40 protein-coding genes and 2 pseudogenes (1 of these 42 running past the window's edge) are annotated in these 41244 nt (G+C 74.8%); 18 read left to right on the top strand and 24 right to left on the bottom strand.

Going from position 1 to position 41244, the window contains the following annotated elements:
- Nucleotides 1–137: 137 nt before the first annotated feature.
- From ABT026_RS24855 to ABT026_RS24835, 5 genes are all read right to left on the bottom strand, one after another.
- Nucleotides 138–962 carry a SigB/SigF/SigG family RNA polymerase sigma factor gene (locus tag ABT026_RS24855; protein ID WP_351117362.1) on the bottom strand — a complete coding sequence of 275 codons (825 nt, stop codon included), beginning with the start codon at nucleotides 960–962 and terminating at the stop codon, nucleotides 138–140.
- A 276-nt stretch (nucleotides 963–1238) separates the two neighbouring features.
- Entirely contained in the window at nucleotides 1239–2174 is a 936-nt protein-coding gene (gene hemC, locus ABT026_RS24850) for a hydroxymethylbilane synthase (protein WP_351117360.1), read from the bottom strand.
- Between the two features lie 74 nt (nucleotides 2175–2248).
- Nucleotides 2249–3277 (bottom strand): ATP-dependent DNA ligase, encoded by a 1029-nt coding sequence (locus tag ABT026_RS24845; RefSeq protein ID WP_351117359.1) that lies wholly within the window; start codon nucleotides 3275–3277, stop codon nucleotides 2249–2251.
- Between the two features lie 75 nt (nucleotides 3278–3352).
- Nucleotides 3353–4120: a MerR family transcriptional regulator gene (locus ABT026_RS24840; RefSeq protein WP_351117358.1), complete on the bottom strand. Its 768-nt coding sequence runs from the start codon at nucleotides 4118–4120 to the stop codon at nucleotides 3353–3355.
- A gap of 230 nt (nucleotides 4121–4350) precedes the next feature.
- Nucleotides 4351–5808: an MFS transporter gene (locus ABT026_RS24835; RefSeq protein WP_502968051.1), complete on the bottom strand. Its 1458-nt coding sequence runs from the start codon at nucleotides 5806–5808 to the stop codon at nucleotides 4351–4353.
- Nucleotides 5809–6207: 399 nt separating this feature from the next.
- Here ABT026_RS24835 and ABT026_RS24830 point away from each other — a divergent pair, with 399 nt between their 5' ends.
- Nucleotides 6208–7599: a hypothetical protein gene (locus tag ABT026_RS24830; RefSeq protein ID WP_351117357.1), complete on the top strand. Its 1392-nt coding sequence runs from the start codon at nucleotides 6208–6210 to the stop codon at nucleotides 7597–7599.
- Between the two features lie 49 nt (nucleotides 7600–7648).
- Entirely contained in the window at nucleotides 7649–8269 is a 621-nt protein-coding gene (locus tag ABT026_RS24825; RefSeq protein WP_351117356.1) for an L-threonylcarbamoyladenylate synthase, read from the top strand.
- A gap of 94 nt (nucleotides 8270–8363) precedes the next feature.
- On the opposite strand, the gene ABT026_RS24820 is transcribed toward ABT026_RS24825, so the two are convergent.
- Together ABT026_RS24820 and ABT026_RS24815 are read right to left on the bottom strand one after the other, a co-directional pair.
- A complete protein-coding gene (locus ABT026_RS24820; protein ID WP_351117355.1) occupies nucleotides 8364–9323 on the bottom strand; it encodes a TauD/TfdA dioxygenase family protein in 960 nt (319 codons plus the stop codon).
- Nucleotides 9324–9381: 58 nt separating this feature from the next.
- On the bottom strand, nucleotides 9382–9900 hold the full coding sequence (locus ABT026_RS24815; RefSeq protein ID WP_351117354.1) for a GNAT family N-acetyltransferase: 519 nt from the start codon (nucleotides 9898–9900) through the stop codon (nucleotides 9382–9384).
- A gap of 94 nt (nucleotides 9901–9994) precedes the next feature.
- Here ABT026_RS24815 and ABT026_RS24810 point away from each other — a divergent pair, with 94 nt between their 5' ends.
- The 3 genes from ABT026_RS24810 to ABT026_RS24800 are packed head-to-tail and all read left to right on the top strand — an operon-like array spanning nucleotide 9995 to nucleotide 12695.
- Complete coding sequence (locus tag ABT026_RS24810) at nucleotides 9995–11152, top strand: M20 family metallopeptidase (RefSeq protein ID WP_351117353.1); 1158 nt, start codon at nucleotides 9995–9997, stop codon at nucleotides 11150–11152.
- A complete protein-coding gene (locus ABT026_RS24805; RefSeq protein WP_351117352.1) occupies nucleotides 11149–12312 on the top strand; it encodes an amidase in 1164 nt (387 codons plus the stop codon). The genes ABT026_RS24810 and ABT026_RS24805 overlap by 4 nt, the downstream gene beginning before the upstream one ends.
- An 8-nt stretch (nucleotides 12313–12320) precedes the next feature.
- The gene (locus tag ABT026_RS24800) at nucleotides 12321–12695 is read left to right on the top strand and encodes a VOC family protein (RefSeq protein WP_351117351.1); all 375 of its coding nucleotides are present in this window, start codon (nucleotides 12321–12323) and stop codon (nucleotides 12693–12695) included.
- Here ABT026_RS24800 and ABT026_RS24795 read toward each other — a convergent pair.
- Nucleotides 12681–13304, bottom strand: a complete 624-nt coding sequence (locus tag ABT026_RS24795) for a TetR/AcrR family transcriptional regulator (protein ID WP_351117350.1) — start codon at nucleotides 13302–13304, stop codon at nucleotides 12681–12683. The two genes, ABT026_RS24800 and ABT026_RS24795, sit on opposite strands and share 15 nt — an antisense overlap.
- Nucleotides 13305–13573: 269 nt before the next feature.
- Here ABT026_RS24795 and ABT026_RS24790 point away from each other — a divergent pair, with 269 nt between their 5' ends.
- On the top strand, nucleotides 13574–13795 hold the full coding sequence (locus tag ABT026_RS24790; RefSeq protein ID WP_351117349.1) for a hypothetical protein: 222 nt from the start codon (nucleotides 13574–13576) through the stop codon (nucleotides 13793–13795).
- Nucleotides 13796–13845: 50 nt separating this feature from the next.
- Here the strand turns inward: ABT026_RS24790 and ABT026_RS24785 are convergent, their stop codons facing one another.
- The 3 genes and pseudogenes from ABT026_RS24785 to ABT026_RS24775 form a co-directional block, all read right to left on the bottom strand.
- Nucleotides 13846–14220 carry a VOC family protein gene (locus ABT026_RS24785; RefSeq protein ID WP_351117348.1) on the bottom strand — a complete coding sequence of 125 codons (375 nt, stop codon included), beginning with the start codon at nucleotides 14218–14220 and terminating at the stop codon, nucleotides 13846–13848.
- A 36-nt stretch (nucleotides 14221–14256) separates the two neighbouring features.
- Entirely contained in the window at nucleotides 14257–14781 is a 525-nt protein-coding gene (locus tag ABT026_RS24780) for a tetratricopeptide repeat protein (RefSeq protein ID WP_351117367.1), read from the bottom strand.
- A 90-nt stretch (nucleotides 14782–14871) separates the two neighbouring features.
- A pseudogene (locus ABT026_RS24775) lies at nucleotides 14872–15183 on the bottom strand (GNAT family N-acetyltransferase); the annotation flags it as partial.
- A gap of 234 nt (nucleotides 15184–15417) precedes the next feature.
- On the opposite strand from ABT026_RS24775, the gene ABT026_RS24770 reads away from it, so the two are divergent.
- Nucleotides 15418–16878: an alpha/beta hydrolase domain-containing protein gene (locus ABT026_RS24770; RefSeq protein ID WP_351117347.1), complete on the top strand. Its 1461-nt coding sequence runs from the start codon at nucleotides 15418–15420 to the stop codon at nucleotides 16876–16878.
- Nucleotides 16879–16939: 61 nt separating this feature from the next.
- Here the strand turns inward: ABT026_RS24770 and ABT026_RS24765 are convergent, their stop codons facing one another.
- The 3 genes from ABT026_RS24765 to ABT026_RS24755 form a co-directional block, all read right to left on the bottom strand.
- Complete coding sequence (locus ABT026_RS24765) at nucleotides 16940–18388, bottom strand: acyltransferase family protein (RefSeq protein ID WP_351117346.1); 1449 nt, start codon at nucleotides 18386–18388, stop codon at nucleotides 16940–16942.
- A complete protein-coding gene (locus ABT026_RS24760) occupies nucleotides 18385–19527 on the bottom strand; it encodes an alpha/beta hydrolase (RefSeq protein ID WP_351117345.1) in 1143 nt (380 codons plus the stop codon). The genes ABT026_RS24765 and ABT026_RS24760 overlap by 4 nt, the downstream gene beginning before the upstream one ends.
- Before the next feature lie 371 nt (nucleotides 19528–19898).
- Nucleotides 19899–22373, bottom strand: coding sequence for a tetratricopeptide repeat protein (locus ABT026_RS24755; RefSeq protein ID WP_351117344.1), 2475 nt, complete (start codon nucleotides 22371–22373; stop codon nucleotides 19899–19901).
- Between the two features lie 395 nt (nucleotides 22374–22768).
- Here ABT026_RS24755 and ABT026_RS24750 point away from each other — a divergent pair, with 395 nt between their 5' ends.
- On the top strand, nucleotides 22769–23062 hold the full coding sequence (locus ABT026_RS24750; RefSeq protein WP_351117343.1) for a hypothetical protein: 294 nt from the start codon (nucleotides 22769–22771) through the stop codon (nucleotides 23060–23062).
- Between the two features lie 31 nt (nucleotides 23063–23093).
- Here the strand turns inward: ABT026_RS24750 and ABT026_RS24745 are convergent.
- Nucleotides 23094–23692, bottom strand: a pseudogene (locus ABT026_RS24745) (hypothetical protein); the annotation flags it as partial.
- Nucleotides 23693–23762: 70 nt separating this feature from the next.
- Nucleotides 23763–24275, bottom strand: a complete 513-nt coding sequence (locus ABT026_RS24740; RefSeq protein WP_351117342.1) for a PadR family transcriptional regulator — start codon at nucleotides 24273–24275, stop codon at nucleotides 23763–23765.
- 55 nt (nucleotides 24276–24330) lie between these two features.
- Between ABT026_RS24740 and ABT026_RS24735 the strand changes: the two genes are divergently transcribed.
- The gene (locus ABT026_RS24735; protein ID WP_351117341.1) at nucleotides 24331–25020 is read left to right on the top strand and encodes a cysteine hydrolase family protein; all 690 of its coding nucleotides are present in this window, start codon (nucleotides 24331–24333) and stop codon (nucleotides 25018–25020) included.
- A gap of 120 nt (nucleotides 25021–25140) precedes the next feature.
- On the opposite strand, the gene ABT026_RS24730 is transcribed toward ABT026_RS24735, so the two are convergent.
- Together ABT026_RS24730 and ABT026_RS24725 are read right to left on the bottom strand one after the other, a co-directional pair.
- Entirely contained in the window at nucleotides 25141–25821 is a 681-nt protein-coding gene (locus tag ABT026_RS24730) for a response regulator (protein ID WP_351117340.1), read from the bottom strand.
- Nucleotides 25818–27239 carry a sensor histidine kinase gene (locus tag ABT026_RS24725; RefSeq protein WP_351117339.1) on the bottom strand — a complete coding sequence of 474 codons (1422 nt, stop codon included), beginning with the start codon at nucleotides 27237–27239 and terminating at the stop codon, nucleotides 25818–25820. The genes ABT026_RS24730 and ABT026_RS24725 overlap by 4 nt, the downstream gene beginning before the upstream one ends.
- Before the next feature lie 81 nt (nucleotides 27240–27320).
- Here ABT026_RS24725 and ABT026_RS24720 point away from each other — a divergent pair, with 81 nt between their 5' ends.
- Nucleotides 27321–28253, top strand: a complete 933-nt coding sequence (locus tag ABT026_RS24720) for an ADP-ribosylglycohydrolase family protein (RefSeq protein WP_351117338.1) — start codon at nucleotides 27321–27323, stop codon at nucleotides 28251–28253.
- Nucleotides 28254–28284: 31 nt separating this feature from the next.
- Here ABT026_RS24720 and ABT026_RS24715 read toward each other — a convergent pair whose 3' ends face one another.
- Entirely contained in the window at nucleotides 28285–28797 is a 513-nt protein-coding gene (locus tag ABT026_RS24715; RefSeq protein WP_351117337.1) for a DinB family protein, read from the bottom strand.
- A gap of 72 nt (nucleotides 28798–28869) precedes the next feature.
- Between ABT026_RS24715 and ABT026_RS24710 the strand changes: the two genes are divergently transcribed.
- The 3 genes from ABT026_RS24710 to ABT026_RS24700 are packed head-to-tail and all read left to right on the top strand — an operon-like array spanning nucleotide 28870 to nucleotide 31675.
- Nucleotides 28870–29577: a thiamine pyrophosphate-binding protein gene (locus ABT026_RS24710; RefSeq protein WP_351117336.1), complete on the top strand. Its 708-nt coding sequence runs from the start codon at nucleotides 28870–28872 to the stop codon at nucleotides 29575–29577.
- Nucleotides 29578–29635: 58 nt separating this feature from the next.
- Nucleotides 29636–30553 carry a transketolase family protein gene (locus tag ABT026_RS24705; protein ID WP_351117335.1) on the top strand — a complete coding sequence of 306 codons (918 nt, stop codon included), beginning with the start codon at nucleotides 29636–29638 and terminating at the stop codon, nucleotides 30551–30553.
- A 12-nt stretch (nucleotides 30554–30565) separates the two neighbouring features.
- Complete coding sequence (locus tag ABT026_RS24700; RefSeq protein WP_351117334.1) at nucleotides 30566–31675, top strand: serine hydrolase domain-containing protein; 1110 nt, start codon at nucleotides 30566–30568, stop codon at nucleotides 31673–31675.
- Nucleotides 31676–31679: 4 nt separating this feature from the next.
- Here ABT026_RS24700 and ABT026_RS24695 read toward each other — a convergent pair whose 3' ends face one another.
- Together ABT026_RS24695 and ABT026_RS24690 are read right to left on the bottom strand one after the other, a co-directional pair.
- On the bottom strand, nucleotides 31680–32675 hold the full coding sequence (locus ABT026_RS24695; RefSeq protein ID WP_351117333.1) for an NAD-dependent epimerase/dehydratase family protein: 996 nt from the start codon (nucleotides 32673–32675) through the stop codon (nucleotides 31680–31682).
- Between the two features lie 66 nt (nucleotides 32676–32741).
- A complete protein-coding gene (locus ABT026_RS24690; RefSeq protein WP_351117332.1) occupies nucleotides 32742–33422 on the bottom strand; it encodes a class I SAM-dependent methyltransferase in 681 nt (226 codons plus the stop codon).
- A gap of 85 nt (nucleotides 33423–33507) precedes the next feature.
- Between ABT026_RS24690 and ABT026_RS24685 the strand changes: the two genes are divergently transcribed.
- Complete coding sequence (locus tag ABT026_RS24685) at nucleotides 33508–34413, top strand: serine aminopeptidase domain-containing protein (RefSeq protein ID WP_351117331.1); 906 nt, start codon at nucleotides 33508–33510, stop codon at nucleotides 34411–34413.
- An 83-nt stretch (nucleotides 34414–34496) separates the two neighbouring features.
- Here the strand turns inward: ABT026_RS24685 and ABT026_RS24680 are convergent, their stop codons facing one another.
- The gene (locus ABT026_RS24680) at nucleotides 34497–35246 is read right to left on the bottom strand and encodes an alpha/beta fold hydrolase (RefSeq protein WP_351117366.1); all 750 of its coding nucleotides are present in this window, start codon (nucleotides 35244–35246) and stop codon (nucleotides 34497–34499) included.
- Nucleotides 35247–35371: 125 nt separating this feature from the next.
- Here ABT026_RS24680 and ABT026_RS24675 point away from each other — a divergent pair, with 125 nt between their 5' ends.
- On the top strand, nucleotides 35372–35920 hold the full coding sequence (locus ABT026_RS24675; protein ID WP_351117330.1) for a PadR family transcriptional regulator: 549 nt from the start codon (nucleotides 35372–35374) through the stop codon (nucleotides 35918–35920).
- A gap of 56 nt (nucleotides 35921–35976) precedes the next feature.
- Nucleotides 35977–37194, top strand: a complete 1218-nt coding sequence (locus tag ABT026_RS24670; RefSeq protein ID WP_351117329.1) for an MFS transporter — start codon at nucleotides 35977–35979, stop codon at nucleotides 37192–37194.
- Nucleotides 37195–37289: 95 nt separating this feature from the next.
- Here the strand turns inward: ABT026_RS24670 and ABT026_RS24665 are convergent, their stop codons facing one another.
- Nucleotides 37290–37961, bottom strand: coding sequence for an enoyl-CoA hydratase-related protein (locus ABT026_RS24665; RefSeq protein ID WP_351117328.1), 672 nt, complete (start codon nucleotides 37959–37961; stop codon nucleotides 37290–37292).
- 366 nt (nucleotides 37962–38327) lie between these two features.
- Between ABT026_RS24665 and ABT026_RS24660 the strand changes: the two genes are divergently transcribed.
- On the top strand, nucleotides 38328–39272 hold the full coding sequence (locus ABT026_RS24660) for a GNAT family N-acetyltransferase (protein ID WP_351117327.1): 945 nt from the start codon (nucleotides 38328–38330) through the stop codon (nucleotides 39270–39272).
- Between the two features lie 109 nt (nucleotides 39273–39381).
- Here the strand turns inward: ABT026_RS24660 and ABT026_RS24655 are convergent, their stop codons facing one another.
- The gene (locus ABT026_RS24655) at nucleotides 39382–40446 is read right to left on the bottom strand and encodes a GlxA family transcriptional regulator (protein WP_351117326.1); all 1065 of its coding nucleotides are present in this window, start codon (nucleotides 40444–40446) and stop codon (nucleotides 39382–39384) included.
- 121 nt (nucleotides 40447–40567) lie between these two features.
- Between ABT026_RS24655 and ABT026_RS24650 the strand changes: the two genes are divergently transcribed.
- On the top strand, nucleotides 40568–41244 hold the 5' portion of the coding sequence (locus tag ABT026_RS24650; RefSeq protein ID WP_351117325.1) for an APC family permease. 580 nt of this gene lie beyond the right edge of the window; only the first 677 of its 1257 coding nucleotides appear in the window; its start codon is at nucleotides 40568–40570; its stop codon lies beyond the right edge, outside the window.

Here is a 41244-nt window from a genome sequence, read left to right as displayed (position 1 = left end):
TTCCCTCGGGCGGGGTGTTCTTTGGGCCTGGCCCCCGTCCCCCCCCGCGCGCGCCGCGGGGGCGGGGGCGGCCGCCGGGGGGGCCGGAGCCGTGGCCCCGGCCCCGCGGACGGCTCTCGGGGCGGGCGCGCCGGTCCTCACCAGCCTTCCTCCCCGGTCACGTCCAGCTCCGCCCGCAGCCGGTCGAAGCAGCCGCTGAGCAGCCGCGACACGTGCATCTGCGAGATGCCGAGCTGCTGGGCGATCCGGCTCTGGGTCATCCCGCGGAAGAACCGGAGGTAGAGGATGACCCGGTCCCGCTCGGAGAGGGCCTCCAGGCAGGGCCGTACCGCCACCCGGTCCACCACGAGGTCGTAACCGGTCTCGACCGACCCCAGCGCGTCCTCCAGCGCGTACCCCTCGGTGCCGGGCAGCTCCGCCTCCAGGGACAGGGCGTGGAAGCACTCCAGGGCCTCCATGCCGGTGCGCACCTCGTCCTCGGTGAGCCCGGTGTACTCGGCGATCTCGGCGATCGTGGGCGAGCGGCCCTGCGTGGTCTGGGACAGCTCCTTGGCCGCCCGCCTGACCCGGTTGCGCAGGTCCTGGACCCGCCGGGGCACGTGCAGGGTCCACAGGTGGTCGCGGAAGTGGCGTTTGATCTCACCAGTGACGGTGGGCACCGCGTACGACTCGAAGGCGCAGCCGCGCGCGGGGTCGTAGTGGTCGACGGCCTTGACCAGGCCGAGTGCCGCCACCTGGTAGAGGTCCTCCAGGGCCTCGCCGCGGCCGCGGAAGTTGACGGCGATCCGCTCGGCCATGGGGAGCCAGGCGCGGACCAGGTCGTCGCGCAGGGCCCGGTGTTCGGGCCCTTCCGGGAGGGACGCCAGGCGGGCGAAGGCCGCCGCGGTGTCCGGGGCGTCGTCGTGCGGATGGCCGCGGGACCGGGTGGTCCGGGTGCGGGTGGTGGTGCTGGTGGCCGGCATACGGGCACCTCCCTCGGCTGGGCCGGCAGGGCGGTCGCCACGGGAGAGGGGCGCTCCCGGACAGGTCCGGAACGCCGGGGGCCGTGCGTGCAGGGCCCACTCCCGCGGCCGTGCCTCCTGTCCGAAGCACTGGTGGAGGAATTCCCTCGAACGGAGGAAGCCAAACAAATCGGGCAAACAACCCGAAAGTGTTATCGGCGGGCGCCGGGAGCGAAGTGGGAGGGGGAGGGGAGGCGGGGCCCGTGGGGCCCTAGGGCGGGCCCGGGCCTCGGTGCCTCAGTGCTCGATGGAGTCGATCAGTTCCCGGGCGCCCTGGCGGAGCAGGGTGACCGCCACCGAGGTGCCCAGCGTCGCCGGGTCCAGCGGGCCGGCCCACTCGTGGGCGTTCAGCCGCGTCTTGCCGTCGGGGGTGAAGACGCAGGCGCGCAGCGAGAGCTCGCCGGTGCGGTCGACCCGGGCGACACCGGCGATCGGGCTGTTGCAGTGCCCCTGAAGGACGTGCAGGAACATCCGCTCCGCGGTCGCCTCCCGGTGGGTGTCCGGGTCGCCGAGGGCGCCTACCGCCTCGATCAGACCCGTGTCCTCCTCACGGCACTGGAGGGCGAGGATGCCCGCGCCGATCGGCGGCATCATCGTCTCGGTGGAGAGCACCTCGCTCACCGTGTCGGTCCGGCCGATGCGCTCCAGCCCGGACAGGGCCAGCAGCAGCGCGTCCGCCTCGCCGGCCGCCAGCTTCTCCAGCCGCCGGTTGGCGTTGCCGCGCATCGGCACGCAGGTCAGATGCGGGTGCGAGGCGGCCAGCTGGGCCACCCGGCGCACCGAGGACGTCCCGATCCGGGTGCCCGGGGGGAGCTCGTCGAGGGTCAGCCCGCCGGGGTGGATCAGCGCGTCGCGGACGTCGTCCCGCCGCAGGAAGGCGGCGAAGACGGTGCCGGCGGGCAGCGGCCGGTCGGCGGGGATGTCCTTGACGCAGTGCACCGCGAGATCGGCCTCGCCGGCCAGCAGGGCGGCGTCCACCTCCTTGGTGAACGCGCCCTTGCCCTCCACCTGCGACAGCTCGCCCATCCACTTGTCGCCGGTGGTCTTGACCGGCACGACCTCGGTGCGCGTCGAGGGGTGGTGCAGGGCGAGTTCGGCGCGAACGCGCTCGACCTGCGCGAGGGCCATCGGGGAGTCGCGGGAGACGATGCGGACGATCTCGGGAGCCGACATGCGGCCACGATAGCCGTCAACAAGGGCTCCGTGGAGCCTGTGACGCGACTGCGGCGCACGAGTCGAGCGGGACCCTAGCCTCCCTCGTCGACGTCCTCGCCGGCGTCCGCGCCCGAGGCGGCGGCCGCACCGGGCGGGAGGTGTGCCGCCGACTCCTCCGGAGCCAGGTCCGGCCGCAGGCGAAGCCAGGACGGCTGGCGCAGCAGACCCGCCCGGGTCCGGGTGCTGTAGCGGACCTCGCCGACCAGCCGCGGCACCACCCAGCGCGCCCCGGCCGCCTTCGGGGCCGGGGTGAACGGGCAGACGTCGGTCGCCGCGGCGGCCAGCAGCCGGGCCAGGTCGGTGCGCTCCGCCTCGCTCCAGCCGGTGCCGACGCTGCCCACGTACCGCAGCAGCCCCTCGGGGTCGCGCTGGCCCATCAGCACCGCTCCCGGCAGACCGGTGAGCCGCCCGCGCCCGGGCGTCCAACCGCCCACCAGCACGTCGACGCCGGTCATGTGCCGGATCTTGATCCACGCGCGCGAGCGCACCCCCGGCTCGTACACCGAGTCGAGCCGCTTGCAGACCAGCCCTTCCAGGCCGTGCTCACGGGTGAGGGCGAGGGCCTGCTCGCCGTGGCCGACGACCGCGGCGGGCGTGGACCAGAACGGGCCCGCCAGGCCGAGCCCCTCCAGCTCCCGGCGGCGGCGGGCGTACGGCAGCCGGAGCAGGGAGCGGCCGTCCAGGTGCATCGCGTCGAAGAGCACCAGGTGGGCCGGGGCGGCCGTGGCGCGGCGGGCCGCCAGGGCGGGGGAGCCGGCGAGGCCCATCCGGGACTGGAGCAGCTGGAAGTCGGCGCGGCCCCGGTCGTCGAGGACCAGGATCTCGCCGTCCAGGACCGCAGGGGTACCGCCCAGGGCCCGCCCCAGCGGGGCCAGCTCGGGGTAGGCGGCCGTGATGTCCTCGCCGGAGCGGGCCCGCAGGGTGAGCGTGCCGTCCGCCTCGGCGTAGACCACGGCGCGCTGGCCGTCCTGCTTGGTCTCGTAGGCCCACCGGTCGTCCTGCGCCGGGGGCGGCAGCCGGCCGGGGGTCGCGAGCATGGGGGAGATCCGTGGCAGCGTCACGGCACAGTTCTCCACCACCGGCCCGCCGGTCAAGCGGCGGCGCGGCCCGCTTCCCCCGACCGGCCCAGGCCGCGCTCAGTCCAGCCGCTGCTCCGCGTAGGCGGCCATGGCCGTGGCCAGGAACTCCGCCAGACGGGGGTGCTTGGCGTCGTAGCGGGCACGGAACTCCGGCGAGTCCGCGTACATCCGGCCCAGGCCGGTGAACGAGGCGCGGTTCGGCGTCCAGAAGGCGCACACCGCCCGGTACTGCCGGTCCATGAGCTCCACGGCGCGCGGGTCGTCCGGGGCGGCCCCCGCCTCGATCAGCTCCACCGCCGCGTCCTCCACGGCCTCGTACTCGGCGACGGCCTCGTCGGCCCGCGCGCGGTCCCAGCCGGCCGTGCGGCGCCGGCTCTCCGCGATCTGCTGCCGGGCCTCGTCCCCGTACCGGTCCACCAGCTCGGCCTCGTAGGCCGCCTGACGTGCCGGGTCGATCCCGTCGAACAGGTCTTCCAGTGCCATGTCCCTCTCCCCTTCCAGGTGCGCGATGGTCGCGGTCACCGTCTCCACCAGCCGCTCCACCCGCCGGCGCTCGGCGAGCAGTCCGCCCAGGTGGGCGCGGAGCGCCTCGACGGCGTCCTTCTCCTCGTCGACGACCGCGGCGATCTCCGACAGGCCCAGGCCGAGGCCGCGGAGCAGCAGGATGCGCTGCAGCCGCAGGGCGGAGGCGGCGGTGTAGTGCCGGACGCCGCCCGCGCCGAGCCGGTCCGCGGGCAGCAGGCCCACGGCGTCGTAGTGCCGCAGGGTCCTCACCGTGACCCCGGATGCCTTCGCCAGCCGGGTGATCGACCACTCCTCGTCCATGACCGAGGCATCGCCCTTCGTTCGCGCGTCACGTGTGTCACCGCAGGTCGCGGCGACGGACACGACGCTAGGCGCTGACGCTGCGGCAGCGGCAAGCCGCGTTTCCGCGGGTTCCCGGCAACCGGCCGGGCAGGGCGGGGGAGTCCCGCCTCAGCCCGCCCCGCCCGGCTGACCGGCGAGGCGGGCTGAGACGTCGGCGGCGGGCGCGGTGCCGGGGCTGCCGCACCGGTTCAGGGGCGGGTTCCCGCCGGGTGGGCGGAGCGGGTGGGTACGGGCCGCGCCTCGTGGACGCCGTCGCGAGGGGACGGCATCAGCGGGAACGCGGTGTGTCCGGACGGGAAGGGCGGCGCCGGGGCGGTGCGGGGAGCGGACGTGACCTCCGCCGAGGTGGCGGCCGGGGCGGCGGTCGAGGCGGCAGGAACCGGCCCGGCGGTCGCCGGGCGCGCGGCGGGCCGGGAGGTCGCGGCCCGGGTGGGGCGGCGGTGGCGGAGGGCCGCGCCGGCGGTGACGGTGGCGGCGATGAGGACGCCGCCGATCACCAGCGCACCCCGCGCGCCGGCCCACTCCATGAGCAGGCCGAGCAGCGGCGGGCCCACCAGCCCCCACCCGGTGCTCACGCTGCGCCACACACCGAGGACCCGTCCCCGCATCCGCGGCGGGGGATCCGTCTGAAGGACGGTCGTGCCGGCCGTGTCGGAGACCGACTCCACGACGGCCATCGGCACGATCAGCGCCATCAGGACCGCCAGGCTGGGGGAGAGGCCCGCCGCGACCTGCAGCAGCCCGCCGACCGCCGCCATCGTGCCGACCAGCCGCACCGTCGGGTTCGTGAGACGCCCCGCGAGCACCGCGCCCACGACGCCGCCCACCGCCAGCACCGTGGAGACCGCGCCGAACTCGGCGGCCCCGCCGGCCAGCGGCCCGGTCACCAGCACGGCCAGGGTCAGCGTGTAGTTGCGGCCGAAGACGCTGCTCATCGCGGTGATCGCCGCCAGCGCCACCAGCCGGGGCCGCCGGAAGAAGAACACCAGCCCGTCGCGGGCCCCCGTCCCCCGCCGCCGCCGCCGCTCCGTGGCCGGGGCCTCGGCCGGGGTCCTCCCGGGCGCGGCCCGCAGGGCGACCGGCTCCACCGGCACCGCCCCCGGCGCGGGACGCAGGAACGGGATCACCGCGGCGACGAACAGGAAGGACAGGCCGTTCACCGCGTACGCCGCGCCCGGACCCCACCAGCTGACCAGCACACCCGCGGCCGCCGCACCGCCGAGCCGCCCCACGCCGTGCACCAGCGAGCCGACGGCGATCGCCGAGGGGACGTCCCGCGGCGGCACCAGGTCGTTGCCCAGCAGCGCGCAGGCCGGCGCGTCCACCGTGGCGATCAGGCCGGTGACCACCGCGAGGGCCATCAGCACGCCGACGTTCAGCTGGTCGAAGGCGATGAGCACGGCGGTGACGACCGCGACCGCTCCCAGCAGCGCCTGGCTGACCGCGGCGGTGAGCTTGCGGGGCCAGGCGTCGACCGCCGCGCCGCCGGCCAGGCCGAGCAGCAGCCCGGGGGCGGCCTGCAGGGACACCGACAGGCCGGTGAGCGCCGCCGAGCCGGTGAGCTCCAGGACCAGCAGGTTCTGCGCGGTCAGCTGCATCCAGGTGCCGACGTTGGAGACCAGGTTGGCCAGCGACCACCAGCGCATGGACCGGTGCCGCAGCGAGCGCCACGGGCCGCGGCCGCCACCGGAGCGGTGGGCGGCGCGCGCGGCGTGGAGCCGGGCGGTCAGGGACCGGCCGGCGGAGGAGGAGAGGAACACGGGGAAGTACGCCTTGCCGTCGGGACGGGGGAGGAGGGGGAGACCGTCCTGACGGAGCGGCGACGGCCATGATGGCCCGCGGAACCCCGCGGTGCTTTCCGCACACCTGTCCACGCACCCCTCGATCGGGTCAACTCCACTGCCGTGCAGGCGAATCCGCAGCCGGGTGGCGTTTCTCACAAGGGTGGTCCGGGACCCGGATGAGGGGTCCCGGACCAGGCGGGGGACGATACTGAGGCACCCCGCACCGCAGCACAGCACGGAAGGTCTGCGCGCACCCATCCCATGAGCGACTCCTCCACCTCCCACCCCGCACCCTCGAGCGGCGGCCCCGCCCCCGCGGCCGTCTGGTACGCCCGCGGCCGCTGCACCCGGCCGCTCGCCGACGAAGCCGTGCGCCTGTATCTGCGCCGGATGCAGGACGCCGGCGTCGTCGACGCCCACCTGGAGCTGGACCCCGCGGAGATCCCCCACCTGACCCACCCGTCGGCGGCGTCCTCCGCGCCCCCGGCCGCCGCTCCCTCCACCTCCTCCGTCCCCGCGGGCGCCCCGGGCGGCGTCCCCGCGCCGCACGCCACCCACCCCGCCGCGGACGCCGACGGCGCGGCGCCGGTGGCCGACCACGGCGTCCGGTCCTTCGAGGCCCGGTGGCGGGCGCCCGGCGGGGTGACCGTCCGGGCCCGGCTGACCGTCGGCCCCGAGGGCGGCTTCCTGCCCGGCGCGGCCCCCGGCCTCACGCTCGCCCCCGCGGGTCTCGCGCACGCCCTCGGGCGCGCCCCCGAGGGCCGCGAGTGGCTGCTGGTCGCCGAGGCGGAGAGCGTCTGGGATCCGCGCTGGCCCTCCCCGGCGGACATGTTCTGGCCGCGCGAGGAGGCGGACGCCTGGGACCGGGTCCACGTGGGCGGCCTGCGCGGCGCCGACCTGAGCACCCTGGAGATCAACCGGCTGCCCGACGACGACAAGGAACTCCGCAAGCTCCTGAAGGACTGCGCCCGGGACGGCTGGAACGTCCATGTGGTCGTGCACGAGGCGATGACCCCGGACGAGCGCGGTCTGCGCCCGCTGGTGCGCAGGCTCCCGGCCGGACTGCGGCACCGGGTGATCGAGCACCGGGCGGCGCCGGACCAGTACCGGGCCGTCAACTGGGCGCTCAAGGACCACGGCGTCGAGGTCCCGCGCGGCGGCGCGGTCGTCCTGCCCGGCGAGCCGGCCCGTCCGGGGTACGACCGCGACGCCTTCACCGTGCGCACGGTCTTCCTGGACGGCTCCGAGCCCACCGCGCTGATCGACACGCTGCACCACTTCGTGGCCCTGGCCGCGCCGCTCCCCGAGGGCGCCGCCGAGGGCGTGCGGGTGATGCGCGAGCAGTGGCACCTGGTCACCCTGCAGGAGCGGCTGGCGCACGCCGAGCAGCTGGTGGTCATGTACCGGGAGGCCCTCGACGCGATGACCCGCTCCCGGGACCTCTACCGGGAGGCCGCCGAGCAGGCGCACGAGGCCCTGGCCGCCCTCCGGGCCTCGGCCGGCCCCGCGGCGCTGCCCGCCCCCCGCGCGGACACCCCGGCGCAGCCCGACCCCGGGACGCCCCCGCAGGGCTCCGGCTTCTCGCTGCGCCAGTTCACCCGGTCGCTGGAAAGGATGAAGGACGCGGGGAAGGGACGCCGCGAACGCCCGTAGTGGGGAGAACCGGTCCCCCTCCCGGGGGGACCGGCCCTAAGCTCGTCGAATGGCCAAGTACTTCGACGTTCACCCCGACAACCCCCAGCCGCGCACCATCGCCCAGGTGGCGCAGGCCCTCCGGGACGACGCGCTGATCGTCTACCCCACCGACTCCTGCTTCGCGCTCGGGTGCCGGACGGGCAGCAAGGACGGCGTCGACCGCATCCGCGAGATCCGGCAGCTCGACGACCGGCACCACTTCACCCTCGTCTGCCGCGACTTCGCCCAGCTCGGTCAGTACGCGCAGATCGACAACGACGTGTTCCGGTCCGTGAAGGCCGCGACGCCGGGGCAGTACACCTTCATCCTGCCGGCCACCCGCGAGGTGCCCCGGAAGCTGGCCCACCCCAAGAAGCGCACCGTCGGCGTGCGCATCCCCGAGCACCCGGTGGTGCGGGCGCTGCTGGAGGAGCTGGACGAGCCGCTGCTCTCCAGCACCCTGCTGCTGCCCGGCGACGAGGAGCCGATGACCATGGGCTGGGAGATCAAGGAACGGCTCGACCACCAGGTCGACGTGGTCCTCGACTCCGGCGAGTGCGGCACGACGCCGACCACGGTCGTCGACTTCTCCGAGGGCGTCCCCGAGATCGTGCGGCGCGGCGCGGGCGACCCCACCCCGTTCGAGTGACCGCCGGGCGGGCCACCGGGCCCCGTCCCGGCGGCCCGCCCACCACGTCCTCGCGGCCCGCTCACCGCTCACCCCGCTCGAGGCGCGCCCCGGCTCACCACACCCCGGGTTCGCTGCCCGTCAGCGCCTCGGAAGGCCGGCCGTCGACGCCCACCGGGACGTCCCCGGCCAGCATCACCCGGTGCATGATCCGCGGGGCGCCCGCCACGGTGTGGTCGCTCGGTGCCAGATGGATCGTCGAGCGGTTGTCCCAGAACGCCACGCTGCCGGGCTCCCAGCGGAACCGCACCGTGTACTCGGGGCGCACCGCCTGCTCCAGCAGCATCTCCAGGACCCGGGCGCCCTCCGCACGCGACAGCTCCTGAATCCGCTCCAGGTAGTAGCCGTTGACGAACAGCGACCGTTCCCCGGACTCCGGGTGCACGCGGACCAGCGGGTGCACGGAGGCCACCTGGCGGTCGAGCAGATGCCGGACGTACGCGTCCTCGCCGGGACGCGGCTGGTACCCCACGCCCAGCCGGTGCTCGGCGCGCAGCCCGTCGACGAACGCCCGCACCGGCGCGGACAGACCGGCGTAGGCGGCGGCCAGGTTCGACCAGGTGGTGTCGCCGCCGTACGGGGGCACCTCCTCCGCCCGCAGGATCGTCGCCGCCGGCGGGTCGACCCGGGCCCCGTGGTCGCAGTGCCAGCCCCGCAGCAGGCTGTGGCGGCGGCGGTCCAGCCACTCCTCGTGCTCCATGCCGAACCGGCCGCCCAGCTCCAGCCGGTCGGCGGTGGTCTCCACCTCGGGGAAACCCGACGGAGAGGCGCTCCCGCGGCGGGGCAGCACCACCGGTTCGCCGAAGCGCCGTGCCAGCGCCACATGGGCGGCGTGGTCCAGGCGCTGCCCGCGGAAGAACAGCACCTTGTGCCGCAGCAGCGCCGCGCGGAGCGCCGCGACCGTGGCTGGGGGCAGGTCGTCCGCCAGATCGACCCCGTGGACCTCCGCGCCGATGTGGCCGGCGACCGGGGCGATCTCCACCGGTCGGTCCGTGGCCGTACGTGTCGTCACCATGCCCTCAGCCTCGGCGCTGCGGGAAAGGCGACGCAAGAGGGCCTCCCGGCGCGCCGGATCAGACGCCGAACGGCGCGGCGTAGCGGACCGTCCCGGCCGGCAGCGGCACCGACCGGTCCAGGGTGAGGGCCATCAGCGCCTCGTCGGGGACGTCGAAGCTCACCCGGATGCCGTGGACGGAGGCCCGGGAGAAACCGAAGCGCGGGTAGTACGAGGGGTGCCCCAGCACGACCACATGGTGCTCGCCGCGCTTCCGGGCCGCCTCCAGCGCCGCCCGGACCAGGACCGCCCCCACCCCCTGCCCCTGGTGGTCGGGCAGCACCGCGACCGGCGCCAGTGCCAGCGCCGGGGACGCGCCGACGTGACAACGGGTCAGCACCGTGTGGCCGACGACCGTGCCCCGCTCGTCCTCGGCCACCAGCGCCAGATCGCCGAACCACGCCTCGGCGTCGGCGCGCAGCGCCTCCACCAGGTCGGCCTCCTCGGCGGTGGGGAACGCCGCCAGGTCGACGGCGCGGACCGCCGCGGCGTCCGCGCCCGTCTCCGCCTCCGGGCGTACCCGCCAGGGATGAGTCATGTGCTCCGGCCTTCCGTCGTGCTGTCCGGTGTCGACCGGCAGCGTACGGTGCTGTGCGGCTGTCCGGCGAAGGGTAATCGGAAGGGGGAAGGGCGTGGAGGACGTCCACGGTTCCGTGGTGGCCCTGGCGGGCGAGTTGGTCCGCACGCCGAGCAGGGGCGGGATCGACGACTACGGGCCGGTGCTGTCCGTACTGGAGCGATGGCTGGCCCGGCGCGGGCTGCCCCACCGCCGGCTGCGCGACCCGGACGGGAACACGGCGGGCCTGCTGGTGGAGATCGCCGGCGGCCGGCCGGGCAGGTGGTGGACGCTGGACGCCTGCGTGGACACCGCGCCCTTCGGCGACGAGAGCGCCTGGTCGTTCCCGCCGGCCGCCGGGGACGTGGTCGACGGCATGCTGCGGGGACGCGGAGCGGCGGACTCCAAGACGGCGGCGGCGCTGTTCTGCCACCTGGCCGCCGAGATCGCCCCACGGGCGCGGGAGACGCACGGCGGCCTGGCCGTGCTGCTCGACGTGGACGAGCACACCGGCCGCTTCGGCGGCGCCCACGCGTACCTCGCGGACCCCGACGCCGTCCGTCCGGCGGGCGTGATGATCGGCTACCCGGGGCTCGACGAGGTGGTCGTCGGCGGGCGGGGGCTGTGGCGGTGCGTGCTCACCGTGCACGCGTCGGCCGGCCACTCGGGGGCCCGGCGGGAGACCGTGGGCGCGGTGTCGCGGGCCGCCCGCCTGGTGGCCATGCTCGACGAGGCCGAACTGCCGCGCGAGGAATGGCCGTTGACGCCCCGGCTGACGGTGACCGCGATCGGCGGCGGGGAGGGCTTCTCGGTGGTCCCGGACCGCTGCACGATCAACGTCGACGTACGCACCACACCGGGCTTCGGCCCCGCCGAGGCCGAACGTCTGGTCCGCGACGTCGTCACCGCCTTCGACGCCGCCGTCCCCGGGCCGACGCGCACCGCCGTGGACGCGGTCGCCGCCTGGCCGGCCTACCGGCTGGAACGCGACCGGCAACCCGCCGCCGCCCTGCTCGACGCCGCCGCCGGAGAAGGGCTCGCGGTGCGGGCGAAGGTGGCCGGACCCTCCAACATCGGCAACCTGCTGGCGGGGGAGGGCATCCCCGCCACCGCCGGGTTCGGGCTCCCGTACCGCGGGCTGCACGGTACCGACGAATGCGTCGACCTCGCCGAACTGCCGCGCGTGTACCGCGTGTACCGGCAGGCGGTCCTGCGACTGCTGGGCGCGGCATGAGCATCGCCGAGGAGTATCCGCACTGGCCGGCGCTGCGCGTCGCCGCCCTGGTGCGCGGCGGGCTCCTGCGCCCGGCCGAGGTCCTGGCGGCCGCGTTCGCCCGCATCGAGGAGGAGGAACCGCGGACCCGGGCGTTCGGAGAGCTCTGGCCCCGCCGCGCCGCCGAGGCCGCCGCCGGGGTCGAACGGCGGCTGCGCGAAGGGGAGACGCTGCCACTGGCCGGCGTGCCGATCGGGGTGAAGGCCACCGAGGGGCCCACCGCCTTCCAGACCGCCCGGCTGCTCGCCGCCGGCTGCGTACCGGTCGGTGCCACCTCCACCCCGGGCCCCGGCACCGCCTGGCAGACCTGGGGCGCCACGCCCCACGGGCCCACCCTGAACCCGCACGACCCGCGCCGCAGCCCCGGCGGCTCCTCCGCCGGGTCCGCGGCGGCCGTCGCCCGGGGCATGGTGCCGCTGGCCACCGGCAGCGACGGCGCCGGATCCGTCCGCATCCCCGCCGCCTGGTGTTCCGTCGTCGGGCTCAAGCCCACCAACGGCAGGCTGCCCGCCCGGGACCGGGCGGGCCTCAACACCCCCGGCCCCCTCACCCGTCGCGTGGCGGACGCCGCCGCCGTGCTGGACGTCCTGACGGGCACGGCGGCATACGGCGAACCGCGCGCCCCCCGGCGGCCGTTGGCCGCCCTGTGGTCACCCGGCCTGGGCCTCGCCGACACCGACCCGGAGGTGGCCCGAACGGCCCGGGCGGCGCTCGCCCGGCTCGCTGCGGCCGGAGCGGTCCGGGTGCGCGAGGCCGAGGTCCGCCTCCCCGACCCCGCCCCGTGCTGGACCGCGCTGCGTGGCGGCGACCCGGGGACGGCCGGGCCGCCGCGCCGTGCGCTGGCCCGTGCCGTGGACGCCCTCTTCACCCGTCACGACCTGCTGGCGACCCCCACGACACCGAACCCGCCGCACGGCCACGAGGGCCCGGGCGACGTCATGAGCGTCGCTCTGACCTGGGCGTTCAACATCACCGGTCATCCCGCCCTCAGCATCCCGGCGGGGCTGACGGCGACCGGCGAGCCCGTGGGGCTGCAGTTGGTGGCCCGCCCGGACCGCGAGGCGGACCTCCTGGCCGCCGCCGCGGCGATGGAGGGGACCGCGGTCGCCCCGTGTGAATAATGCAGGGCATGCTGAGAATCGGATCACTGGTACTGGGCGTCGAGGACGTGGAGCGGGCCGTCGCCTTCTGGACACAGGCGCTGGGCTACGAGCCGCGCGAGGAACCGGAGAAGACCTGGGCGGTCCTGGTCCCCGCCCACGGCACGACCGGAGCCCAACTGGCCCTGATGCGCAGCGACGTCCCCGTCCAGCCGCACCCCCGGGTCCACCTCGACCTCTACGCCGGTGACGCCCGGGACCAGGCCGCCGAGGTGGAACGGCTGGTCGCCCTCGGCGCACGGCGCACCGACTGGGACCTCTACCCGCAGGACCCGGACTTCGTGGTGCTCGAGGACCCGGACGGCAACCGTTTCTGCGTCATCGACACCTCACGGGAGTCCTGACCCGCCCGCCTCCCGACGGGGTCCCAGGATCCTGTTTAGGTGGTACTCCAGCACGGCCCGCGCGTCCTCCAGGGCACGCCGGCCGTGCAGCACGTCCATGCCGAGACCGGTCGCGCCGGCCACCAGCAGATCCGCCTCGCGGGCCGGGTCCAGGCCGGGCGCCGCCGCACCCGCGGTGTGCGCCGCCCCGAGCAGGGCGGCCACCAGGTCCTCCAGCGGGTGCTCGTCCGGCAGGAAGACCGCCGCGAGCGCGGGGTCGGTGAGAGCGCGCGCGTAATAGGCGTTGAACACGCGGAGCGACAGGGCGCGTTGGTCGTCCAGCGGAAGGAACTCGCCCAGCACGGCAGTCAGCATCGCCCGGGGGTCGTCCGTACCGGACGGGATGCGCCGCCGGGCCCGCCGTTCGTTCTCCGCGTGCAGCCTGCGCAAGGCGTCGACCAGCAGGTCGTGCTTCGAGTCGTACGGGTACTGCACCGCTCGGAGGGACATCCGGGCCGTGTCGGCGATCCGGCGCATGCTCGCCGCCTCCAGGCCCTGACCGGCCGCGATGTGCCACACGGCCTCGGCGATGCGCTGCCGCCGGGCGGTCCGGGCCTCGCTCTCCGGCACGCGCGGCTCCGCCTGTGCGGCCGCGTCCGCCCTGCGACGCCGGTAGGCCCTGGCCTGGCAGCTGCGGGAGCAGTACAGCGGGGGCCGCCCACGGCCCGTCGGCTTCACAGCGGCACGGCACACACGGCAGGAGCGCCGGTTTTCGTCACGCACGCGCGCCTCCCTCAGGGGTGTCGAATGTGTGAGGAAAGGACTGTTCCTCCTGCTGGCCTCCCCTGTTCCATGGATACGGCCGTAACGCGGTCGATGCCGTTTCCGAGGGAGTGGGCGTGAAGTACGACGTGACGCAGGTGGCCGGCATGATCCTTCTGGTCGTCGCCGGGCAGGGGCTGGTGCGGTCGCTGGTGGATCACGACGACCTGGGCCTGCTCGGCCCGCTCCCCGGCGGGTTCGCCCCCGCGGTCACCGTCTACGTGGCGGTCACCCTCGCGGGGGCGCTCCTCGCAGGCTGGGCCCACGCGCGGGCGCGGGCGCTCGGCCGCCGCGGGTGATCGCCCGCCGGGGGTGATGGCCCGCCGAGGGGGTCACCCGCCGGAGGGGGTCACTCGGTGGGAGCGAACACGCAGAACTCGTTGCCCTCCGGGTCGGCGAGGATGTGCCAGTGGATGTCCTCGTCCGGGCGGCGCAGCAGGGTGGCGCCCAGGGCCAGCAGGCGCTCCGGGTCGCCGGTCACGTCGAGGTGCATGCGGTTCTTCGTCGTCTTCGGCTCGGACACCTGGTTGAACCAGATCAGCGGGCCGGCGCCGTCCGGGTCGACGACGGGCACCGGCCAGTCGGCCGGGGGCTCCGTGCCGTCCGGCGACCCGCGCCGCACGTAGCCGAGTGCCGCGCACCACCAGTCGGCGAGGGACTGGTGGTCCACGGCGTCCAGACAGAGGTCCTTGAAGCGGGCGGGAGCGGCCGGGAGATCGGTCATGGCCCCATCCAAGCAGGGCCGGAGAGGCGCCGAGGCTCAAACCGTGGTGTCGAGATCCCAGGCGTAGAACTCGATCGCCCGCCGGTAGGCGCGCACGCCGGGGTCCTCGCTGGTGGAGGCGAGGAGCCGGAGCAGGAGCGTCATGGCCTCGTGGTGACCGCCGGTGTTGTACAGGGCCATCGCGAGGAAGGCGCGCAGCGCGCCGTCCTCGGGGAACTCCTCGGTTCCCCGCCGCAGGGTCCGGACGGCGTCGGCGTGACGGCCCAGCACCCGGTAGGTGCTGCCGAGCCCGAGGAGCGCGCCGCGCCGGTCGTCCGGGGGAAGACCGGGGAGGGCCACGGCCCGTTCGTAGAAGGGCACGGCCTCCGCCTCCAGCCCCAGGACGTCGTGGGCCCATGCCGTCTGGTAGGCGACGGCGGCGTCGTCGGGGAACTCCGCGCCGAGGGCGAGCAGCGACCGCCGGGCCGTCTCCGGTTCGCCGCCCTCGCGCAGGCGCACGGCCTGAGCGAGGCGGGCGGCGGCGTCGGCCGGCAACGTGCGGGTCCTCACCGTCCTGCGCATCGCCACCCGGGGCCGGAGGTCGAGCCCCCGCGCGGCCTCCTGGGCCCGGATCGCGCGCAACCGCGGTCCCCACTCCTCCTCCGGGCAGGGCGTGAAGCCGAGCCGGGCGTAGTACGGGGCGTTCCACGGCACCTCGGCGTAGGTGGTGAGGGTCAGCGCGGGAACACCCGCGGCCGCCGCGTGCCGCTCCAGGTGCTCGATGAGCGCGCGGCCGAGCCCGCGGCGGGCGTGGTGGGGGTGGACGGTGACCTGCTCGACGTGGAGGGCGCCGTCGACCGGTTCGGCCACGAGGTAGGCGACGGGCGCGTCCGCCTCGTCCACGGCCACCCAGGCGAGACCGGCCTTCCGGTACCGGTCGAGCACGTCGAGAGGGAGCGGTTCGTCGTCCGCCACGAAGGTCATGCCGATCTCGGCGAAGAGGCGTCCGGCGGCGCGCTCCACGTCCTGGAGCGCGGGCAGGTCCTGGGGGCGCGCGGGTCTGATCGTCACCCCCGGATTCTCGCCGGAATCCGGGGGCGCGCCCACCGAATTGCGGGCCGCCGGTGATTTGGCCGATGTGGTCCCCGGGGCGGCGCGGCCATTGTCTGCGGAAACGGGCGGGCGTCCGGCCCCGCCCCGGAGAGGAGCCAGACGCAGATGAGCGCATGGCGCAGAACGTCGCGGGCCCTGCTGGCCGCCCTGGCCGCCGCCACGCTGGCCTGGGTGCCCGCCCAGGCCGCGCAGGGAACCGGGACTGCCGACGCGCAGGGGCGCGAGGCCGTGCGGGGTCCGGAGGCCGAGTCCGTGCGGGGACCGCGTACCGCGGCCGGGCGGGCCGATGTGCGGGCCGACGTGCCGACCGTGCGGGCCCTCCCCGGCACCGTGCCCGGAGACCCCAAGGCGCCCGCGGTCGAGGACACCTACCCGTGGATGTCGACCGTCACCGATCTCGCGTCCGCCGGGTACGTCGAGGAGGAGTTCGAGATCGCCGGGGAGGCCGACGCCTACGGCGCCACCGGCGAACTCCTCGCCGAGGACGTCCCGTACCGGACCCGGATGATCGTCCGCCGCCCCGCCGACCCGCGGGACTTCAACGGCACGGTCCTCACCGAATGGCAGAACGTCACCGCCGGCTACGACCTGGACGCCCTGTGGAGCCCTGATCAGATCCTGCGCGAGGGCTACGCCTGGGTCGGGGTCTCCGCCCAGCGCGTCGGCGTGGACCAGCTGCGCGGCTGGAGTCCCGCCCGCTACGGGAGCCTCGACGTCACCGGCGGCGGGCGGTTCACCGCCGACCAGCTGTCCTACGACGTGTTCGCACAGGCCGCCCGGACGCTGAAGAGCCGTCAGGGCGGCGCCGCCCCGCTCGGGAAGCTGCGGGCCCGGACCGTGCTCGGCGTCGGCGCCTCGCAGTCCGCGATGCGGATGACCGTCTACTACGACCACGTGCTGCCGCGCACCGCGCCCGTCTTCGACGCCTACGCCTTCGTGGTCGGCAACGCCCCGGCCCGCAAGGGCGCCGAGCCGGTCCTCCAGGTGCTCTCCGAGACCGACGTGCGCACCCCCGCGCGCCGGGCCGACGACGACCGGTTCCGCCGCTGGGAGGTGGCGGGCACCGCGCACTCCGGCTGGAACGGCCAGGAGTACCGGCGGCCCGTGCTCACCCGCGACCTCGGCGCCGCCCCGGAGTACCGGTGCGCGCGGCCCCCGTTCAGCAGGGTGCCGCTGCACCACGTGATCGCCGCCGCGTACGGGCACCTGACCCGCTGGGCCGAGCGCGGCGTGCTCCCGCCGTCCGCCCCGCCGCTTCAGTTCGCGGCGGACGGCACCAAGGCCCGTGACGAGCTGGGGCTGGCCCGCGGCGGCATCCGGCTCTCCCAGGTCGAGGCGCCCACCGCGCTGGACACCGGCGACAACGCGGGCGAGACGTTCTGCTTCCTCTTCGGCAGCCACGAACCCTTCACCGAGGAGAAGCTGGACGAACTCCACCCCACCCACGGCGGCTACGTCGCCCAGGTGGCGCGCACCGACGCCCGCAACGTCCTCGCCGGCTACCTCCTCCCCGGTGACGCCCGCGACAACCTCCGCCAGGCGGCCCGCTCCGAGGTCGGCCGCTGACACCCCGAACGCCCCGTGGGCGGCGGCCCGAGGCTCGCCGCCGCCCACGGGGTCCCGCCGGTCACCCGGTGCCGATGAGGCCGAACGCGAACACCGCGAACCCCGCCGAGAGCACCCCGGCCGCCCACAGCGGCCACCCGGCCCGGCCGCCCGTCCGCCACGGCTCCTCGAACCGCCGGGTGCGGCGCGCCAGCACCACCAGGAGCACCGCGAAGACCGGCAGCCACAGCAGCCGTGCCGCGATCCAGGCCAGGGAGTCGGGAGCCGAGGTCAGGCCCGGGACGGTTCCCAGGAGGGGGGCCGCGAGCGACGCCGGCGCGGCCGCCGAGAACATCGCGGTCTGGTGCCAGCAGAGGATCGTCATCGCCGACAGGTTGACCACGACGACCGGCGCCCACAGCGCCGGCCTGCGCAGCCGGCGGCCGATGCGGTCGTGCAGCAGGATCGCCGCGCCGCTCTGCGCCGCCGCGAGCGCGAGCACCAGCAGCGACGGCGGGTGCGAGTTGGTGCGGTCCTCGCCGGGCACGCCGACCATGGACGCCGGGTAGTCGAAGACGAGCAGCAGGAGCGCGAACAGGGCCGCGCCGGCGGCGAGCAGGACGAGGGCGCCACGCCTGCCGAGCCTTCGGTCGCCCCAGCTGACGCCCAGTTGGTAGGCGAACATCCAGCCCGGCAGGATATTCAGCACGCCCAGCCAGGACGGCACGGCCTCCGCGTACGGGCCGTAACGCAGGAGGTCCACCACGGCGACGGAGACCAGGAGCGGCGCGGCGGCCCAGGCGCCCAGGCGCCGGGAGGCACGGACGCAGTACGGGGTGAGGGCCGTGATCACGGTGTACACGCCGACGAACCACAGGGGCTGGATCACCAGGGTGGACCCGGTGCGCAGCGTCGTGGCCGGCACGCCGATCACGTACAGGACCGGGACGAGTGCTCCCCACACGGCCGTCACGCCGAGCACCGGCCGTCCCAGCCGCGCGACACGGCCGCGCAGCCAGGCGTTCGCGGACCTCCCGCGCCGCAGGGACCTGCGGTACGAGAGGACCGAGGCGTAGCCGCCGACCAGGAAGAAGACGCCGAGCATCTGCAGCACCCAGCTCAGCGGGGCGAACGCGCCGAACGAGGAGAGAGGGCTCGCGTTGCGCAGCGCGCCGCCCGCGTCCAGGGTGAAGCCGCCGAGCAGCCAGTGCCCGGTCGGCACGGCGAGCAACGCGAGGGCGCGCAGACCGTCCACGGCGCGGTCCCGGTCGGCGGGGGTCCGGGCGTCGACGGCGGCGGCCGCCCGGGCGAACCTCCGCCGCAGACCCGCCCGGCCGGAGGACACCGGAGCCGCGGGTGCGGGGGCGGGTGTGGGTGCGGCCGCGGGTGCCGGCACCGGCAGCGTGGAGGCGGGCGCCGTGGACGCGTGCGCCGGGGACGGGAGCCCCGGCAGCGGTGCGGGGGATGCCGTGGGCGGCGTCGGTGAGGCCGTCGGTGAGGCCGTCGGCGTGCCGGTGGAGGGCGTGGTCATGCCGCCACCCCCAGCGCGATCCGGGCGAAGACGCGCAGCGAGTCGGTGCCGGGCGCGAAGTACCCGCTGTGGCCGCCTGCCCGCTCGGCGGGCACGAGCCGTGCGCCGAAGGCCGCGGCGGCCGGGTCGGCTCCGTGCCCGAGGCCGAACACCTGGACGTGCGGGACACGGCCGATCCAGTCGTCCGCGCTCCTGGCGGCCCATACCCGCGCCGACGTCCGCAGGTCCCCGACGTCCTCCGCGCGCATGCCGGGCGACCCCGCGACGACGATGTCGGCGGCGGGCAGGTCCCGCGCGGCCAGTCCGCACACCACCGAGCCGTAGCTGTGGCAGAACACCGCCGGCCTCGGCGCACCCGCCGCCACCAGACCCCGCACGAAGCGGACCAGCCTCGGCGCGCCCGCCTCGGCGAGCCGGCCGGTGGCGGCGTCCGGGCCGAGTCCGACCGGCGTGGTGTACCCCGCCCAGGCGACGACGGCCGTGCGGCCCCCGGTGGCGGCGTACAGGGAGCGGGCCATGCCGGTGGGCGTGCCGTACCGGCCCCCGGCGCGGTCGAAGGTGTCCAGGTCGATGTCGGAACCGGGCACCACCACCGCGACGTGATCCGCGCGGGTCAGGTCACCGTGGACATCGGCCACCTGGCCGCGCCCGCGCGGATCGAAGGCGAGGATCTGCCGTCCGCCCGTCCCGCCGCCGAGCAGCCCCGCACAGCGGTCGGCGCGGGCGCGCGCCGCCTCCCGCTCGGGCTCGGTGAGCGCCGGGTCCTGGGCGCGCGACCGCTGCCGGTCGCGTTCCTCCGTGAGCGCCAACGCGTTCGCCTCGTACCGCAGAGGGACGGGCACGCCGTCGAGGTTGCCCACCACCAGAGGGTGCCGGTGGACCAGCGCGCGCCGCTGCTGCGGTCCGAGCCGGGCGAAGAACGCCGCCACCCGGCCGGGCGACGCGGTGGCGGGGTCGGGCAGCGGCCCGAGACCGCGGTCGGCGCGCCAGGCGCCCGTGCCGGGGACGGGGCCGGTGACCGCCCGCTGCTCGCCGCCGGCCGCCAGGCCCGTGGTGCCGGCCACCACGCACGCCGTGAGCGCGACGGCGACCACGGTCCGCCTGCCACGCCTCTTCCAGATCCCCGCCCGCAGCCGCATGGTCCGTCTCCCCTGTGTGTCCGTCTGCCGTGCCGACGGAGGGAAGGTAGGGAGACGCCCTGCCGTGGGGCGTCACGCCGGGGAGCCACATCACGGGTGCTACCCCGGTCCGCCCCGCGAGGCGCGGGTGCTACCGGGGTAGGGGGTGGCGCGCGCAGTCCTCGCCCGCCGCCGGCGACGACATCGCGCCGTGGCCTCCGGCAGGGGCGCTCAGGCTCCGGGATGGTGGGGGCTCGGCGCGGGTGGGTGCTGGCCGAAGGCGGCGGACACGGGATGGGAGCCGGGGGTCGCTGTCGGGTACGCAGGAGGCGGCGTCCGCGGCGGCTGCCGGCCGGGCGTTCCACCCGGCCGGCGGTCCCGGTCGGTCTCCCTCACCCGCCGGTACGCAAACGCTCCAGCAGCTTGCGCGTCCGCCCGGTGTCGCGGTGGCCGGGTTCCAGGAGGCGTTCCTGGTCGGCGAGCACGCGGGTGGCGAGCAGGCCGGCCTCGTCCGTGCGGCCCAGCGCGTGGAGCACGACCGCCGTCTCCTGCCGGTGGCGGAGCGTCTCCGGGTCGTCCGGGCCGAGGATCTGCGTCCGGCCGGCGACGGCCCGCTCGAGCAGCCGCAGGGCCTCCTCGTGGCGTCCGGCCGCGGCGTAGGAGAGGGCCAGTTCGTAACAGGCCGTGAAGACCCGTATATGGCGGGGCCCTTCGACGACTTCGAGGCGGCCGAGGACGTACTCCCTCAGGTCCAAGGCTTCCTGGATCCGCCCGGTCGCGTGGAGCGCGTGGGCAAGCTCGCCGCGCGCCTCCGTGGTCCGCCGCCCGTCGGGGCCGAAGAGCCGCTCCAGGCCGTTCACGGCTCGTTCGGCGTGGCGGAGGGCCTGGCGGGCGTTGCCGGCCTCCCGGTGCGCCGCAGCGGTCACGAGCAGCATCAGGAGCGTGCCGGGGTCGTCCGGGCCCAGCACGCCGAGGCACTCCGCGAGGGTCGCCTCACCGAGCCGCACGCCCTGCCCGGCGAGCCCCGCCTCGGTGTGCAGCAGGACGAGATCATGCCGCAGGTTGAAAACGGCGGAGTCCTCGACGTCCTGGGCGCGCGGCCGCCGGCCGAGGAGTTCCGAGCAGACCTGGATCGCCTCGCGTGGGCGGCCGGTGGACGCCTGTGCCACGGCGAGGCTGTGACGGGCCTTCCGCGTGCGCTCGTCGTCCGCGCCGAACAGCGTGGTCAGCTGCTCGACCGCGTCCTGCAGGTGGCGGACGGCCTCGGCTCCGCGCTCCGTGCAGCAGTGGGCGTGTCCCAGCCGGACACGGGTCTCCACCGTTTCCGGGGCGTCGGCGCCGTGCGTCCGTTCCCGGTCGGCGAGCAGCTCGGCCAGGACGTCGAGCGCGTCCTGCTCACGGCCGTCGCACTCGTAGGCCGCCGCCAGGTCGGCGCGGGCGTCGAGGGCGGCGGGGTGCCGGGGTCCCAGCGCCGACATCACCTGCCGCAGGTATTCCTCGGCGTGGGCGACGGACTCCTCGAAGAAGCAGTCCTCGAACAGGCTCACGCCGTTCAGGGCGAGCAGTGGATGCGGCTCGGGGGTCCACAGGGCGTCGCCGCCGAGGCCGTCGAGGACCCGCGCGTTGGCCCGCAGCGCCGAGCGGAGGAAGAGGTCGGCCTCGAGCAGGCCGAGCACCGCGAACCACTGGGTCAGCGTGTCCGCGGCCATGCGGACGAGGTCCGGGGCCTCCTGACGGGGGATGTCCGCCCGGACGACGGCGTTCACCGGGCCGCATGTCCGCACCGCCCGTGGTTCCTCCGCCTCGTCCGGGTCGAGGGCGATGAGGCCGTAGGCCCGCAGTAGGTCGGCGGCCTCCCGGAACCGCCGCTCCTCCCGGGAGCGGGACACGCGCAGCAGGCCCCTCTCGCCCCGGCCCAGCAGGCCGTCCAGGTGGCTGCGGATGGCCCCGGTCCGCCACAGCCCCATGGGGTGGCCCTGGGGATCGAGGTGGGCGGCGAGGCGTACGAGGGGCAGAGCGAACCGTGTCCGGTCGGCCTCCTCGACCGCCCGGAGGGTCAGGAGGGTGGCGGCGGCGACGGCCCGCTCGCCGGCGTCGCGCAGCGTGAGGTGGGCGGTGTCCACGCCGCGCAGGCGCTCGAGATAGTCCGCGACGGTGCACCCCTGCTGCCCGATGTAGGCGGCGGCGAGCGCGAGGGCGGCCGGGAAGCGGTGCAGGCGCTCCACGAGCACGGTGGCCGTGCCCTTCTCGTACAGGTCGCCGCGCCCTTCCTCGATGAGCCGTTCGTGCAGGTAGGCCATGGCCTCGGCCGGGGAGAAGGGCTCGAGCCGTACCACCCGCCAGCCGTCGGCGGGCGCGGTCGGGCCGTCGTCCCGGGTGGTCACCACGACCCGGATGCCGGGTGGGCCGCCCTGCGGGAGCCAGGGCGCGATGTCGTCCTGGCCGCCCGCACCGTCCAGGACGACCAGCCAGCGGCGGCCGGTCACCGCCAGCCACTTGAGGAAGACCTCCGCGGCCACGCGGGGGTTGTGAAGGGGAGCGCCGGGGATGGCGAGGTGGACGGCGGCCTCGGCGTAGGTCTCGACGATCTGCAGGGGGGACGCCGAGGCGTCGGCCCACACCAGCAGGTCCAGGCCGTCGTCCCAGAACCTGGCTGCCAGCGACGCCGCGAGCTGCGTCTTGCCCACCCCGCCGGGCCCGGTGACGACCAGGCAGTGGTCGATCTCCTTCCAGGCCGCGCCGCGGGTCACCAGGGCGGGCGCGAGTTCGGGGAACCTCCCGATCACGACGGGCCCCTCGACACGGGGGCGCGGGGCGCCGTCCGTCCCGTCGTCCCGAAGGTTCTTGCGACCGGATCTGCCTGCCACGCGTCGTCCTCCTGGTCCCCCGCACGGTACGGGTCATGTCGACTCGGGGGACAACATCGCACAGCCGTTCCCCGTCGTCGCCCCCGGGGGCGTACGGCGTCCCCCGGCAGTTCCGAGCGCGGAAGCCGTCCTGAGATCGCCTCCTCCGCCAGCCCGGTTGGTCAGCGGTGTGGTGCTCGCGCGCTCCAGGACTCAGACTCCAACCACCGCGAAGATCCTTCACTAGGAGTTTTGGTGATCCGGATGGCGTATCAGCAGACCGGTGCCTACGTGCCGCACGGTCGCGAGCATCTCCCCGGTGCGGACCTCGCAACCGTCAAGCGCACCGACCTGCGCTGGTACTACTTCCTGTCCGACCTCACGTTCACCATCGGAGAGGTCGAGTTGAGCCCGCCATGGTCATGGACACCCGCTTTCGACTTCCTGTGGTCCATGAAAGGGCGCTCGAACACGTGGAGCGGGGCGAGCGCACCACGATCGGCTTCACCGAGAACGCTGAGTTGATCAGACTCCTGCCGGACGGCGAGAACGTCGGAGTCTCCTACACCTACACCCTGGCCGAGGCGGTCTGCAGCATCATTGACCTCAGAGATGCCTGGCGTGGGTTGCGTGACACCGTACTGGCCAAGGTCACCGGAGATCACCCCGGGTTCGCGGACAACCCGGTACTCGCGGAACTCCAGCTCTGACGCGTGCCAGGCCAAGGCCAACTCCCACCGCGTTATCGAGCACGATCGCGATGCGGGTCTTCGGTGGGTAGAGGTTGCGCAGGTAGCGGCAGAGGCGGCGAACAGATGCCGGACCCCGTGTGGGCGGGTGTAGGCCGCCCGTCGGCGGGGCCTCGGCTCGCGGTCGGGGTTCTTGTACTTCCCGCCGCGCTCGGCCCACTGCCGCCCGGTGTGGGGCTGGAGGTTGAGCGGGCCGAACTCGTCTAGGCATAAGACGACTTCGGGCTCACCGTCCTCGGGTATGACCTCGCCGTCCGCGATCGCGTAGAGGTGCTCGACGCGGGCCTTCTTGGCGGCGTAGTCCGGGTCACGGGAGGTCTTCCAGGGCTTTATGCGTTGAAACGAGACGCCCTCCTGGCGGAGCAGGACCCGCAGGCCCTCGTGGCTGATGTCGTCGACCACCCCCTCGGCGATTAGGAAGTCGGCCAGCTTGGCCAGGCTCCACGTGGAGAACGGCATGCCCTGCGCGGACAGCAGCACCATCTGGGCCCGCCGCCAGGTCACCACCGAGCCGGTGCCCCGGCGGATGATCCGCAGCAGGCGCTGTCCCTCGTCGTCTTCGATCTCGCGGACCCGTACCGGCTTTGCCACCCGCACAGTCTCTCGGGGGTGGCGGCGTCCGGGTTGAGAATGGGAGAGGTGCCTGCTGATGGTGCCCGTGTCAGGCCAACACTTCCCGAAGCCAGGACCTTTCCGCGCGGCTGGTGGCACGGGCGATCGTGAGCATGCCGCGCCGGTAGGGGTCGTCAGTGTCGTCGGCACCCAGTGGGCGGTCACCGTCGTGGAAGAAGCTCGCCGGCTGTTCGAGGAACTCCAGTCGGCGGCGCAGTACCGCGTGCTGGTCGGCGGTGTCGGGCAGGTGGGAAAGGAAGGCCAGGATGGTGAAGTAGCGGGTGCTGTCGGTGATGTTCAGGCCGTTGGCATCCCGCAGCCGGCGCAGCAACTCATAGCGGCCTGCGTCGGTCAGGCTCAGGGTGTGCCGCCGAGCGGCCGAAACGCCCGGTTCGGTCTGCCGAGCGAGCAGTCCGGCGTTGACCAGCCGGTTGATCGCCGGGTAGAGGCTGCCGTCACTGACCGGCCGAGCGTGGCCAGACAACTGAGCTATGTGGTGGCGAAGTTGATAGCCGTGCAACGGCTCCTCGGCCAGGAATCCCAGGATCGCGAGTTCGAGCATGCTGCTACTCTCGCACATCGAAACGAGGTACCTCGAATCGATGCAGGAGGCGGGAATGACCTACACCGAGGAATGGGTGACCACGCGAGCACGTGACGCCTACGAGCGCGGCCGGGCATCGTTCGGCGTACGGCCCGACCGGACAGCACTGCTGGTCATCGACATGCAGGACGAGTTCGTCCGGCCCGGCTGGAGCCCCTACTGGGTGCCCGCAGCCACCCGAATGGCGCCACGGCTGCAGCAACTGGTCGAAGACTGCCGGGACGCCTCGGTGCCGGTGATCTGGACCATCTTCGACGACACCCATCTCGGACTGGACCGGCCACACGCCCTGCAGTTCCTCCCGCACGCCGACACCGAGTGGCGCCGACCAGGCCCTGCCGAGGTGTGGACCCCGATGGAACGCCGCCCCGACGAGGCCGTGATCCGCAAGCCCTCTTACGGGGCGTTCTACGACACCCCGCTCGACACAATGCTGCGCAATCTCGGCCGCGACACGGTCATCGTCACCGGAACGCTCACCAACTACTGCTGTGGCACCACCGCCCGGCAGGCATACGAACGCGGCTACAAGGTCGTCTTCGGATCCGACGTCACGGCCACCGACGACGAGTCCCGGCACGAACCCGAACTCGCCGTCCTGCGCAAGGGCTTCGCGCTCGTTTTGACCGCCGAAGAGATCACCAACCGACTGATCGCAGCCACACTTGCATCACAAGACGAGGAGCGGGCGAACGTTGCCTGATGTGGCACTAGTTGCGAGGGCTCACCGGTCGTCGAGCGGGGAACGCGAGATGCCGGGTGGCCAGGGGTCTTGTCTGCCGGTCAAGATGATCAGAACGCAGGACACCCGCCCGTCGCCGGACTAGCCGGCGTCGCCCGGCGCGACGAGGCCGGACTCGTAGGCGAAGATCACCGCCTGCGCCCGGTCGCGCAGGTGCAACTTGGCGAGCACGCGCCCGACATGGGTCTTCACCGTCTGCTCGGCGAGCACGAGCCGTCCGGCGATCTCCTGGTTGGAGAGCCCGCGGGCGATCAGCTCCAGGACCTCGGTCTCGCGGGGCGTGAGCGCGTTGAGGCGCAGCGCGGGGTTCTGGCGGGGGACGGGGCGCTGCTTGGCGAAGTCCGCGATGAGACGGCGCGTGACCGACGGCGCGAGCAGCGCGTCGCCGGAGGCCACCACCCGCACCGCCGCGATCAGGTCCGCGGGCGGCGCGTCCTTGAGTAGGAAGCCCGAGGCGCCTGCCCGCAGTGCCTCGTACACGTAGTCGTCCACGTCGAACGTGGTCAGCATCAGGACCCTCGGCCGGTGCACGACGCCCGGCGGCGGGTCCAGCAGCGCGCGGGCCGCCGCCAGTCCGTCCATCTCCGGCATCCGCACGTCCATGAGCACCACGTCGGGCAGGACGGAGCGGCTGACCTCGACGCCCTGCCTGCCGTCCGGCGCCTCACCCACCACGTCGATGTCCGCCTGCGCGGCGAGCAGCGCGGCGAAGCCGGCCCGGACCATGGCCTGGTCGTCGACGATGATCACGCGGATGGTCACGGTGTTCCCTTCGGAAGGACGGCGTCGTGGGCATCGTCGGTGTCGTCGGCATGCTCCGCCTGTGCGGGATGCTGCGCCTGTTCGGCGTGCTCGGCGTGCTCGGCGTGTTCGGCGTCACCGGCGCGCAGGGGGAGGCGCGCTGCCACGCGGAAGCCGCCGTCCGGCAGCGGCCCCACGTCGAGCGTGCCGCCGGTCAGCCGTACGCGTTCGCGCATCCCGACCAGTCCGTGCCCCGTGCCGTCGCGCTCCAGCGGGGCGGCGATCGGCTGCGGCGCGGGGCCGTTGACGACCAGGGCGGTCAGGTCGGTTCCGTCCGAGCTCACCGACACCTGGGTCGGCGCCCCGGGGGCGTGCCGCACCACGTTGGCGAGGGCCTCCTGCACGATGCGGTAGGCGGACAGGTCCACGGCCTGGTCCATGTCGCCCAGGTCGGCGGCGAGGGACAGTTCGGCGGGCACTCCGGCCCGCACGGTCGCCTCCACCAGCTGCTGCAGCCGGTCGATCCCGGGCTGCGGAGCCCGTTCGCCTCCGGCGTCCTCGTTGCGCAGGACGACGAGCAGCCTCCGCATCTCGTGGAGCGCCTCACGCGCGCCCGCGGCGATGCCGGCGAACTCCTCCTGGGCCTTTGGAGGCAGGTCTTTGATGCGGTAGGGCGCCGAGTCCGCCTGCACGGTGATCACGGACATGTGGTGGGCCACGACGTCGTGCAACTCCCGTGCGATACGCGCCCGTTCCTCGAGGAGAGTGCGTCGGGCGCGTTCGGCCTCGTTGATGGTCTCCTGCTCGGCGAGCCGTCGTCGAGCCTCGCCGCGCGAACGCAGGGCATAGGTCAGGGCCAGGGTGACGCCGCCGAGTACGAAGAGCAGCAGATGGATGCCGTCGGCCCGGTGTTCGCCGATGGTTTCGAAGAAGAGCCCCGCCGCGCCGGTGGCGAGCCAGACCGCGATCAGGGTGCGGCGCGACTCGCGAAGCCCCAGCAGCGCCATCAGCGGCACATGGCCCACCACGATCATGGGGGTCCACGGCCAGCTGCGGCCGTCGGCGCCCGACCCGGCCATCAGCACCAGGCCCCCCAGGACGTCCGCGGTGAAGATCACCCACCAGGCCGGCAGCGGGCGGGTCAGGGCGAGGAGGAGAGGGGCGGTCTGCGCGGTGGCGAGCGCGCCGGCCGTCGCCCCGTTCACGTCGTAGTCCTGGACGAGGACGGTGACCGTGACCGGCAGCAGGGAGGCGACGAAGCCGAGCACGAGGACGTACGGCAGGAGGCGGACCCACCACGTGCGCGCCCCGGCGAGCGGGGGCCTGCGGAGGTCGGACGGCACCGCGAGCGCCTGCCCGGTCTCCCGCAGCTCCTCGCGCAGTGCCGCCAACCAGGCTCCGCGGGCGGGAGGTTGGGGCTGGAGCTGTCCGGATTCCATGAGGTGATCAGGGTATGCGGACACCCGGGGGGTGTCACCCCTGCCCCGTCCGGCGCACGTCCCCGGCATACGCTGCCGGACATGGAGCTGGACACGGAACGGGCCGTGGGAGCCGTGCTGGGGGCGGCGGTCGGGGACGCCCTGGGCGCGCCCTTCGAGTTCGGACCGCCGGGTGCGTTCACCGCCCGCTTCCCCGAACCGGGAGCCGGCGGCGAGATGTGCGGCGGAGGCGGCTGGGACCCGGGGGAGGCCACCGACGACACGCAGATGGCCGTCCTGATCGGCGAATCGCTCCTCGAACGCGCGGGTCTCGACCTGCCCGACGTCTTCGCCCGCTTCCAGCGCTGGGCCCGCGGCGGGCCCAAGGACATCGGGCTGCAGACCGAGGACGTCCTCACCAACGGCCTGCCCTGGGATCAGGCCGCCGCCCTCCACTTCCAGGTCAACCTCCGCGCCGCGGGCAATGGTTGCCTGATGCGGGCCTCCGTGCCCGCCGTCGCCTTCGCCCGCCGGGGGCGGCGGGCCACCATGGACGCCGGACGCCGGCTCGCGGCCCTCACCCACGGCGACCGCGCCGCCTGGGAGGGCACCGCGATCCTCCACGAGCTGGTGCGGGTCGCCGTCGAGGGCGGCGACCCGCTCGACGCGATCGACGACGCCCTGGCCGAGGTCCCCGCGCCCCACCGGGAGCGCTACGCCACGGTCCTGGCCCCGGACTGGCACCCCGACCTGGCCACCGAGTTCAACGGAGCCGTCTGGCCGTGCCTCGGCTCCGCCGTGTGGGCGCTGCGCACCACGAGCGGCTACGAACAGGCGGTGCGCGCCGCCGTCGACCTCGGCGGCGACACGGACACCGTCGCGGCGGTCACCGGCACCCTCGCCGGGGCGCGCCACGGAGCCGCCTCCGTTCCGGACCGGTGGACGGCGCCGCTGCACGTGCCGCTGCCGGGATGGCCGGGGCGGGTGCTCCGGGCACCGGAACTGGTGGCCCTCGCGGAGGAGTTGGCCGGCTGAGGGCGGCCCGGTGCGGCCGGGGGCCGCGGCGTCAATCCCCGGTGGCCCCGTCGGTCAGTTCCCGGACCACGTCCAGATGGCCGGCGTGCCGGGCGTACTCCTGCAACACGTGGAAGGCGATCCAGGACAGGGTGGGCGCGGACCCGGTGGTGAACCGGCCGCCGGTCGCGGCCCGGGCGTCGAGCGGCCGGGAGGCCAGCACCTGACGGGTGCGCTCCCCGCCCGCGTGCAGCCGGGCGACCAGGTCCCCGGCCGTGACGCCCTCCGGCACCGACCAGCGCCCGTCGTCCCCCCGGTCGCCCCACGGCTCCTCGACGGGCTCCGCCAGGAAACCCCAGACGAACCACCGCCGCTCCATGTGCACCAGGTGACTCAACAGCTCGAGCGGCGTCCAGCCGGAGGCCAGCCGCGAGGTCCGCAGCTGCTCGTCGGAGAGGCCGGAGACCTTCCGCTCCACCACGGCGCGGTAGTAGTCCAGATACGCCGTGAACTGCGCGGACGGGTCGGGGGTGTCGAGCCGCGGCTCGGTGTCGGGGCGGGGCATGCCGACACGCTACGGCACCCGTCCGCGTCCGGCGCTTGACCTCAACCTTGCTCGAGGTCGCACGCTTTCCGCATGACCGCGACCACCGCGCACGAGAGCACCCACACCTACGACGACCTGCCCCGGCTGATGGCCCTGATGACCGGGGACGAGAAGCACGGCCCCGCCGCCACCTCCACCCTCGACGTCCTGTGGGTGCTGTACGACCGCGTCCTGCGGGTGTCGCCCGAGCGGGCGCGGGATCCGGAGCGGGACCGGTTCCTGCTCTCCAAGGGCCACGGTCCGATGGCCTACTACGCCGTCCTCGCCGCGAAGGGCTTCCTCCCCGTCGAGTGGCTGCCCGGCTTCGGTTCCTACGACTCCCCGCTAGGCCACCACCCGGACCGCACCCTGCTGCCCGGCGTGGAGATCGGCAGCGGATCGCTCGGCCACGGCCTGCCCATCGCGGTGGGTGAGGCCCTGGGCCTGCGCGCCCAGGGCCTCACCGATCCGGCGGTGTGGGTGCTGACCGGCGACGCCGAACTGGACGAGGGCAGCAACCACGAGGCCCTCGCCTTCGCCGGCCCGGCCGGACTGGAGAGGCTGCACGCCGTCGTCGTGGACAACTCCTCGGCCAGTCACGCCCGGCCCGACGGCATCGCCGCCCGCCTCGAGGCGGCCGGCTGGTCCGTCGTCACCGCGGACGGCCGCGACCACGAGGCGCTGTACGAGGCCTTCACCCGGCCGCACCCCGGCCGTCCGCACGCCGTCGTGGCGCGGGTGCGGTCCAAGAACGTCTGACGGGCGAAGAACGTCCGACGCACGGAACTCGAACGCAACGGGAACGGGAGAACCCCCGATGGACACCATGCGCGACCGCTTCGCCCCCGTCATGACCCGACTGCTCGACGAGGACCCCCGGGTCGCCGTCGTGCTCGCCGAGATCGGCCGGGACGGCTTCACCGGCGCAGCCCGCCGCCACCCCGACCGGGTGATCAACGTCGGTATCCGCGAACAACTGCTGATCGGCGCCGGGGCGGGCCTGGCCCTGACAGGCATGCGGCCCGTCCTGCACACCTTCGGCAGCTTCCTGGTGGAGCGGCCCTTCGAGCAGGTGAAGCTGGACCTCGGCCACCAGGACGCCGGCGCGGTGCTGGTGAGCGCCCTCGGCTCCTACGACTGGCCGGCCGGCGGCCTCACCCACATGTCGCCCGGCGACGTGGCGCTGCTCGACACCCTCGACGGCTGGACCGTGCACGTGCCCGGCCACCCCGACGAGGCCGAGACCCTGCTGCGGCAGGCGGTCGGGGCCGGCGACGACAAGGTGTACGTCCGCCTCTCCGCCCAGACCAACGACGACGCCCACCCCGTGGACGGCGCGCGCCTGCTGACCGTGCGCCGCGGCGGAGCCGGCGTGGTGGTCGCCGTCGGACCCATGCTCACCCCCGTGCTCGAGGCCACCGAGGGCCTGGACCTCACCGTCCTGTACGCGACCACCGTGCGGCCCTTCGACGCCCGGACCCTGCGCGAGGCCACCGCGGCGGCCGGGACCGACGTCGTCCTGGTCGAGCCGTACCTGGCCGGCACCTCCACCCCGGCCGCGGCCGACGCCCTCGCCGACGTCCCGCACCGCGTCCTCGGCCTCGGCGTCGGCCGCCGGGAGCTGCGCCGCTACGGCACCATGCCCGAACACCTCGCCGCCCACGGCCTGGACCCGGCCGGACTGCGGGGGCGGATCGTCCGGTTCCTGGACGCGGGGAGCACGCGTCGATCATGATGATCGATCAGCGTGAGCGACCGGGAGGCGATCGGGACGGTGGGGAGCACGGTGAGGGAGCAGGCGCCGACATGGCCGGCCGAGGCGGACGGCGAGGCATGGGAAGGGGTGGACGCCGAAGCGCTGCGGCGGGCGGTGCGGGGGCAGTCGGCACGGCCCGTCGCCGGTGTCGAGGACATGGCCTCCTACCTCGAGGCACAGGTGGCGGACACCTCCCACCGTGAGGTGCTCGGACCTCTCCTCGACGGCGGCGGCCCCAGTGGCCTTGTCGTGCGCCGGGGCGCCGTCCTCGCCTCCTGGGGCGATCCGGACCGCGTCGAGATGGCGTTCAGCGCCACCAAGAGCGTGCTGTCGCTGGCCGCGGGACCGGCGTTCGACGACGGGCAGCTCGACCTGGACGAGCGGGTGTCCCGGGTGCTGACGCTCCCGCAGTTCGCCGAGGGGCACGCCCGGGACATCACCTGGCGGCACCTGCTCGACCAGACCAGCCAGTGGGAGGGCGAACTCTGGGGCAAGCCGACCCGCGTCGACGCCCAGAGCACCCACGGCGCCGGTCTCGTCGGCGGGCCGCCGGGCAAGGGCTGGGCGTACAACGACGTCCGGGTCAACCTGGCCGCACTCGCCCTCACCGCGCTGTACCGCCGCCCGCTGGACGAGGTGCTGCGCGAGCGCGTCATGACACCGGCCGGCGCCTCGGACAGCTGGTCCTGGAACGGCTACCGCAACGCCCGCCTGCCCCTGGCCGACGCGGTCCTGCCCGTCGTGTCCGGCGGCGCCCACTGGGGCGGCGGCCTGTGGATCAACGCCCGCGACCTCGCCCGCCTCGGGCAGCTCTGCCTCGACGGCGGCCGGTGGGGCGGGCGCCGGGTGCTGTCGTCCCGCTGGATCGACGAACTGTGGACACCCGGCGCCGTCAAGCCCGACTACGGCCTGTCCTGGTGGCTCAACGACCACCGCACCGTCTGGCCGTCCGCCCCCGCCACCGGCCGGTGCGCCCGCGGCAACGGGGGCACCCACCTGCTCTGGGTCGACCCGGCCCGCGACCTCGTGCTCGCCTCCCACTGGGGCGCGGACCCGGCCGTCCTGCTGGAGGAGGTCTCGGCGGCGGTGCCGGAAGGCTGACCCCTCAGCTCCTGCCCTCCAGCTCCGCCAGCAACTCCCGCTCGCGGGCCCGGCTCAGCCCCGCCTTCCGGGGCCGGTCCAGGCCCGACTCCCGTTCCGTGACGAGGGTGTCGGCGAGCATCTCCGCGTACGGGCGGTGCCGCAGGCCGGCCGCCCGGGCCGCCGTACCGGCCCGCGCCAGCCAGCCGTCCGAACCCTCCTCGACCAGCCACAGCGGCAGCGACTCCTCACCCGCCCACTGGGCCACGCCCTGCTCCAGCAGCCAGTCGGAGGGCGCGCCCACCACCGGACCCGTGTGGCCCCCCACGGCGCGCGCCGCCTCGATCCACTCGGCGAAGGAGATCCGCGGACCCACCGTGTCGTAGACCCCCGTCACGCCCTTCTCCGCGGACTCCACCAGCCACAGGGCCAGGTCCCGGACGTCCACCACCTGCACCGGGGCGTCGGGGAGGCCGGGCACCAGCATCGGCGCCTCCGGGGCCCGCGCGGCCCTCGCGACCCAGTAGCCGGCCCGGTCGCTGGCGTCGCCGGGACCGCCGATCAGCCCGGCCCGCGCCACCAGCAGCCGGTCGCCGACCGCCTTCCGGCACGCGGCCTCGCAGGCGACCTTCGCCTCGCCGTACACCTCCCGGTCGGCCTCGTCCCGGTCGGTGGGGGCGAGCAGCTTGGCCGACTCGTTCGCGCCCGGGGTCGCGTGCGAGGCGTACACGTTGCCCGAGGAGACGTACGACCAGTGGCGGGCACGTTCCCCGAGCGCCGCCAACGCACCCCGCACGAAAGCCGGTTGCCACGAGACGTCGAACACCGCGTCCCACTCCTGCGCGGGCAGCGCCTCGTACGCGGACGCCTTGCGCCGGTCGCCCACGACCAGGCGCGCCCCCTCCGCGATGCCGCCGCTCTCCCCGCGCGCCAGACAGGTCACCCGGTGCCCGCGCTCCAGCGCCTGCCGCGCGATCTCGCGGCCCAGCCATGCGGTACCGCCCAGAACCAGAATCTCCATGACCGGAGCAAAGCAGGCCGCAGGCCCGCTGCCCAGCGAATCTGCCCAGGGCAGATCACCCGCCCACTACGCGCCGCCCGGCGCCGGCGCGTAGTGGGCGGCGACCGCGGGCTGGCCGGTGCATCCCGGCCCCGCGTCCGGATCGGCACCGAGGTGACGGAACGGCAGCACCGGGCGACGGCCGCCCTCGAGGACCAGCAGCGACCGCGACCGGGAGTGGCGGAACCCGGCGGCGCGCAGGGCCGCCAGCGCGGCCGGTCCGGCCGGCGAACCGTCCGCCCAGCGGATCAGCCCCGGGTCGAAGTGGGCCAGCAGCAGGCCGTCCGGGGTCAGCCAGGCCGCGGCCCGGGCCAGCAGCCCCAACGGGTCGCCCACGTAGTGCAGTCCGTGCACGCAGGTGATCAGGTGCTGGGCGCGGTCCGGCGCCCAGGCGGAGACCGAGGCGGTCACCAGCTCCACCGTGGCGGGCAGCGGCGCCGGGAACATCGGCCCCACCAGGTCGACGCCGGTGAGCACCGCGTCCGCGGGCAGGACCGTCGCGGCCTCGCGCAGCGCCCTGCCCTCCCCGCTGCACAGGTCCAGCCAGCAGGGCGCGGTGCGCCCGGCGAGCGCGTCCAGCGGATCCCTGCCGAGCTCGCGGGCGTAGCTGTTCACCCCGGACAGGCCGCGCCCGCGGTTCATGGTGTTGTTGGCGACCACCCACGACTGCTCCAGTTCGGCCGTGGAGACCGTGCGAGGCGTTGTCATGCGCCCATTGTGCGAGACGCCGTCACGCGCCCGTGCCGCGGGTATGCGCTTGCTCCGGCCCCGGGACGGCCCTACGGTGCGCGCCATGATCGTCGAAGAACCCTCCGCCGCCCTGACCGCCTACCGCCGTCTCAACGACGAGGTGTTCCGCGCCTACGAGGAAGGGCGTCTGCAGGACGGCATCCGCCTCCTTGTCACCGCGCCGCCCTCGACGCTGCCCTGGCGGGCCGAGCTGGCCTACCTGCTCGCCTGCCTGCAGGGCGCCGCGGGGCGTCCCGGCGAGGCGCTGGACACGCTGCGGGAGGCCCTCGCGGAGGGCGGCTGGTGGGACCCGGCGGTGCTGGACGGCGAGGAGGACTTCACGCAGGTGCGCCGGCTGCCGGCCTTCGCCGCGCTGCGCGAGACGTCGGCCGGGCGCTGGAGCGAGGCCCTGACGATGTCCCGGGACCACGACGTCCTGGTGCGGCCCGGCACGCTTCCGGCGCGCGGCGTGCTCCTCGCCCTGCACGGCGCCGAGGAGTCGGAACAGGACGCGCTGAGGGCCTGGCGGCCCGCCCTGGAGGCGGGGTTCGCGGTGCTCGCGGTGCGCTCCTCCTGGCGCACCTCGCCCCGCTACCGGACCTGGCCGCGCACGCCGCGGGCGCTCGAGGAGGTCGACGCCGCGCTGGCCGCGCACGCCGGTGAGGTCGCGGGCCTCCCGCTGACGGTCGCCGGGTTCTCGGCCGGCGGGCGGGTCGCGCTGCAGTGGGCGCTGTCCCGGGCGCCGGGGGAGGTGGCCCGTGTCGTCGCGGTCGCCCCGGCGATCTCCGTGGCGGAACTCCCGGAGTCCCCGCACCTCCCCGGGCGGACCGCCCTGGTCGTCGGGGCGCGGGACGACCTGCTGGACGACGTGCGCGAGGTCGCGGGACGTCTCGCCGGCTGCCGGCTGGAGGTGGTGGAGGGAGCCGGCCACGAGGTCCCCGCCGACGTGATCCGCCGCGTCCTGGCCTGACGGGCGTAGCGCCAGGCCCCGGGACCGCCTGCCGTGCCGTGGCCGGGTCGGTCCGACGGGCGGGTCCGCGGGGCCGGGCGCGCTCACCCCGCCACGACGGCCGCGAAGGCGTCCGGCGCGTCGAACATGACGTTGTGCCCGGCGTCCGGCACGGTCACCACCCGCACCCCCGCCGCCTCCAGGGCCGCCCGGCCCTCCAGTTCGCCGCTCAGCGCGCCCTGGAGGTACACCCGGTCGACGGTGAGCCCTTCGAGGACGCGGCGCATCGTGGGGCGCGAGCCACGGGCCAGGCCGGCCGCGGACCGGTGCAGGGCCCGCGGGTCCGCCAGGCGCATGGTGGCCGCCCACAGGGGGCCCACCCGCTCCAGGGTCCGCGCGTACCCCTCGGCGAGGAACTCCTCCTCCGTGTACGACGTGATCCGGCTGCTCCCGGCCGTCGTCGGCGGGTGCGGGTCCAGGTTCGCCTCGGTGAGGACCAGCCGGGACACCAGCTCGGGCCTGCGGCCGGCCAGCACGATCGCCACCGAACCGCCCATGCTGTGCCCGACGACCTCCGCCCCGCGGACGCCCGCGGCGTCGAGCGCCGCCGCGAGGGCGTCGGCGTGGTCCTCCAGGGAGTAGCCGAAGTCCGCCGGCCGGTCGCTGATCCCGTGGCCCGGCAGGTCGACGAAGAGGCTGCGCCGCCCGGCCGTCTCGGGCCGCGCGGCGACGTGCGCGTGGTAGACGGCCGAGGCGGCGCCCAGCCCGTGGACGTACACCCGGGCCGGCTCCGCGCCGGGCGTCTCGGTCCAGCGGACCCGGCTGCCCCTGCCGTCGAACTCCACCTGTCGCACCGTCGCCACCCCTTTTCCACCGGGGTCCGCCCCCGGCACCGCACGGGCGGGAACGTCCACCCGTGAGCACGCACCATACATCGGTGTCGAGGTATGTCGCATCGGATGTACGCAACAATGCCTCCATGCTCGAACTGGCCATCCTCGGCTTCCTCCGCGACGCCCCGCTGCACGGGTACGGACTGCGCAAGCGGCTGACCGCCCTGATCGGGCACGTGCGTCCCGTCGGTGAGGGCACCCTCTACCCGGCCATCAAGCGCCTGGAGAACGCGGGGCTGCTCGCCCGGACCACCGAGCCGGGCGCCGCGGCCGCCCCCCGGCACGTGCTGACGCTCACCGCCGAGGGAGCCCGGGAGCTCGGCCGTCGGCTCGCCGAACCGGAGCGGCTGGACGTCACCGACGAGAACCGCTGGTTCACCCTGCTCGCCTTCCTCCGCCACCTGGAGGACCCGGCCGCGCAGTCGGCCGTCCTGCGGCGGCGGCTGGACTTCCTCGAGGAGCCGTCCAGCTTCTTCCTCGACGGCGACCGCCCGCTGCGGGCGGAGGAACTGGACGACCCGTTCCGGCGCGGTGTCCTCACCGTGGCCAGGGCGACCGGCCTGGCCGAGATCGCCTGGCTGCGGGAGACGCTCGCCGCGCTCGGGGCGGAGGAAGAGGCGGCGTCGAAGGGCTGACCGGTTGGCGCGATAGCTCATTGACCAGGAGTCGGCGGGCCAACTAGCGTCCCGGCGTGAAAAGCAGACAAGTCCTTCGGCACCGCGATTTCCGCCTCCTGGTCACCGGCGTCTCGGTCAGCGCCCTCGGCAGCGCCGTCACCCCGGTGGCGCTCGCCTTCGCCGTGCTCGACCTGGGCGGTTCGATCACCGACCTGGGCCTGGTGGAAGCCGTCCTCGCGATCTGCCAGGTCGTCACCATGCTCGCCGGAGGGGTTCTCGGCGACCGCTTCTCACGCAAGCTGATGATGCAGGGCGGGTCCGTCGCCAGCGCCGTGGTCATGGGGCTGCTCGCCGTGGTGGTGCTGCTGGACGCCGCCACGATATGGCTGCTCGCCCTGCTCGGCGGTATCGCCGGAGTGGTCACGGCGCTCAGCCGGCCGTCCTCCAAGGCGATGACCCGGGTGGTCGTCCCGGAGGCCGACCTGGCGGACGCGGTGGCCACCCGCTCGCTGCTGGACAGCCTCTTCCGCACCCTCGGCTACGCCGTCGCCGGTCTGCTGGTCGCGGTGGTGGGCCCGGGGTGGGCCGTCATGGTCGACGCCGCCACCTTCACGGTGGCCGCCGTGGCCTTCGGCCGCCTCCGCGCGTCCAACGCCCGTGCGCCCCGTACGACGTCGCCGCTCGCGGACCTCGGCGAGGGGTTCCGCGAGGTCACCCGCCACACCTGGCTGTGGCTGCTGGTGCTGCAGGCCCTGCTCTACCACCTGTTCTACGGCGGGGCGCAGTCCGTGCTGGGCCCGGTCGTGGTGGGCGAGGGGATGGGACGCAGCGCCTGGGGCTTCGTGCTCGCGGCCCTGATGGCCGGCTTCGTGGCCGGCGGACTGCTCGCCCTGCGGGTCAGGCCGGTCAAGCCGCTGGCGACCGGAGTCGCGCTGCTCGCGCTGACCGGCGTCTTCCCGCTCGCCATGGCGCTGTCGGACACGTTGTGGCCCGTCGTGCTGGGCGCGTTCGTCCACGGCGTCGGCCTGCAGGTGTTCAGCGTCTACTGGGACCAGAGCATCCAGAGCCAGGTGCCGGAGGACAAGCTGGCCCGGGTGTACGCCTTCGACTCCGTCGGCTCCTTCGTGGCCAGACCCCTGGGCCTCGCCCTGACCGGTCCGCTCGCGGCGGCGGCGGGCGTCGACGTGTGGCTGCTGGTGGTCGCCGCGGTCATCTCCGGTTCGTCGCTGGCCGCCCTCGGGCTGCGGGACGTCCGCGCGTTGGAGCGGACCGTGCCCCAGAAGGTGTCCTGACGCGCCCCGCGGCGGCCTGCCGCCGGACGCGCGACAGCGCCTCCTGTCCGGTCCCGGGACCGGACAGGAGGCGCCGTGCGCAGGGGGTCAGGGGGTCAGCCCATCGGGTCGGTGGTGTCCCGGAGCAGTTCCAGCGCCGGTCCGTACATCCGCGACTTGATCGTGCCGAGCGTTGCGCTCGCCTTCCCGGCCAGCGCCCCCGCCAGCTCGACGGCCGTCGCGCGCACGGCGTCCTCCGGGACCGCCCGGTCCACGACGCCCGCGGCCAGTGCCTCCTCGCCCCCGAAGCGGCGTGCCGTGACCATCGCCTCGTGCGCGGTCTGCGGCGTGAGCCGGGACTGGATGAGGGCGGACATGCCGGGGGTGAACGGGATGTGGATGTCCGCCTCGGGCAGGCACCAGAAGCCGCGGTCGGCGCGCATCACCCGGAAGTCGTGCGCCAGCGAGAGCATGGCCCCGGCCGCGAAGGTGTGTCCCTGCAGCGCCGCGACGGTGACCAGCGGGAGGGACAGCACCCGCGCGAACAGCGCGTGCACCGACACGACGTAGTTCCGGTGCTCCTCGGCGTGGGCGAGCAGCCAGTCGAGGTCCAGGCCGTTGGACCAGAACTTGCCCGTCGCGGCGGTCACCAGGGCCTTGGGGCCCTCCGCCTTCTCCACCTCGTCCAGGGCGCTGTCGACCGAGGCGATCCAGTCCGGGTGGAAGCGGTTCTCGCCGTCTCCGAGATCGAGGACGAAGACGTCGCCCTGACGGTCGAGAGTGGGCATGGGCTGCTCCTTTGCACGCGGGTCGAGGCGGTGACACCAACCTACCAGTCAGTAACTTACGGGGCCGTGAACCCGCCTGGCAAGACGTGGGCGCAGCACGGGCGGTGACGGCCCGGAAGCGCGGGGCGGCGGGCCGAGCGCGGGGGAAGATCGAAAACCGATGGCGCGGTCCGTGCCGCCGCTGGTAGACAGGCCGGAGCCGTGCCGCCCGGTGAACACCGGCCCGCGCACACCACCGCCGACCGAGGAGGAGGGGTAAGTCATGTCCACGCCCCGTACCGCACCCGCGTTCGTCCTTCCCGGGGCCGGGCACTCGGCCTGACCCCGTCGCGGACGGCCGAGCGCCCTCACCGGAAAGCCTCGACCGTGAACACAGAACTCGTCACCGTGCGCCCCCTCACCGGGCGCGCGGAACTCGACCTCTTCCGCCGCCTGTCCTACGCGCTCGACGCGGAGCTCGACACCGATCTCGACGAGGGGCGGCGACGCCCCGAGTGGATGTGGATCGCCCTGCGGGGGGACCGGCTGCTCGCCAGGCTCGCCTGGTGGAGCCGCCCCGGAGCCGACAGGCCCCTGCTCCTCGACGTCCTCGACATCGACGACGCCTTGCCCGGGGCGGACCGCCTCGACGTCGGCGAGCGCCTGCTGCGCACCGCCCTGTCCGCGGTGTCCGGCCCGGAGGGCCCGACAGCGGAGTACACCCGGTTCGTGCCGCCCGACTGGCGTGACACCCCGGCGGTCCGGCGCGCCGTCGAGGACCGGATGGCCGTCGCCGCGCGCACCGGGGCCCGCCCCTTCGTGGAGCGGCTCCGCCTCGACCGGCCCTCCGGCGCGCCCGTTCCCCCGCCCACCGGACGTCTGGCCTTCCGCACGCCCCGGGACGAGGGTGAACTGACCGGCCTGATGACCCGCGTGCTGGACGGCACCCTGGACGCCCACAGCCTGCACGACCTGACCACCATGTCCGCCCAGGAGGCGGCCGAGGCCCAGTACGCCGACGAACTGGCCGGCTACCGCAGCCCGCGGGAGTGGTGGCGGGTCGCCACGTTGCCCGACGGGGAACCGGTGGGCTTCGTGATCCCCGCCCACAACGGCTACAACCCGATCATCGCCTACATCGCCGTCCTGCCCGAACACCGCGGCAAGGGGTACGTCGACGAGATCCTCGCGGAAGGCACCCGGGTCCTCACGGACCAGGGCGTCCCATGGATCCGGGCCTCCACCGACCTGGGCAACGTGCCGATGGCCGAGGCCTTCGCACGGGCCGGCTACCACGCGTTCGAACGGGAGATCGTCATGAGCTGGGGCTGACCCGCCAGGAGCCGCCCCCGGGGCCGCTCGAAGCCGCCCTTCCCAGGGCCGCTCGCAGCCGCCCTTCCCAGGGGCCGACCGGGTCGCGTTCCGCGTGGAGCCGGCCCGGTCACCTCTCCGGCGTCGGGCGGCCCGCCGCCGAGGCCGACCGGTGGCGGAAGACGTGGCGGTAGGTCTGCGGGGAGACCGTGGTGAGCCGGCCGAAATGACGGCGCAGATTGGCGGCGTTGCCGAAACCGGTCCGGTGGGCCACGGACTCCACCGGGTCGTCGGTCGTCTCCAGCAACTCCTGGGCGAGCAGCACCCGTTCGCGCAGGATCCACTGCAACGGCGTGGTCCCCAGGGTGTCGCGGAAACGGCGCGCGAAGGTGCGCTCGCCGAGACGGGCCTGCCGGGCCATCCCGGCCACCGTGAGCGGTTCGTGGAGCCGCTCACGGGCCCATTCCAGCACCGGGCCCAGTCCTTCCTCACGTCGCAGGGCGCGCGGCGGGAGCGGCTTGGCGTACTGGGTCTGGCCGCCCTCCCGGTGCGGCGGCACCACCATCCGCCGGGCCACCTCGTTGGCGACCGCGGAGCCGTGGTCGGTGCGCACCAGGTGCAGGCACAGGTCGATCGCCGCGCCGGTGCCGGCCGAGGTGAACACGGTGCCGTCCTGGACGTACAGCGCGGAGGGGTCGTAGGTCACCCGCGGGAAGCGGTGCGCGAAGTCCACGGTGTTCATCCAGTGCGTGGTCGCCCGGCGTCCGTCGAGCAGGCCGGCCGCGGCGAGCACGTAGGCGCCGCTGCACAGCGAGACGATCCGCCGTCCCCGCGCGTGGGCGGCCCGCAGCGCGTCGAGCAGCCCCGGGGGCGGGTCGAGCTGCACGCGCCGCGGGCAGGCCGCGACGACCACGGTGTCGGCCTCCGCCAGGTCCTCGAGTCCGTGCCGCGTGCTCAGCGTCAGCCCGGCGGAGGTCCGCAGCGGCCCCGGTTCGGCGGCGCAGAGCCGCAACTCGTACCAGGGGTCGACGACGTCGCTGCGATCGATCCCGAACACCTCGCAGGGCACCGCGAGTTCGAAGTTGGTCGCGCCGTCCGTCACCGCCACGGCCACCACGTGGGGACGGGCGGGGGAGCCGTCGAGGGGTGCGCCGTCGCGGGGTGTGACGCCGGCGGGCGTGCCGTTGTCGTCCATGGCAGGAATGTAGCGCACACCGTCGTTTCCGCCACTGTCCGCGGAACGGGCCGCCGCTGAGGCTGGAGCCATGTCCCAGCACACCTCCATATCTCCGTCCCTTCCGGCCGGACGGCTCACCATGGCGCAGGGCACCGCCCTGTCCGTGGGCGCCGTGCTCGGCACCGGAGTCATCGCCCTCCCGGCGCTCGCCGCCGGCATCGCGGGGCCCGCCTCGCTGCTGGCCTGGCTCGCGCTCGTGGTGCTCTCCGTGCCGTTGGCCGTCGCCTTCGCCGCCCTGGGAGCCCGCCACGCCGACGCGGGCGGCGTCTCCACCTACGCCCGGCTCGCGTTCGGCGAGCGGAGCGCCGCGGTCGCCGGCTGGTGCTTCTACCTCGCCATACCGCCGGGCGCCACGGCCGCCGCCCTCTTCGGCGGCTCCTACGTCTCCGACGCGCTCGGCGGCGGGACGCCCACCACCGTGGTCACCGCGGCCGGCCTGATGGGCACGGTCACGGCGGTCAACGCCGCGGGACTCCGCCTCACCGGGCGGCTTCAGGTCGTCCTCTTCGCGCTCCTGCTCGCCCTGCTGACCGCCGCCGTGCTCTTCTCCCTCCCGCACGCCGACACCGCCAACCTGCGCCCGTTCGCCCCGCACGGCTGGTCCGCCGTCGGACCCGCGGCTGCCCTGCTGGTGTTCTGCTTCGCCGGGTGGGAGGCGGTCGCCCACCTCGCGGGCGAGTTCCGGCGACCCGACCGTGACCTGCCCCGCGCCACGGGGGCCGCCGTCGCGATCGTCGGCGTGGTGTACCTGGCGGC

Source organism: Streptomyces sp. NPDC002734, assembly GCF_040295685.1.
Lineage (GTDB): Bacteria > Actinomycetota > Actinomycetes > Streptomycetales > Streptomycetaceae > Streptomyces.
Note: the sequence above shows the minus strand (reverse complement) of the source record. Positions and strands in the feature narration are given on the sequence as shown.

Bases quoted from the DNA above. Each gene is read 5' to 3' on its own strand.
- ABT026_RS24805 (WP_351117352.1), top strand. From the start codon at position 11,149: ATGAGCATCGCCGAGGAGTATCCGCACTGGCCGGCGCTGCGCGTCGCC.
- ABT026_RS24655 (WP_351117326.1), bottom strand. From the start codon at position 40,446: ATGGACGACAACGGCACGCCCGCCGGCGTCACACCCCGCGACGGCGCA.
- ABT026_RS24840 (WP_351117358.1), bottom strand. From the start codon at position 4,120: ATGGACGAGGAGTGGTCGATCACCCGGCTGGCGAAGGCATCCGGGGTC.
- ABT026_RS24765 (WP_351117346.1), bottom strand. From the start codon at position 18,388: ATGACCACGCCCTCCACCGGCACGCCGACGGCCTCACCGACGGCCTCA.
- ABT026_RS24695 (WP_351117333.1), bottom strand. From the start codon at position 32,675: ATGGAGATTCTGGTTCTGGGCGGTACCGCATGGCTGGGCCGCGAGATC.
- ABT026_RS24855 (WP_351117362.1), bottom strand. From the start codon at position 962: ATGCCGGCCACCAGCACCACCACCCGCACCCGGACCACCCGGTCCCGC.
- ABT026_RS24750 (WP_351117343.1), top strand. From the start codon at position 22,769: ATGGTCATGGACACCCGCTTTCGACTTCCTGTGGTCCATGAAAGGGCG.
- ABT026_RS24825 (WP_351117356.1), top strand. From the start codon at position 7,649: ATGGCCAAGTACTTCGACGTTCACCCCGACAACCCCCAGCCGCGCACC.
- ABT026_RS24715 (WP_351117337.1), bottom strand. From the start codon at position 28,797: ATGCCCCGCCCCGACACCGAGCCGCGGCTCGACACCCCCGACCCGTCC.
- hemC (WP_351117360.1), bottom strand. From the start codon at position 2,174: ATGTCGGCTCCCGAGATCGTCCGCATCGTCTCCCGCGACTCCCCGATG.
- ABT026_RS24770 (WP_351117347.1), top strand. From the start codon at position 15,418: ATGAGCGCATGGCGCAGAACGTCGCGGGCCCTGCTGGCCGCCCTGGCC.
- ABT026_RS24720 (WP_351117338.1), top strand. From the start codon at position 27,321: ATGGAGCTGGACACGGAACGGGCCGTGGGAGCCGTGCTGGGGGCGGCG.
- ABT026_RS24800 (WP_351117351.1), top strand. From the start codon at position 12,321: ATGCTGAGAATCGGATCACTGGTACTGGGCGTCGAGGACGTGGAGCGG.
- ABT026_RS24740 (WP_351117342.1), bottom strand. From the start codon at position 24,275: ATGCTCGAACTCGCGATCCTGGGATTCCTGGCCGAGGAGCCGTTGCAC.
- ABT026_RS24820 (WP_351117355.1), bottom strand. From the start codon at position 9,323: ATGGTGACGACACGTACGGCCACGGACCGACCGGTGGAGATCGCCCCG.
- ABT026_RS24710 (WP_351117336.1), top strand. From the start codon at position 28,870: ATGACCGCGACCACCGCGCACGAGAGCACCCACACCTACGACGACCTG.
- ABT026_RS24665 (WP_351117328.1), bottom strand. From the start codon at position 37,961: ATGCCCACTCTCGACCGTCAGGGCGACGTCTTCGTCCTCGATCTCGGA.
- ABT026_RS24705 (WP_351117335.1), top strand. From the start codon at position 29,636: ATGGACACCATGCGCGACCGCTTCGCCCCCGTCATGACCCGACTGCTC.
- ABT026_RS24735 (WP_351117341.1), top strand. From the start codon at position 24,331: ATGACCTACACCGAGGAATGGGTGACCACGCGAGCACGTGACGCCTAC.
- ABT026_RS24830 (WP_351117357.1), top strand. From the start codon at position 6,208: ATGAGCGACTCCTCCACCTCCCACCCCGCACCCTCGAGCGGCGGCCCC.
- ABT026_RS24785 (WP_351117348.1), bottom strand. From the start codon at position 14,220: ATGACCGATCTCCCGGCCGCTCCCGCCCGCTTCAAGGACCTCTGTCTG.
- ABT026_RS24815 (WP_351117354.1), bottom strand. From the start codon at position 9,900: ATGACTCATCCCTGGCGGGTACGCCCGGAGGCGGAGACGGGCGCGGAC.
- ABT026_RS24690 (WP_351117332.1), bottom strand. From the start codon at position 33,422: ATGACAACGCCTCGCACGGTCTCCACGGCCGAACTGGAGCAGTCGTGG.
- ABT026_RS24685 (WP_351117331.1), top strand. From the start codon at position 33,508: ATGATCGTCGAAGAACCCTCCGCCGCCCTGACCGCCTACCGCCGTCTC.
- ABT026_RS24675 (WP_351117330.1), top strand. From the start codon at position 35,372: ATGCTCGAACTGGCCATCCTCGGCTTCCTCCGCGACGCCCCGCTGCAC.
- ABT026_RS24835 (WP_502968051.1), bottom strand. From the start codon at position 5,808: ATGCGCTGGTGGTCGCTGGCCAACCTGGTCTCCAACGTCGGCACCTGG.
- ABT026_RS24725 (WP_351117339.1), bottom strand. From the start codon at position 27,239: ATGGAATCCGGACAGCTCCAGCCCCAACCTCCCGCCCGCGGAGCCTGG.
- ABT026_RS24780 (WP_351117367.1), bottom strand. From the start codon at position 14,781: ATGCGCAGGACGGTGAGGACCCGCACGTTGCCGGCCGACGCCGCCGCC.
- ABT026_RS24760 (WP_351117345.1), bottom strand. From the start codon at position 19,527: ATGCGGCTGCGGGCGGGGATCTGGAAGAGGCGTGGCAGGCGGACCGTG.